Annotated in this window: 63 protein-coding genes and 1 tRNA gene (1 of these 64 only partly in view); 30 read left to right on the top strand and 34 right to left on the bottom strand. The window is 70.7% G+C overall.

The window, feature by feature from the left end:
• The 18 genes from I4Q55_RS32445 to I4Q55_RS32360 all read right to left on the bottom strand — a co-directional run.
• Positions 1-161 carry the beginning of a M56 family metallopeptidase gene (locus I4Q55_RS32445; RefSeq protein WP_206793263.1) on the bottom strand. It extends 775 nt beyond the left edge of the window, so the window shows 161 of its 936 coding nt (coding positions 1-161); it begins with the start codon at positions 159-161; its stop codon lies off the left edge, out of view.
• The gene (locus I4Q55_RS32440) at positions 158-520 is read right to left on the bottom strand and encodes a BlaI/MecI/CopY family transcriptional regulator (RefSeq protein ID WP_206793261.1); all 363 of its coding nucleotides are present in this window, start codon (positions 518-520) and stop codon (positions 158-160) included. The genes I4Q55_RS32445 and I4Q55_RS32440 overlap by 4 nt, the downstream gene beginning before the upstream one ends.
• Before the next feature lie 37 nt (positions 521-557).
• Positions 558-1610 carry a C40 family peptidase gene (locus I4Q55_RS32435; protein WP_206793259.1) on the bottom strand — a complete coding sequence of 351 codons (1053 nt, stop codon included), beginning with the start codon at positions 1608-1610 and terminating at the stop codon, positions 558-560.
• Between the two features lie 132 nt (positions 1611-1742).
• Positions 1743-2366, bottom strand: coding sequence for a DUF305 domain-containing protein (locus I4Q55_RS32430; RefSeq protein ID WP_206793257.1), 624 nt, complete (start codon positions 2364-2366; stop codon positions 1743-1745).
• A gap of 63 nt (positions 2367-2429) precedes the next feature.
• Complete coding sequence (locus I4Q55_RS32425; RefSeq protein WP_206793255.1) at positions 2430-2831, bottom strand: DUF6153 family protein; 402 nt, start codon at positions 2829-2831, stop codon at positions 2430-2432.
• 118 nt (positions 2832-2949) lie between these two features.
• Positions 2950-3222 carry a hypothetical protein gene (locus I4Q55_RS32420; RefSeq protein WP_206793253.1) on the bottom strand — a complete coding sequence of 91 codons (273 nt, stop codon included), beginning with the start codon at positions 3220-3222 and terminating at the stop codon, positions 2950-2952.
• 34 nt (positions 3223-3256) lie between these two features.
• Positions 3257-3751: a hypothetical protein gene (locus tag I4Q55_RS32415; protein WP_206793250.1), complete on the bottom strand. Its 495-nt coding sequence runs from the start codon at positions 3749-3751 to the stop codon at positions 3257-3259.
• The gene (locus I4Q55_RS32410) at positions 3738-4175 is read right to left on the bottom strand and encodes a MarR family winged helix-turn-helix transcriptional regulator (protein WP_206793248.1); all 438 of its coding nucleotides are present in this window, start codon (positions 4173-4175) and stop codon (positions 3738-3740) included. The genes I4Q55_RS32415 and I4Q55_RS32410 overlap by 14 nt, the downstream gene beginning before the upstream one ends.
• 46 nt (positions 4176-4221) lie before the next feature.
• Complete coding sequence (locus I4Q55_RS32405) at positions 4222-4446, bottom strand: hypothetical protein (RefSeq protein ID WP_206793246.1); 225 nt, start codon at positions 4444-4446, stop codon at positions 4222-4224.
• Positions 4427-5839 (bottom strand): NADH-quinone oxidoreductase subunit N, encoded by a 1413-nt coding sequence (locus tag I4Q55_RS32400; RefSeq protein ID WP_206793244.1) that lies wholly within the window; start codon positions 5837-5839, stop codon positions 4427-4429. The genes I4Q55_RS32405 and I4Q55_RS32400 overlap by 20 nt, the downstream gene beginning before the upstream one ends.
• A 16-nt stretch (positions 5840-5855) precedes the next feature.
• The gene (locus I4Q55_RS32395; protein ID WP_206793243.1) at positions 5856-7334 is read right to left on the bottom strand and encodes a NuoM family protein; all 1479 of its coding nucleotides are present in this window, start codon (positions 7332-7334) and stop codon (positions 5856-5858) included.
• A 17-nt stretch (positions 7335-7351) separates the two neighbouring features.
• Positions 7352-9139 (bottom strand): NADH-quinone oxidoreductase subunit L, encoded by a 1788-nt coding sequence (locus I4Q55_RS32390; protein WP_206793241.1) that lies wholly within the window; start codon positions 9137-9139, stop codon positions 7352-7354.
• 4 nt (positions 9140-9143) lie between these two features.
• A complete protein-coding gene (gene nuoK / locus I4Q55_RS32385) occupies positions 9144-9449 on the bottom strand; it encodes an NADH-quinone oxidoreductase subunit NuoK (protein ID WP_206793239.1) in 306 nt (101 codons plus the stop codon).
• Complete coding sequence (locus I4Q55_RS32380; protein WP_206793237.1) at positions 9446-10009, bottom strand: NADH-quinone oxidoreductase subunit J; 564 nt, start codon at positions 10007-10009, stop codon at positions 9446-9448. Before I4Q55_RS32380 ends, nuoK begins: the two co-directional genes overlap by 4 nt.
• Before the next feature lie 14 nt (positions 10010-10023).
• Positions 10024-10950 (bottom strand): NADH-quinone oxidoreductase subunit H, encoded by a 927-nt coding sequence (locus I4Q55_RS32375; RefSeq protein ID WP_206793235.1) that lies wholly within the window; start codon positions 10948-10950, stop codon positions 10024-10026.
• Positions 10943-11974: a hypothetical protein gene (locus I4Q55_RS32370; protein WP_206793233.1), complete on the bottom strand. Its 1032-nt coding sequence runs from the start codon at positions 11972-11974 to the stop codon at positions 10943-10945. The genes I4Q55_RS32375 and I4Q55_RS32370 overlap by 8 nt, the downstream gene beginning before the upstream one ends.
• A complete protein-coding gene (locus I4Q55_RS32365) occupies positions 11965-12306 on the bottom strand; it encodes an NADH-quinone oxidoreductase subunit A (RefSeq protein WP_307793362.1) in 342 nt (113 codons plus the stop codon). The genes I4Q55_RS32370 and I4Q55_RS32365 overlap by 10 nt, the downstream gene beginning before the upstream one ends.
• Positions 12307-12457: 151 nt before the next feature.
• Positions 12458-13510, bottom strand: a complete 1053-nt coding sequence (locus I4Q55_RS32360) for a C40 family peptidase (RefSeq protein ID WP_206793231.1) — start codon at positions 13508-13510, stop codon at positions 12458-12460.
• A 990-nt stretch (positions 13511-14500) separates the two neighbouring features.
• Between I4Q55_RS32360 and I4Q55_RS32355 the strand changes: the two genes are divergently transcribed.
• Genes I4Q55_RS32355 through I4Q55_RS32340 form a run of 4 tightly spaced genes read left to right on the top strand, consistent with a single transcriptional unit; the run spans position 14501 to position 18227 of the window.
• Positions 14501-14782: a metal-sensitive transcriptional regulator gene (locus I4Q55_RS32355; RefSeq protein WP_206793229.1), complete on the top strand. Its 282-nt coding sequence runs from the start codon at positions 14501-14503 to the stop codon at positions 14780-14782.
• A gap of 26 nt (positions 14783-14808) precedes the next feature.
• Positions 14809-15015, top strand: a complete 207-nt coding sequence (locus tag I4Q55_RS32350; RefSeq protein WP_206793227.1) for a heavy-metal-associated domain-containing protein — start codon at positions 14809-14811, stop codon at positions 15013-15015.
• Positions 15016-15043: 28 nt separating this feature from the next.
• Positions 15044-15982 (top strand): hypothetical protein, encoded by a 939-nt coding sequence (locus I4Q55_RS32345; protein WP_206793225.1) that lies wholly within the window; start codon positions 15044-15046, stop codon positions 15980-15982.
• 19 nt (positions 15983-16001) lie between these two features.
• Positions 16002-18227 carry a cation-translocating P-type ATPase gene (locus tag I4Q55_RS32340; RefSeq protein ID WP_206793223.1) on the top strand — a complete coding sequence of 742 codons (2226 nt, stop codon included), beginning with the start codon at positions 16002-16004 and terminating at the stop codon, positions 18225-18227.
• 218 nt (positions 18228-18445) lie between these two features.
• Here I4Q55_RS32340 and I4Q55_RS49595 read toward each other — a convergent pair whose 3' ends face one another.
• From I4Q55_RS49595 to I4Q55_RS32315, 5 genes are all read right to left on the bottom strand, one after another.
• Complete coding sequence (locus tag I4Q55_RS49595; protein WP_242547184.1) at positions 18446-18748, bottom strand: hypothetical protein; 303 nt, start codon at positions 18746-18748, stop codon at positions 18446-18448.
• A 266-nt stretch (positions 18749-19014) separates the two neighbouring features.
• On the bottom strand, positions 19015-19353 hold the full coding sequence (locus tag I4Q55_RS32330) for a hypothetical protein (protein ID WP_206793221.1): 339 nt from the start codon (positions 19351-19353) through the stop codon (positions 19015-19017).
• Positions 19354-19394: 41 nt separating this feature from the next.
• A complete protein-coding gene (locus I4Q55_RS32325; RefSeq protein ID WP_206793218.1) occupies positions 19395-19883 on the bottom strand; it encodes an SRPBCC family protein in 489 nt (162 codons plus the stop codon).
• Between the two features lie 78 nt (positions 19884-19961).
• On the bottom strand, positions 19962-21188 hold the full coding sequence (locus tag I4Q55_RS32320; protein WP_206793215.1) for an RNA polymerase sigma factor: 1227 nt from the start codon (positions 21186-21188) through the stop codon (positions 19962-19964).
• A complete protein-coding gene (locus I4Q55_RS32315; protein ID WP_206793213.1) occupies positions 21185-21559 on the bottom strand; it encodes a YciI family protein in 375 nt (124 codons plus the stop codon). The genes I4Q55_RS32320 and I4Q55_RS32315 overlap by 4 nt, the downstream gene beginning before the upstream one ends.
• A 148-nt stretch (positions 21560-21707) precedes the next feature.
• Here I4Q55_RS32315 and I4Q55_RS49590 point away from each other — a divergent pair, with 148 nt between their 5' ends.
• On the top strand, positions 21708-22247 hold the full coding sequence (locus I4Q55_RS49590) for a hypothetical protein (RefSeq protein WP_242547183.1): 540 nt from the start codon (positions 21708-21710) through the stop codon (positions 22245-22247).
• 458 nt (positions 22248-22705) lie between these two features.
• On the opposite strand, the gene I4Q55_RS32305 is transcribed toward I4Q55_RS49590, so the two are convergent.
• Together I4Q55_RS32305 and I4Q55_RS32300 are read right to left on the bottom strand one after the other, a co-directional pair.
• Entirely contained in the window at positions 22706-23431 is a 726-nt protein-coding gene (locus tag I4Q55_RS32305; protein ID WP_242547204.1) for an NAD(P)-dependent oxidoreductase, read from the bottom strand.
• 212 nt (positions 23432-23643) lie between these two features.
• Positions 23644-24501, bottom strand: a complete 858-nt coding sequence (locus I4Q55_RS32300) for a GntR family transcriptional regulator (protein WP_206793211.1) — start codon at positions 24499-24501, stop codon at positions 23644-23646.
• Between the two features lie 215 nt (positions 24502-24716).
• Between I4Q55_RS32300 and I4Q55_RS32295 the strand changes: the two genes are divergently transcribed.
• The 14 genes from I4Q55_RS32295 to I4Q55_RS32230 all read left to right on the top strand — a co-directional run bounded on the left by I4Q55_RS32295 (position 24717) and on the right by I4Q55_RS32230 (position 34644).
• Positions 24717-24896: a hypothetical protein gene (locus I4Q55_RS32295; RefSeq protein WP_206793209.1), complete on the top strand. Its 180-nt coding sequence runs from the start codon at positions 24717-24719 to the stop codon at positions 24894-24896.
• 39 nt (positions 24897-24935) lie between these two features.
• Positions 24936-25217 (top strand): hypothetical protein, encoded by a 282-nt coding sequence (locus I4Q55_RS32290; RefSeq protein ID WP_206793208.1) that lies wholly within the window; start codon positions 24936-24938, stop codon positions 25215-25217.
• A 110-nt stretch (positions 25218-25327) separates the two neighbouring features.
• Positions 25328-25591 carry a hypothetical protein gene (locus I4Q55_RS32285; protein WP_242547182.1) on the top strand — a complete coding sequence of 88 codons (264 nt, stop codon included), beginning with the start codon at positions 25328-25330 and terminating at the stop codon, positions 25589-25591.
• On the top strand, positions 25588-26016 hold the full coding sequence (locus I4Q55_RS32280; protein ID WP_206793204.1) for an RRQRL motif-containing zinc-binding protein: 429 nt from the start codon (positions 25588-25590) through the stop codon (positions 26014-26016). The genes I4Q55_RS32285 and I4Q55_RS32280 overlap by 4 nt, the downstream gene beginning before the upstream one ends.
• A 91-nt stretch (positions 26017-26107) precedes the next feature.
• Positions 26108-26350, top strand: a complete 243-nt coding sequence (locus tag I4Q55_RS32275) for a hypothetical protein (protein WP_206793202.1) — start codon at positions 26108-26110, stop codon at positions 26348-26350.
• Positions 26347-26643, top strand: a complete 297-nt coding sequence (locus I4Q55_RS32270) for a hypothetical protein (protein WP_206793200.1) — start codon at positions 26347-26349, stop codon at positions 26641-26643. Before I4Q55_RS32275 ends, I4Q55_RS32270 begins: the two co-directional genes overlap by 4 nt.
• Positions 26640-27743, top strand: coding sequence for a hypothetical protein (locus tag I4Q55_RS32265; RefSeq protein WP_206793198.1), 1104 nt, complete (start codon positions 26640-26642; stop codon positions 27741-27743). The genes I4Q55_RS32270 and I4Q55_RS32265 overlap by 4 nt, the downstream gene beginning before the upstream one ends.
• A gap of 14 nt (positions 27744-27757) precedes the next feature.
• Positions 27758-29953 carry an FtsK/SpoIIIE domain-containing protein gene (locus tag I4Q55_RS32260; RefSeq protein ID WP_206793196.1) on the top strand — a complete coding sequence of 732 codons (2196 nt, stop codon included), beginning with the start codon at positions 27758-27760 and terminating at the stop codon, positions 29951-29953.
• Between the two features lie 232 nt (positions 29954-30185).
• Positions 30186-30359 carry a hypothetical protein gene (locus tag I4Q55_RS32255; protein WP_206793194.1) on the top strand — a complete coding sequence of 58 codons (174 nt, stop codon included), beginning with the start codon at positions 30186-30188 and terminating at the stop codon, positions 30357-30359.
• A gap of 5 nt (positions 30360-30364) precedes the next feature.
• Positions 30365-30826 carry a hypothetical protein gene (locus tag I4Q55_RS32250; protein WP_206793192.1) on the top strand — a complete coding sequence of 154 codons (462 nt, stop codon included), beginning with the start codon at positions 30365-30367 and terminating at the stop codon, positions 30824-30826.
• Positions 30823-31758: a bifunctional DNA primase/polymerase gene (locus I4Q55_RS32245; protein ID WP_206793190.1), complete on the top strand. Its 936-nt coding sequence runs from the start codon at positions 30823-30825 to the stop codon at positions 31756-31758. Before I4Q55_RS32250 ends, I4Q55_RS32245 begins: the two co-directional genes overlap by 4 nt.
• A 30-nt stretch (positions 31759-31788) precedes the next feature.
• Entirely contained in the window at positions 31789-32820 is a 1032-nt protein-coding gene (locus I4Q55_RS32240; RefSeq protein WP_206793188.1) for an AAA family ATPase, read from the top strand.
• Positions 32821-33046: 226 nt separating this feature from the next.
• Positions 33047-33232 (top strand): AlpA family transcriptional regulator, encoded by a 186-nt coding sequence (locus I4Q55_RS32235; RefSeq protein WP_206793187.1) that lies wholly within the window; start codon positions 33047-33049, stop codon positions 33230-33232.
• The gene (locus I4Q55_RS32230) at positions 33232-34644 is read left to right on the top strand and encodes a hypothetical protein (protein WP_206793185.1); all 1413 of its coding nucleotides are present in this window, start codon (positions 33232-33234) and stop codon (positions 34642-34644) included. Before I4Q55_RS32235 ends, I4Q55_RS32230 begins: the two co-directional genes overlap by 1 nt.
• Positions 34645-34774: 130 nt before the next feature.
• Here the strand turns inward: I4Q55_RS32230 and I4Q55_RS32225 are convergent.
• A tRNA-Arg gene (locus I4Q55_RS32225) sits at positions 34775-34847 on the bottom strand.
• 151 nt (positions 34848-34998) lie between these two features.
• Between I4Q55_RS32225 and I4Q55_RS32220 the strand changes: the two genes are divergently transcribed.
• Positions 34999-36099, top strand: a complete 1101-nt coding sequence (locus tag I4Q55_RS32220) for an epoxide hydrolase family protein (RefSeq protein ID WP_206793183.1) — start codon at positions 34999-35001, stop codon at positions 36097-36099.
• Between the two features lie 180 nt (positions 36100-36279).
• Positions 36280-37200, top strand: coding sequence for a cation diffusion facilitator family transporter (locus tag I4Q55_RS32215; protein ID WP_206793181.1), 921 nt, complete (start codon positions 36280-36282; stop codon positions 37198-37200).
• A gap of 4 nt (positions 37201-37204) precedes the next feature.
• Here the strand turns inward: I4Q55_RS32215 and I4Q55_RS32210 are convergent, their stop codons facing one another.
• Together I4Q55_RS32210 and I4Q55_RS32205 are read right to left on the bottom strand one after the other, a co-directional pair.
• Complete coding sequence (locus I4Q55_RS32210) at positions 37205-37897, bottom strand: DUF305 domain-containing protein (RefSeq protein WP_206793179.1); 693 nt, start codon at positions 37895-37897, stop codon at positions 37205-37207.
• A complete protein-coding gene (locus tag I4Q55_RS32205) occupies positions 37897-38697 on the bottom strand; it encodes a DUF3105 domain-containing protein (protein ID WP_206793177.1) in 801 nt (266 codons plus the stop codon). Before I4Q55_RS32205 ends, I4Q55_RS32210 begins: the two co-directional genes overlap by 1 nt.
• A gap of 196 nt (positions 38698-38893) precedes the next feature.
• Between I4Q55_RS32205 and argS the strand changes: the two genes are divergently transcribed.
• From argS to prfA, 8 genes are all read left to right on the top strand, one after another.
• The gene (argS, locus tag I4Q55_RS32200; RefSeq protein WP_206793175.1) at positions 38894-40549 is read left to right on the top strand and encodes an arginine--tRNA ligase; all 1656 of its coding nucleotides are present in this window, start codon (positions 38894-38896) and stop codon (positions 40547-40549) included.
• 3 nt (positions 40550-40552) lie between these two features.
• On the top strand, positions 40553-41983 hold the full coding sequence (gene lysA / locus I4Q55_RS32195; protein WP_206793173.1) for a diaminopimelate decarboxylase: 1431 nt from the start codon (positions 40553-40555) through the stop codon (positions 41981-41983).
• A 6-nt stretch (positions 41984-41989) separates the two neighbouring features.
• A complete protein-coding gene (locus tag I4Q55_RS32190; protein WP_206793171.1) occupies positions 41990-43300 on the top strand; it encodes a homoserine dehydrogenase in 1311 nt (436 codons plus the stop codon).
• A complete protein-coding gene (thrC, locus tag I4Q55_RS32185) occupies positions 43297-44358 on the top strand; it encodes a threonine synthase (RefSeq protein ID WP_206793169.1) in 1062 nt (353 codons plus the stop codon). The genes I4Q55_RS32190 and thrC overlap by 4 nt, the downstream gene beginning before the upstream one ends.
• A 103-nt stretch (positions 44359-44461) precedes the next feature.
• Complete coding sequence (thrB, locus tag I4Q55_RS32180; protein ID WP_206793167.1) at positions 44462-45346, top strand: homoserine kinase; 885 nt, start codon at positions 44462-44464, stop codon at positions 45344-45346.
• A 410-nt stretch (positions 45347-45756) separates the two neighbouring features.
• Positions 45757-47730, top strand: coding sequence for a transcription termination factor Rho (rho, locus tag I4Q55_RS32175; protein ID WP_206793165.1), 1974 nt, complete (start codon positions 45757-45759; stop codon positions 47728-47730).
• Between the two features lie 182 nt (positions 47731-47912).
• Complete coding sequence (gene rpmE / locus I4Q55_RS32170; RefSeq protein WP_003102730.1) at positions 47913-48140, top strand: 50S ribosomal protein L31; 228 nt, start codon at positions 47913-47915, stop codon at positions 48138-48140.
• 80 nt (positions 48141-48220) lie between these two features.
• Positions 48221-49291 carry a peptide chain release factor 1 gene (prfA, locus tag I4Q55_RS32165; protein WP_206793163.1) on the top strand — a complete coding sequence of 357 codons (1071 nt, stop codon included), beginning with the start codon at positions 48221-48223 and terminating at the stop codon, positions 49289-49291.
• A gap of 29 nt (positions 49292-49320) precedes the next feature.
• Here the strand turns inward: prfA and I4Q55_RS32160 are convergent, their stop codons facing one another.
• The 6 genes from I4Q55_RS32160 to I4Q55_RS32135 all read right to left on the bottom strand — a co-directional run bounded on the left by I4Q55_RS32160 (position 49321) and on the right by I4Q55_RS32135 (position 54245).
• Positions 49321-49764 carry a hypothetical protein gene (locus tag I4Q55_RS32160; RefSeq protein WP_206793161.1) on the bottom strand — a complete coding sequence of 148 codons (444 nt, stop codon included), beginning with the start codon at positions 49762-49764 and terminating at the stop codon, positions 49321-49323.
• A gap of 90 nt (positions 49765-49854) precedes the next feature.
• Positions 49855-50232, bottom strand: a complete 378-nt coding sequence (locus tag I4Q55_RS32155; RefSeq protein WP_206793159.1) for a VOC family protein — start codon at positions 50230-50232, stop codon at positions 49855-49857.
• 10 nt (positions 50233-50242) lie between these two features.
• Complete coding sequence (locus I4Q55_RS32150; protein WP_206793157.1) at positions 50243-51529, bottom strand: hypothetical protein; 1287 nt, start codon at positions 51527-51529, stop codon at positions 50243-50245.
• Between the two features lie 25 nt (positions 51530-51554).
• The gene (locus tag I4Q55_RS32145; RefSeq protein WP_206793155.1) at positions 51555-52820 is read right to left on the bottom strand and encodes a mannosyltransferase family protein; all 1266 of its coding nucleotides are present in this window, start codon (positions 52818-52820) and stop codon (positions 51555-51557) included.
• Positions 52813-53244, bottom strand: coding sequence for a GtrA family protein (locus tag I4Q55_RS32140; RefSeq protein WP_206793153.1), 432 nt, complete (start codon positions 53242-53244; stop codon positions 52813-52815). Before I4Q55_RS32140 ends, I4Q55_RS32145 begins: the two co-directional genes overlap by 8 nt.
• A complete protein-coding gene (locus tag I4Q55_RS32135) occupies positions 53241-54245 on the bottom strand; it encodes a glycosyltransferase family 2 protein (protein ID WP_206793151.1) in 1005 nt (334 codons plus the stop codon). Before I4Q55_RS32135 ends, I4Q55_RS32140 begins: the two co-directional genes overlap by 4 nt.
• A 244-nt stretch (positions 54246-54489) precedes the next feature.
• Between I4Q55_RS32135 and prmC the strand changes: the two genes are divergently transcribed.
• Positions 54490-55356 carry a peptide chain release factor N(5)-glutamine methyltransferase gene (prmC, locus tag I4Q55_RS32130; protein ID WP_091317424.1) on the top strand — a complete coding sequence of 289 codons (867 nt, stop codon included), beginning with the start codon at positions 54490-54492 and terminating at the stop codon, positions 55354-55356.
• The last annotated feature ends 195 nt before the right edge of the window (positions 55357-55551 follow it).

Raw genomic sequence — 55551 nt, 5'->3', positions numbered from 1 at the left:
AGCACACCCGCGATGGTTCCGGCGATGAGACCGGCCGCGGTGAGCAACCACCAGGTCAGCGCCGTGCCCGGGCTCACCAGGGCGGAGAGCCTGCTCAGCGGCCGCGGTGACCACCAGCCGACCACCAGGACCCCGAGCAGGATCGCGGCCGCCGTGATCACCGCTTGCGCGGCTTCCGGCGCAGTGCCTTGCGGAGGAAGTCCGACTCTTCCTCCGACGTCGAACGCACGAAGTGCAGCAACACCGACTCCCGATCGCCGCCGGAGTCGAGCAGCTCCCGCAGCATCTGCGCGGTGGCCTCCTCGCGGGAGGTGACCGCGGTGTAGTGGTAGGCGCGGTTCTCCATCTCCCGGACGACCCAGCCCTTGCGGTGCAGGTTGTCCAGCACCGTCATCACGGTGGTGTAGGCCAGGTCGCGGTGCCGGTTGAGCTCGTCGAGCACCTCGCGGACCCGCATCGGTTCCGTCGCGCTCCACAGCGCGTTCATGACCGACGCCTCGAGCTCGCCCAGCTTCAGCATGGCACCTCCGCGCAAAAGGATACCCGTCCGGCCGGGATCACCCGACGATGCGCCGGGCACCCAGCAGGTGGCCGTCACCGCGCTGGGGACGCACGTCGACCAGCTGCCCTTCGGTGGGGGCGTCGACCATCTTGCCGTCGCCGACGTACATCGCGACGTGGTGGATCGCCGCCGCGTTGCCGGTGCCGTCGTCGTAGAACAGGAGGTCACCCGGGACGAGCTGGTCGAGCGGCACGGCCTTGCCGGCGGTGAACTGCTGGCGGCTGGTGCGCGGGATCGTGACGCCGGCCTGCTTGTACGCCCAGGACGTCAAGCCGGAGCAGTCGAACTCGCTCGGCCCGGTGGCGCCCCACTCGTACTCCGAGCCACGCTTGGACAGCGCGGCCTGCAGCGCGTCGTTCGCGGCACCGGGCGGACCGAGGTACGAGCCGTTGTCCTGGACCGTGCCGAGCTTTTTGCGGTCTGCGGAGGAAAGATTGCCGAGCGCCTTGCGGACTTCGGCGATCTGTCCCTTCAGGTCCTCTTGGCGCTTGCGGACGTCGTCCAGCGCCGTGGCCGCGTCGTCGGCGGCCAGCTGGGCCGTCTTCTGCGCGTTCGCCGCGGTGGTTTTCGCGTTTTCGGCCTGGTTCACGGCGTCGCGGAGGCCACCGAGGACGACGGTCTTCTGATCGGCCAGCATCGACAACGCCGAAGCGCGGTCGAGGAACTCCTGCCGGTTGCCGCTGTCCAGCAGCATCGCCGCGTTGCCGAGCTGCCCGCCGTCGAGCGCGGACAGCGCGATGGTGTCCACTTGCGGCCGGAACTGCGCGACGGCCGCCTGCGCCTTGCCGAGGTCGTCGTTGGCCTTGGTCACGTCCGCGTTCGCCTTGTCGCGTTCGGCTTGCCGCGCGTTCAGCTGGTCCTGCGCGGTCAGCAGGTCCTCGTCGGCCTTGGCCGCCTGCGCGCCCAGTTCCTGGTAGCGCCGCATGGGGTCCTGGCTGCTGGGTGGCGGTGCCGGCTGTGCGCTCGCGGGGAGTGTTCCCCAGCCGATGAGCAGCAGTGCGGTGGTGGCGGCGAGCGGATGTCGCAGGGATCGCCGGTGCGGTGTCACGGGTTCTGAATCTCCTGCCGCGAGGACGGTCAACTAATCGGAGTAGTACTAGCCGGGTAGTTGTCTGTCCTCTGTGAAGGCAGGCGACGGCCACCCCGGGGTAACTCGGGGTGGCCGCCGGGAGTCGGGGGATCAGCTCTGCGAAAGCAGGCCCTGCATCTCCGTGATCTCCGCCTGCTGGGTGTCGATGATCTTCTGGGCAAGTGCCTTGGCGTCGGCGTTGCTGCCCTTGGACAGCTCGGTCCTGGCCATCTCGACCGCGCCCTGGTGGTGCTGGATCATCATGTCGAGCCACATCTTGTCGAACTCGGCGCCCTTGGCCTGCCCGAGCTTCTGCATGTCGGCGTCGGACATCATGCCCGGCATGGAGCCCGTCGACCCGTGATCCATGCCGGGCATGCCCGGCGTCGACGAGGCCGAGGGAGCGCCCCAGGCGGTCAGCCAGCCCTGCATCTGCCGGATCTCCGGGTCCTGGGCCTTTTCGATCCGGCTCGCCAGGTCGACGACCTTGGGGTTGGTGCTGCGGGACGGCACCAGCTTCGCCATGTCGAGGGCCTGGCTGTGGTGCGGAACCATCTGCTGGGCGAACGCGATGTCGTCGGCGTTGTGGCCGGCCGCCTGCCGGCTCGGGGCCGGCGCCGGCGCGGACGCGCTGGAGCTCATGCCGGACATGGACGCGTGGTCGCTGCTGCTGCACGCGCTCAGCACGAGCGCGGAGATGGCGGCGACGCCGCTGACGAGCAGAGTTTTGCGCATGACAAATCCTTCTCTGTGAATTGCTGCTGTAAGACCGGTGAGGACCGCGGAGAACGCGGCCGGTCAGGTCCGCAGAACGCAGAGAGAGGTGAGGATCAGCCGGCCACGTCTGTCGGGTGGACGTCCGGGTGCGGGGGAGCCGCGAGGACTTGCCGGCGGGAGAACTTCCGCCGGCCGCGACCGGCTGAGCGCCAGGAGGGCGAGGAAAAGAGCCACCACCGCACCGACCACGGCCATGCAGAGGTGGCGGAGATCGTGGGCACCGTCCGGCATGCCGGGCTGGTGTTCGCCGGAGCCCGAGTCGACGACCGCGGACGACTCGGCTTGGGAAGCCGGCATGGCGTGCGTCACGGAGCCGTGCTCGGGGCTCGTCGCCATGCTGACGTGGTGCATGGCGGCAACGCAGAGCGCGAGCGCGCACAGCAGCAGGACCTGCTGTACTTTGCCGAGCCGGGTCGCCGCCACGTCTCCACGGTACTCAGCCCTCCGCGGGCTTCCGCTAGGTGGGGTAGTACGAGAACCGATAGTTGAGGTGCGTTCCGTCCGTTCTTCGAGAGGTCGATGGTCGGTCGGCGCGATCAGGTCAGAGCCGGAGTGCCATGCCGGCCGAGTGTGGCGCGGTTTCCGCGAAGCCGTACTGCGTGTAGAGGTGGCGTGCGTCGCCCATGATCTTCTTGCCCAGTCCGATGACGCGGCCCATGCCCACCGGGTGGTCGTCGTGGTGGGCGACGACGGAGTACCAGCTGCCGGCGCCCGCCGCTGCCGCCGCGGTCGACTTGGGACTCGGTCCGCCGGCGACCCGCAGGCGCTGGCAGGCCTCGACCGGAGGTGTTTCGGCTCGGACGACGTAGGTCACGGCACTCCGGTGGTTCGGTGGCACGTCGGCGCCGTCAGCGGGTGGCGTGCGGGCCGTGGTCGCCGAGCTGGGCGTCGAACCAGGCGTGGAGGGCGGTGCGAAGCCCGGTGTCGCCGGCGGTGTAGGTGGCGCGTGCTCCGTCGGGGGTGTTTTCGTACTCGATGGTGATCCGCCCGCCGTGTGCTCGGAGCGTGGCCAGGCCGGGCATCTCGGTGCCGTGGATGCGGGCGGGGTCGGTGAAGTCGCCGCGGCGGAAGCGGTCCACCTCCGCTGTCAGGTGCTGCTGGATGAGGGTGATCTGGGCGGTGTCGCGCGGGTCGTCGGCGACCACGGTCTGCACGCCGCCGGTGCCGGACTTGGTGAACCGGTGGGTCGTGCGTTCGAGGTCGAAGGGCATGACGGACGCGCCCCGCTCGGCGACCTCGGCCTGCCGGGCGGAGGTCGCCGAAGGGTCGGCGGCGCAGCCGCTGCCGAGCGCGACGGCAGCGGCGGCGGCCACCAGCAGCAGGGTGCGGTCAGGTCGGTTCACCGGTGGCCTCCGCGAGGATCTGGAGCGCGCGCACCACGGTGGCGCGTTGGTCGTCGGGTATGCGTTCGAGCAGGACGGTGAGCCGGTCCCGGCGGGCGTCGGCCTGCCGGGCCGCGGCGGTGGCACCGGCGTCGGTGAGCACCAGCAGCACGCCGCGGCCGTCGCCGTCGGCTGTTTCCCGGTGCACCCAGCCCCGGCCGGCCAGGTTGGCGACCAGCCGGCTGACGGTGCTCTTCTCCAACCGCAACCGGCGGGCCAGCTCCACCTGGCGAAGCCGGCCCGCACGGGCGATCTCCACCATCGCGTGTGCCTCCGAGACCGGCAGCGGCTGCCCGCACGGCGTGCGCTCGGGCTGGTGGAGGCCGAAGTTGCGGACGAACCGCATCAGCGCCTCCTGCGCCGCGTCCGTCTCCCCGCTCTGCATGGTTCGACCATACAACCAGATGGTTCGACGATGCAACCTTCATTGGTCATTCCACATAGGACACCAAGGTCATCATGGTCGACTCCCCGTGGCCGCCCTTGCCCTCGGCGCCCGCGTTGACCAGACGCAGCCGGATGCGCTGCCCCGGCTTGCCCGCGAACGACGTCGGTGCGGTCGCGGTCCTGCCGTTGCCGAGGAAGTGCAGGTACGTGACGTCGCCGGCATCGCCGCCAAGAAGGCCGGACTTCGGATCACATCGCCGTGAGATCACCCCGGAACGCGGCGAGCAGAAGACCGGACAACGGCCCCAGGGCGAGCGATCCCACCGTGGCGGCGTATGCGGTGGTGGCGGCCCAGCGGTCGACGACGGCGGTTTCCGGGACCTCGGCGGACCGCACGGCCGGGGCGATCCAGCGGAGGTAGTAGAAGAGGCTGGCGACGGTGTTGACGGCGGCCACGACGACGAGCCAGCCGTACCCGCCGTCGAAGGCCGCGGTGAAGACGGTCAGCTTTCCGGCGAAGACGGCGGTCGGCGGGGTGCCGACGAGGCCGAGCAAGCAGATCACGAGGCTCACGGCCAGCCACGGGCGCCGGCGGAGCAGCCCGCGGTACTCGTCGATCAGCTTCCGCCGCGGGAGGGCGCAGACGACCGCGAAGGCGCCGAGGTTGGTCAGGGCGTAGGCCGCGAGGTACAGGAGCGTGCCCGGGAGCGCCAGCGAGCTGCGGCCGGCCACGACGACGGCCATCAGCAGGTAGCCGACCTGGCTGATCGTCGAATAGCCGAGCAGCCGGCGCACGTCGCGCTGGAAGAACGCGGCCAGGTTGCCGAGCGTCATGGTGACCGCGGCGATCAGCGCCACCAGCAGTGGCCAGTCGACGTTCGAACCGGACATCGCCGTCGCGACCAGCCGGTACGCGGCGACGACGCCGCCGATCTTCGGGACGGTGGTGAGGAACGCCGCGGCGGGCGGCCGGGTGCCTTCGGTGACGTCCGGGATCCAGAAGTGCGCCGGGACCGCGCCCAGCTTGAACAGCAGCCCGGCCAGCACGCCGACGAACCCGGCGGCGACCGCGGCGGCAGGCGCGGCGCCGAGTGACTTCTGCAGGTCGGCGTACGTCGTCGCGCCGCCGACGCCGAAGAGGACCGTGGCCCCGGCCAGCATCGTGATCCCGAGCAGCGCGCCGAGCAGGTAGAACTTCAGAGCGCCTTCGGTCCCGAGGTCGTCCTTGGCGAACCCGGCGATCGCGTACAGCGGGATGCTGGCCAGCAGGTACGCGGCCACGAGCAGGAGCAGGTCGTTCGCGCCGGTGAGGACGATCGTGCCGAGGGCCGCGAGCAGCACCAGGACGTACAGCTCGCTTTCGCGCGGCGACGCCCGGAACTCCCCGGCGCTGACCCCGAGCGTGATCAGGACGGCGACCACGACGATGAGGCGTCCGGCGTTGGTGGCGACGTCGATGGCGTAGCTGTCCCCGAACACCGTCCGGGCCGGGTCGTTCCAGACCGCCACGGTGGCGACCAGGGCGGCCGCGCAGGCGAGGGCGGTCAGCAGCCGGACCGGCCACTGCCGCTGCCGGGGCAGGTAGGACCCGAGCAGCAGCCCGGCGACCGCGGCCACGGCGAGGATGATCTCGGGCAGCAGCGCGAGGGGGTCCTCGTTCATCATCTCCACGGCGCGGTCACCTGGCCAGCAGGCTCAGGACCGACTGCGACGCCGGTTCGATCAGGTCGAGCAGGAACCGCGGGAAGACGCCGACGACGACGGCGAGCACCAGCAGGGGCGCGATCGAGGCCCCTTCGGCGGCCGTGAGGTCGGCCGTGGGCTCGTTCGCCTTGCCCAGGAACACCTTCTGGAACGCGCGGAGGAACAGCGCGGCCGTCACCAGGATGCCGAGGAAGGCCAGCACGGTCGCGACCGGCGCCGGGCCCAGCGAGCCGGTGAAGATCTGGAACTCCGCGATGAAGCCGGAGAACCCGGGCAGCCCGAGCGAGGCGAACGCGGCGGCCGCGGTCAGCCCGGCGAACCGGGGCGCGCTCGCGGCCAGGCCGCCGTAGCGGTCCATGTCGTAGGTGCCACCGCGTTCGTAGAGGGCCCCGGCGAGGAGGAACAGCGCGCCGGTGATGAGGCCGTGGCTGACCATCTGGGTGACCGCGCCGGTGACCGCGAGCTGACGCGCTTCCACGTCCGAGCCGGCGATGAGCCCGGCCGCGCCGACCGCGAGCACGATGTATCCCATGTGGTTGACCGACGTGTAGGCGATCATCCGCTTGAAGTCGCGTTGTCCCAGCGCGACCAACGCTCCATAAAGGACGCTCACGACGCCGATGACGACGAACACGACCGCGTGGCGGCGCCAGGAGTCCGGCAGGATCGGCATCGCGATCCGGACGAACCCGTAGGTGCCCATCTTCAGCAGGACCCCGGCCAGGATCGCCGACCCGGCCGCGGGCGCCTCGGTGTGCGCGGGCGGCAACCACGTGTGGAACGGGACGGTCGGGGTCTTGATCGCGAACCCGACGCCGAGTGCGAGCAGCACCAGCCCCGCGGCCCAGCCGCCGCCGGCCAGCGGCGTCTGGCGGGTCAGCTCCACGATGTCGAAGGTGTGCGGCGACGCCGTGACGTACAGCGCGATGAACCCGACCAGCAGCGCCAGCGACCCGACGAACGTGTAGAGGAAGAACTTCAGCGCGGCACGGGCGGCGTCCCGGTGGCCCCAGCCGGCGATCACGAAGTACATGCCGACGATGGACAGGTCGAAGAAGACGAAGAACAGGATCAGGTCGAGCGCGACGAACAGCCCGAGGCTGACCGACTCGAGGAACAGGAACAGTACGGCGAAGGACCGGACGCGATGGTCTTGCCGCAGGGAGTACACCGCGCAGGCCAGGAACAGCACGGCCGTGAGAGCCAGCAGCGGCAGGCTGAGGCCGTCGACGCCGAGGTGGTAACCCGAGCTGATGCTGGGGATCCACCGCAGGTTGACCTCGTAGGCGTAGCCGTCGCCGCCGGGGTAGCCGATCCAGAGGGCGACGACCAGGGCCAGCTCCACCGCCGCGGCGGCGACCCACCACCAGCGGACGAACCGGGCGCCGGCGCGCGGCAGCACCAGCGGCACCACGGCGGCCACCAGGGGCAGGAACACCACGACGCTGAGCACGCGCTACCTCACGTTCGTCACAGGATGATCAACAACACGGCCAGTACGCCCAGCGCGACCGCGGCCTGGGCGTAGTAGTGGTGCAGCTGCCCGGTCTGCGGCCGCGGCGCCTGCCGCCCGAGCGCGCGAGCACCGCGGGACACCCCGCGGACGACGGCTTCGATCGACACCTCCACGCGGACGTCGGCCAGCTTCCCGAGCGCCGCGCCGGTCGCGGCGGCCACCCGGACGCCGCCGTCCACGACCTGGTCGTCGAACCGGGCGAGACCTCGGGCGAGCCACATCGCCGGCGTCGCCAGGGCGACCTGGGCAACCCGCTCCAGCCGTAACCAGCCGGCGAGGACTCCTGCTTCCGGCAGCGCCCGTCGCCGGACCCAGAGCCCGGCCCCGGCGACGCCGACGATCGCGAGCAGGCCCGACGCGGCCAGCTCGGCCCAGCCGGGTGTCACCTCCGGAGCTCCGACGAGCAGGCCGATCCCGAGCAACGCGGCCGCCGCGGCGAGCACCGGCAGCGGCCCCAGCAGCAGCGGACTCAGCCGCCGCTCGGCCACCTCGGCCGGCTGCCACAGGATCACCAGCACCCGGCCGACGTACGCGCCGCTGACCAGGGCGGCCGCCAACCCGGCGACGTACAGCGCGGGGGAGTCGGCCAGGGCCGCGGCGAGCACGGCGTCCTTGGTCACCCAGATCGACAGCGGCGGGACCCCGGCCAAGGTGAGCGCGCCGATCGTGAACACCACGCCGAGCAGCGGATACCGGCGCGCGGCACCCCGAAGGCGCTGCAGATCCTTGGTACCGAGGGCGACCAGCCAGGCGCCGGCGCCGAGGAACAGCAGGCTCTTGGTCGCCGCGTGGGCGACGAGCTGGCCCGTCCCGGCGGCGGCACCGCCGGCACCGGCGGCGAGCACCATGAACCCGAGCTGCGAACACGTCGACGCGGCCAGCACCTGCTTGAGGTCGCGCTGGACCACGGCGACCGCGCCGAGCACCAGCGCGGTCAGCACGCCGATCCAGGCCACCGTGCCGGCGGCCCAGCCGGTCGCGGCCAGCAGCGGTTCGACCCGGATCAGCAGGTACGCCCCGGCGGCGACCATGGTCGCCGAGTGCAGCAGCGCCGAGACCGGGCTCGGGCCGTCCATCGCGCGGGAGAGCCAGAAGCTGAACGGCAGCTGCGCGGACTTCCCCAGCGCGGCAAGCGCGATCCCGGCGGCCACGGCGTCCCGCCAGCCGCCGGCAGCAGCGGGCAGCCCGGCCAGGCTCAGGCCCGCGACGCCGCCCGCGAGCGCGGCCCCGGCCGCGAGGTACAGGCCGAGGTCGGCGGTGCGCGTCGTGAGGAACGCGATCGCGCCGGAGCTGACGCGGTGGTCCTCCCGCCACCAGAACCCGATCAGCGCGTACGAACACGCGCCCATGACCTCCCAGGCCATCAGCAGCACCACGAGGTCCCGAGCGGTGACCGTCACGAGCATGGCCGTCGCGAAGACCAGCATCAGGCCGTGGAAGCGGGCCCGCGACTCCGCCGCCCCGAACTCCCCGGCGGCGAAGACCAGGACCGCCACCAGCACCACCGCGACCGTGACGACCATGACCGCGGACAGCCCGTCCACGGCGAGCCCGACCCGCAGCCGGGCCAGCAGCGGAGCCGACACCTCGGGCCGCGCGATCGCCGCAACGACGGCCAGGACGAGCGTGACGACGGCCGTCCCGACGCCGGCGGCGGGCGCGACGCGGTCCGCGGCACGGCCGGTGAGCAGGAGCCCGGCGCCGGCGAGCAGGGGGAGGGCGATCAGCAGCCAGAGGGTCATCGGCTCAGCCCTTGAGGTCCGCGGCGGAGTCGGTCAGGTCGACGTCGCGGCGCCGGAAGATCGCCGTGACCACCGCGAACCCGATCGCCATGTCGACCGCCATCAGCGTCACCGCGACCAGCACGACGACCTGGCCGTCCGGCCGCGCCGGCGAGGCGAAGTACCAGAACGCGGCCCCGGCGACGATCACCGCGTTGGCCATCAGCTCCAGGCCCATCATGATCATGACGATGGACTGCTGGGACAGCGCGCCGTAGAGCCCGACGCTGAACAGCGCCGCGGCGAGGAGGAGAAACGCCTGCAGGGTCACCGGTCCAGCCCTCCCCGGATCGGGTCCGTGGGCCGCTTCTCCCGGAGCCGGTCGCCATAGCGGTCGTAGCGACCGCGGTGGTGGGCCAGCACGACGGTGGCGACGATCGTGGCGAACAGGCACAGCCCGAGCACCATCATCACCAGCATTTTCGAGCCCATCAGGGCTTCACCGAGCGCTCGCGTCGGATCCGCCGGCCGCGGCTCGTCCGACGTCGGCCAGTCGACCAGGAAGATACCCGCGGCGAGCGCGGCGAACACTCCGGCCGAGATGGCCAGGGAGCCCTTCTGGTTGTGCACCATGGTCATCGGCATCAACCCGGCCGGGTTCATCATGTACATGATCATGAAGACGACCATGACGACCATCTCCATGATCATCATGAGGATCACGAGCACGCCCAGGTAGGCGAGGTTCAGCAGGAGAACCGTCCCCGCGGCGAAGACGAACGAGGCCAGCAGCGCGAAGGTCGCACGCGCCATCGAGTCCACCCGGAACACCGCGATCCCCGTCACCACCGCACCGACCGCGCACACCCAGAAGGCGACTTGTGTCCACATGCGACGGACTCCCTTCAGCGGACGAGGACGACAACGGCGACGACGAGCGCCTGGACCAGCGTCAGCGGGATGAGCACGACCCAGGCGATCTCCTGGTAGCGCTCCATCCGCAGCGTCGGCAGCCGGCGCTTGACCCACACCAGCACCGCTAGCACGGCCAGGGTCTTCACCAGCGACCACAGCCACGCGGGCAGCAGCGGCCCGGACCCGCCGCCGAGGAACAGCGGCACGGCGAACGCCGCGCCCGAGGTGAGCAGCAGCCACCGGGCGGCGGCGAAGACGAGCCGGTCGGCGCCGGACAGTTCGGCGGCCGCGCCACCGGCGGCGTCGGCGGCGACCGGGTGGCCGAACGGGCCCCAGAACGCCATCGCGAGCACCGACAGCAGGTAGACGACGAACGCGACGGGCATCCACACCACGAACCACAGGGAGTCCTGCGCGGCCACGACGTCGGCGACCCGCAGCGAACCGGCGCCGAGCCCGGCGGTGATCAGCGCGAACATGTGCGGCAGCTCGTAGGCCAGGCCCTGCGCGATGAACCGGTAGCCGCCGACCAGGCCGTACGCCGAGTTGGCGCCCCAGCCGACCAGCCAGACCGCGGCCCAGGCCACGACCTCCATCGCGTTGAACCAGACGATCCCGATCGGCAGGTCCGCCACCGCCCACCGGCCGAGCGGCGTCACGAGCGAGGCGAGCACCGCGGCCGTCAGCAGCGCGAGAGCACCACCTCGCCCGAGCGGGACGTCGGCCGCGATCGTGCGGCGGCGTTGCTGGACGAGCAGTCCACCGGCCTGGCGCAGGGGGAGCGTCAGCGCCGTTCGCCCGGGCCCGCCGCTCGCCCGTTCCCGCAGAACCGCGTCCCACGAGGCGGTCGCCGTGGCCAGGATCGCGAGCACGACGGGCAGCAGCAGGCCGCCCCACCAGGGCAGTTCTTCAACCATGGGAGACCCGCAGGCGTTCGAGGTCGGGATCGAAGCTCGCCACGACCAGCCGGGCAGCCGCGAGGTCGGTGCCCGCCAGCAGTGCTGGCAAGGCGTCGAGGATCTGGGCCGGGTCGTCGGTCTCGGCCGGGTTCGTGGCCTCGTCGATCCAGCGGATCAGGCGGTCCCACCCGTCACCGGAGCCGGCCTGCGCGCCGACGCCGGTCAGCGACCAGCGCAGGACTCGTGAGCGGCGGACCCGGTTCGCCCAGCGCGTGAACCGCGAGCCCGGGTCCTGGCCGGCGAGCAGGTCGTCCCGCAGCCGCGCGGCGACGACGGCGGCGTCCTCCCAGCCCGCGACGGTCAGCAGCCGCACGCAGCTGTCGAGCCGGCGTGCGCGGAGCCGGGCTTCGCCGTCCCAGAACGCGCGCGTGCCGTGCCGCGGCGTCAGGACGGTTCCGACGGTCGCCTCCTGCACGACATCGCCCTGCATCCGGACGCGGACGAGCAGGCCGGCCGGCCAAGCCGGGAGTACCGGGCCGAGCGGCACGGTCAGGCGGTCGAGCTTGAGGCCGTCGCGGTCGGCGGCCCGGTCGGCCATCGGGATGCCGCCGGGCATCTCCATGCCGCCCATGTCGTGTCCGTGGTGGTGCCCGTGGTCCATGTGCTCGGAATGGCCACCGCCGGTGTGGTGAACGTGCTCGGCGGCGGTGTTTCCGGCGGACGACGAGCGTTGCCCGGCTCGCGATCGCAGGCGCACCTCGGCCTCGGAAAGCGCGGCCGCGACCTCCGCCGGATCCGTCAGGCCGATGCGCACGCGAGGCGCCGGAACCAGCTGCCACACCGCGTCGGCGAACGGTGTCATCGCCGGGTCGTCCGCACCCGCGACCACCAGGAGGTTCGCCTCCGCGGGGCGCAACGCGGGCCGCCAGCCGCGGCGGCGCGTCTCCCCCTCGACGGCGAGCCGGACACCGGTCGCGCCGACCGCGGTGGCGATCAGCGGCCGGACGGGCGTCCGGCCGAGCAGCCAGGCCGTCAGGTCCATCGGAAGACGCCTTCACGCCACGCGTACCAGACGCCGGCGAACAGCACGGCCAGGAAGGCGAACATCTCGATCACCGCGGGGGTCCCGACCTCCGCGACGACGAGCGTCCACGGGTACATGAACACCATCTCCATGTCGAAGGCCAGGAAGACCATCGTGATGGTGTACCACCGGACGTGGTAGCGGGAAACCGCGTGTTCGGCCGGCGAGCCGCCGGAGAGGAACGGCAGGACGTCCCGGGCCATCGGCGTCAGCCGGACCAGCCTCGCGACGCCGTAAACCGCCGCGGCGAGCACGAGGACGCCGGCGAGCACCACGAGCGCACCCTGCACCGCGCCTCCCCTCGGCCACGCCGATCTACTAAGCAGCCTAGAGGACCGAAAACCTTCAGGCAGCTCGAAATCGGATCATACATACGGGTAGGGGGTAACGCTATGGGTGCGCGCCGGGCCGGGTGGCATCGCCCCCGGCCCGGCGGCCGGATCAGGCCGTCGGCCGGGTCGCCCCGGCGTACTGGCTCTGCAGCGGCGAGATCTTGACGACGTCGCCGGTGGTCGGCGCGTGCACCATCTTGCCGTCGCCGATGTACATCCCGATGTGCGAGACCGGCGAGTAGTAGGCGACGAGGTCGCCGGGCTGCAGCTGGTCGCGCGGCACCGGGGTGCCGAACTGGGCCTGTGCCGCGGAGTTCCGGGGCAGGGTGATGCCGGCCTTGTTGTACGCCCACAGCATCAGGCCGGAGCAGTCGAACGTGCCCGGCCCGGTGGCGCCCCAGACGTAGGCGCTGCCGAGCTTGCTCAGCGCCGCGTTGACCGCGGTCTGGGCGGCCGCGGTCGGGGCCTTGACGTTGGGCGCTTTGCCGCCCGTGTCCCGCTGGGCGGCCTTGTCCGCGGCGCTCAGGGTCCGGTCGGCGGCCTTGACCTGCTCGATCTGGTCGTTGAGCGTTTTCTGCTTGGCCTCGATGTCCTGCGTCAGCTTCGCCGCGGTGTCGCGTGCGTCCTGCGCCCGCTTCGCCGCGTCACTGGCCTTGGCCGCGGCGTCGGTGGCTTGCCGGATGGTGCCGGTGAGGTTGTCCAGCGACGCGTTCTTGCCCGAGGCCAGCACTTCGAGTGCCGAGGACCGGTCGAGGAAGTCCTGAGTGGACGTGCCGGACAGCAGGGCGGAAAGCTTGTTCAGCTGGACGCCGCTGGTGAACGACGCGCCGGCGAACTTGTCGACCTCGGCCTGGTACTTCTTCTGGTTCTCGCTCGCCGCGGCGGCCTGGGCCTTCGCCGCGTTGACGTCGTTGGTGGCCTTGTCGAGGTCGGCCTGCTTGGCCTTCAGGTCTTCCTGGGCCTTGAGCAGGTCTTCGTTGAGCTTTTCGGCCTGGGCCGCGAGGTCGCGGTACTTGGCCAGGGCGTCCGACCCGGTGGGCGGAGCTTGCTGGAAGGGGACTGGGGCGGCGGTGGCCGTCGGCTGGGCGACGGTGACCACGAGGATCACCGAAGTCGCTGCGAGGACACCTGAAACCACGCGCCTGATGGAATGCGACTGCACGGTCGCGCGGGTCTCCTTTGCTCGTCGTCCGCCGGACGGCACCGGGACGACGAGCCGGGCATCTCTGCTCACTGTCCCCTCGCGCTGTTTTGCGCAGCGTGAGCCGCAACAGGTGGTGCGCGCGGTGTGGTCCCGGTTTCCGGCTCCCCGACAAAGCCGTTCCGGCGGTGATCGCGCGGTGCCGTCGGTCGACGGCAGCTGCCGCAAGATCTCGGCCAGGTTACGAAAAGATCTTGTTCCTGTCCACCCCATCCGGGAATAAAGTCGTTGCAGGCAAACAGCTCACCCTCTGCTATTGCCAATAGTGCTGAACACGAAGCGAAGTGGCACGGCACTGAAGAACAGCGGCGCGAGTTCCTTCCGCGGTGCGCACGCGAGCTGTCGGCGTTCGCGCTCACCGAAGCGGAGATCGGCAACGACCCCGTGCCGGACCACGCATCGGAGACCTGCCGGATGCCGCGCTCGCGCACTTCGCAGGAACTCCTCGACCAGGCAAGGGAAGTGCTCGCCTCCGGGTTGTCGGGCGGTGACGACCCCGCGGCCGCCATTCGATGCGCTCGACTGGTCCACGCCTACGAAACCTTGTTCTTGGTCGTTCGCGGCGGTTGCGTGGGTACCCCCAGGGGGTGTAGGAAGTGGCGAGATCATCAATACCCCAAGGGGGTAAGGAGGAGGAATCGTGGCAGTGCAACCTCGTCTCCGCGTGCAGCACGTGGCCCGTTCTCCGATCGCCCGCGCTGTCGTCGCCTGCGCGTTCGGCTGTGCCGTGACCGCACTCCGTGCCGCCCAGGCGGCTGCGGCGACATCCCGGTGTCAGATGGTCCGCGATCCCGCCCGGCAAGGAACATCGGTCGACGGCCGGGAGGCGGCGCTGATCGCCTTGGTCGTGCTCAACCAGCTGACCGGCGGCCTCCAGCCTGCTCGCCGGGCTCGGGGTGGACGAGATCCAGCTCACTTGAAACCCATACCCCCTAGGGGTACTGTGAAGGTATGAACGGCTACAGCGGCGACAAGGACGCCTTCCTGCAGCGCATGCGCCGCGTCGAAGGCCAGGTCCGCGGCATCGCCAAGATGATCGAAGACGACAAGTACTGCATCGACGTCCTGACCCAGGTGTCCGCGGCGACGAAGGCCCTCGAAGCCGTTGCGCTCGGGCTGCTCGAAGACCACCTGCGGCACTGCGTGGCCCAGGCGGCCGCGGAAGGCGGCGAGATCGCCGACACCAAGGTCGCCGAGGCCAGCGCGGCCATCGCGCGCCTCGTCAAGTCCTGACCCCTGTCATCCACGAGGGAGAACCCATGACCACCAGTACCTACACCGTCACCGGCATGACCTGCTCGCACTGCGTGTCTTCGGTCAGCGAAGAGGTCGGCGCCCTCGAGGGCGTCACCGACGTCGCGGTCGACCTGCCCACCGGGGCCGTCACCGTCACCAGTGCCGAGCCGATCGACGAGGCGCGGGTCCGCGCCGCCGTCGAGGAGGCCGGCTACACGCTCGCCGGGTAAACCCGGCCATCACGCGAGGGAAGCAGACATGAACACCACAGCACGGCTCGCCCTGTTCGGCGGAACGCTCGCCCTGCTGGCGGCCGGGGGATTCGCCGTCGGGAACGTGGCCGGCCCCATCTCGACCGCGAGCAGCGAAAACGCCGCCCACGGCGACACGGGCGCCGAGCACGCCGGCATGACCGCCGCGCCGGCTTCCGGCGAACTGCCGGGCGGTCTGGCGTCGAGCAAGGACGGCTACACGTTCACGCCGGCCGGCACGACCCCGGAGCCCGGCCGGTTCTCGTTCACGATCACCGGCCCGGATGGCAAGCCGGTCACCGGGTTCGACGTCGAGCACGAGAAGAAGCTGCACCTGATCGTGGTGCGCCGGGACACGTCGGGTTTCCAGCACGTCCACCCGGAGATGGCGCCGGACGGCACGTGGAGCGTCCCGTTGACGCTGCCCGCGGCGGGCTCGTACCGGGCGTTCGCCGACTTCACCCCCACCGGTGGCAAGGGGATGACCCTCGGTGCCGACCTGTCCGTCGCCGGTGACTACCAGCCGGCGACCTTCGCGCCCAGCCGTACCGCGCAGGTCGACGGCTACACCGTCCAGCTCGCCGGTGACCTGACCGCGGGCAAGACCTCGCCGCTGACGCTGACCGTCAGCCGCGCCGGAGCGCCGGTCACCGACCTGCAGCCCTACCTCGGCGCCTACGGGCACCTGGTGGCCCTGCGCGAAGGTGACCTGGCCTACCTGCACGTCCACCCCGACGGCGAACCCGGTGACGGCAAGACGGCTCCCGGGCCGCAGGTGAAGTTCGCCGCCGAGGTGCCCAGTGCCGGGGCCTACCGGCTGTTCTTGGACTTCAAGCATGGTGACGTCGTGCGGACCGCCGAGTTCACCCTCACGACCGCCGGGACCCCGGCGCCGGCACCCGCGCCTGCTCAGGCGCCGGAGCCCGCCGACGGCCACGGCCACTGACCGCGGAAGGGAGACGATCATGACCGAGATCGAACTCGCGATCGGTGGCATGACCTGCGCGTCCTGCGCGAACCGGATCGAGCGCAAGCTGAACAAGCTTGACGGTGTCACCGCGTCGGTCAACTACGCCACGGAGAAGGCGCGGGTGCAGGCGCCCGAGGGCGTTGACCTGGCCACGCTGGTGGCGACGGTCGAAGCTGCCGGGTACAGCGCCGCCGTGCCCGAACCGGAGAAGCCCGAACAAGCGGCCTCCGAGGCGGATCCGTTGCGGCAGCGGCTGATCACCAGCGCGGTACTCGCCGTTCCGGTGATTCTGCTGGCGATGGTGCCGGCGTTGCAGTTCACGTATTGGCAGTGGATTTCGTTGACGTTGGCGGCGCCGGTGGTGACGTGGGGGGCGTGGCCGTTCCACCGGGCGGCGTGGACGAACCTGCGCCACGGTGCGGCGACGATGGACACGCTGGTGTCGATGGGTGTGCTGGCGGCGTTCGCGTGGTCGGTGTGGGCGTTGCTGTTCGGCACCGCGGGGACGCCGGGGATGGTGCACCCGTTCGAGCTGACGATCGCGCCGTCGGACGGTGCTGGCAACATCTACCTCGAGGTCGCCGCGGGGGTCACCACGTTCCTCCTGGCCGGCCGGTACTTCGAGGCGCGCTCGAAGCGCCGTGCCGGCGCCGCGCTGCGGGCGCTGCTGGAGCTGGGCGCCAAAGAGGTCGCGGTCCTGCGCAACGGCAGCGAGGTGCGGATCCCGACGGCGGAGCTGGCGGTGGGGGACCGGTTTGTCGTGCGGCCGGGTGAGAAGATCGCCACCGACGGGGTGGTTGTGGAGGGCAAGTCCGCGGTCGACGCCTCGATGCTCACCGGCGAGTCGGTGCCCGTCGAGGTCGGCGAAGGTGACGCGGTGACCGGCGCGACGGTCAACGCGGGCGGCCGGCTGGTCGTGCGCGCGACCCGGGTCGGCGCGGACACGCAGCTGGCGCAGATGGCCAAGCTCGTCGAGGACGCGCAGAGCGGCAAGGCCGAGGTGCAGCGGCTGGCCGACCGGGTGTCCGGGGTGTTCGTGCCGGTCGTGATCGGCCTGGCCGTGGCCACCCTCGGCTTCTGGCTCGGCAGCGGCGTCGGGACGGCGGCGGCGTTCACGGCGGCGGTCGCGGTGCTGATCATCGCCTGCCCGTGCGCACTCGGGCTGGCGACGCCGACGGCGTTGCTCGTCGGGACCGGCCGCGGCGCCCAGCTGGGTGTCCTGATCAAGGGGCCGGAGGTGCTGGAGTCGACGCGGCGGGTGGACACGGTGGTGCTGGACAAGACCGGCACGGTCACCGCGGGCCGGATGACGCTCGTCGGCGTGCACGCGGCCGACGGTGTCGAGGAGGCGGAGCTGCTGCGGCTGGCGGGTGCGCTGGAGGACGCGTCGGAACACCCGATCGCCACCGCGATCGCCCGTGGTGCCCGCGAACGGGTCGAGCTTCCCGCGGCCGAGGACTTCACGAACGTCGAAGGCCTCGGCGTGCAAGGGATCGTCGACGGGCACGCGGTTCTGGTGGGCCGCACGGCGTTGCTGGAGGACTGGAGCCAGCCACTGACCGACGACCTCGCCGCGGCGAAGGCCGAAGCCGAGCAGCGCGGCCACACCGCGGTCGCGGTGGCGTGGGACGGCGCGGCCCGCGGTGTCCTGGTGGTCGCCGACGTCGTCAAGCCCACCTCGAAGGAGGCGATCGCTCAGCTGCGCGAACTCGGGCTGACCCCCGTGCTGCTCACCGGTGACAACACCGCCGTCGCTCGCGCGGTGGCCGACGAGGTCGGGGTCGACGAGGTGATCGCCGAGGTGCTGCCGGCGGACAAGCTCGATGTCGTCAAGCGGCTGCAGGACGAGGGCAAGGTCGTGGCCATGGTCGGCGACGGCGTGAACGACGCGCCGGCGTTGGCGCAGGCCGACCTCGGGCTGGCGATGGGAACCGGCACGGACGTCGCGATCGAGGCCAGTGACATCACCCTCGTCCGCGGTGACCTGCGGGCGGTGGCCGACGCGATCCGGCTGTCGCGGCGGACGTTGCGCACGATCAAGGGCAACCTGTTCTGGGCGTTCGCCTACAACCTCGCGGCACTGCCACTGGCCGCGGCGGGCCTGCTGAACCCGATGATCGCCGGGGCGGCGATGGCGTTCAGCTCGGTGTTCGTCGTCGGCAACAGCCTGCGGCTGCGTGGCTTCGCCTCCCGGGCCACCGCCCGGCCGAGCCAGGCCTGATCACCGTACGGGCCGGGCCACCACACGCCGGTGGCCCGGCCCCGCGACCAGCGACGCGGAGCTCGACACCGACAAGGTGCGGGCGGCAGTGGCCGACGCAGGCTACGAGATCGTCGGCTGACCAGTGGCCGAACAGCCGGATTCGAGGCAGCAGGCCGCGCGTCCACGGAAGCCTGACGGCGGGTGTCCACTGCGCGGCGAGCATTCCGCCGCGCAGGTCAGGCGTAGCCGCGCTTGAGCATCATGCCCGCGGCCTTGTCGAACTCGGCGTCGGTCGGGATGGCGAAGTCCAACGCGTTGGCGTAGCGGGTGATGATGTTGAACACGGCTGCGACCGCGGCCGCGTCGTCGAGCTGTCGCCGGGTGGCCCCTGCGGCCAGCGCTGCGCGGACTTGCCCGCCCTGCAGTTCTTCGGGGCGCAGGGTGATCGTTTCCAGAACGGCGAGCGTGGCGCGCAGGGGTGCCGAGATCGGCGCGGTGTGGTAGTCGGCGAGGGTCGCGTCGGCCACCGCCTTGTCCATCCCGTGCACGGCGATGGCCCGGTGCGCCCCAACGCAGAAGGGGCACGAGTTCCACTTTGGCGACCATCGCGGCCATCAGTTCCCGCTCCGCGACCGACCATTCGCTCAGCCCGCGCATCGCGGCTTGCGTCCACGCGCCGAGCGCTGTCCCGACGAAACCCTTGTGGTAGAAGGCAACCCGGGCCGCGTCAGGCAGGCGCGCGCCCAGCGCCAGCGAAATGACCCGGATCAGCATCCGGGTGCGCGGACCGTCGCCGCGTTCGACTTCAGGCAGGCGCATCGGTCGCCTCCGCGATCACTCGGGCGGCGGCGTCCCACCGGGCCAGGCCCGCGCCGACGCAGGCGGACATGACGATCTCGAACGCGGCCTTGTCGCTGCCGGTCGCCTGCGGGACGGCGTCGACCTCGGCGTCGGTGACCTGGTAGGAGGCGTCACCGATTCGGCGGGCCAGGTCGTCGTACGGTTCGGCGATGGGCGGCCCGCCCGCCGCTCGGGCCGCCACCGCGGTCCGCAGCACCACCTCGGTGATTGCGGTGTCGCCGGCCATCGCCTCACGCAACGTTTCCGCGCGATGGCGGTGCGAGTCGTCGGTGCCTGAGCTCACGTGACCTCCGGGATCGGGTCCGGGTGTGGACGGTATCCGCTTCAGGCCCCGGCGGCATCCCGTTGCGTCGCGGCGCGGAACCGGTCCAGGTACAGCGGCCACCCGTCGCCGGCGCCGAGGCTGGTGAAGCTTTCCCAGCCTTCGCCGTGGCGGTCGAGGTGCCGGTGTTCGAGGGCGACCCGGGTCCGCTGGGCACCTTCGGCGATGAATCGGATCTCCACTTCGCTGGTGTGGCCGGGGTCGGGCTCCAGCTGCCAGCGCGGGCTGATGTCCCAGCTGAGGACCAGCCGCTCCGACGGTTCGTAGGCGAGGACCCGCGCCCAGGTGCACCGGCTGCCGTCGGTGCCGACGTCATACACGGTGCCGCCCGCATGGGGCTCCAGCACGGTTCGCTCGATCGGCACCGCGAGGAGGTTGTGTTCGCGGGGCTTGATCTCGTCGAACCGCCCGGTGAACACGCGGAAGGTCCGCTCCTGGGGGACGTCGACGACGATATCGGCCTGAACCGAGGTCACGGCAGTGCTGCTCATGGGTTGTGGGTCCTTTCAGCGAGTCTTCGGTTGACGCACCAGAGGACGAACAGGCGCCCGGCTTCTCGACAGCTCACCTCATGGAGTTTCGAGGGCGTGGATGCGACCCGCGAGGTAGCGCAGGTCAGCGGGGTTCGTGGCGAGCTGGTGAGCGCGCCGGTACGCCTCGATCGCGGCGTCGGTGTCGCCAAGGCGGCGCAGGAGGTCGGCGCGGGCGGCGTGCAGCAGGTGGTAGCCGTCGAGTCCCTCGATCCGGTCGATCAGGGCCAGCCCCTCCTCGGGGGTGGTGGCCATGGCGACCGCGACGGCGTGGTTGAGCGCGACCACCGGCGACGGCGTCACGGCGAGCAGCTGCTCGTATACCGCGGCGATCCCGGGCCAGTTCGTCTCCTCGGCCGTCGGCGCCTGGGCATGCAGGACCGCGATGGTCGCCTGGAGTTGATACGGCCCGGGTGTCTCGAACCGCAGGGCTCGGTCCAGCAGCCCGACGGCTTCGGCGATCTCGGCGCGGCCCCAGCGGGAGCGGTCCTGGTCTTCGAGCAGGACGACGTCCCCGGCGGGGGTGTAGCGGGCGGCCGAGCGGGAGTGGTGGACCAGCAGCAGCGCGACCAGGGCGAGGGCTTCCGGTTCGTCGGGCATGAGGGTCGCGACGAGCTTGGCGAGGCGGATCGCCTCCTGCTGCAGCTCGCGGTACTCCGGCTGGTCGCCGCCGGCGGTGTAGCCGCGGGTGAAGATCAGGTAGATCACCGCGAGGACGCCGGAGAGCCGCTCGGGCAGCAGGTGGTCGGCGGGGACGTCGAGGCTGATGCCCGCGTCGCGGATCTTGCGCTTGGCGCGCACCAGCCGCTGTGCCAGCGCCGGCTCGGCGACCAGGAACGTCCGGGCGATCTGCCCGGCGGTCATCCCGGCCACGGCCTGCAGCGTGAGGGCGACCCGCGCTTCCTCGGCCAGGGCCGGATGGCAGCAGGTGAAGAGGAGGCTGAGCCGCTCGTCGCCGACGCCGAGCAGGCGCTCTTCGTCGAATCTCATGGTTGCCGCCTCCGGCTGTGGTCCGAGCTGGGCGAGCTTGTCCCGGCCGGTGCGGGCACGCCGGAGCCGGTCGATCGCGCTGTTGCGGGCCGTGGTCAACAGCCAGGCGACCGGGTCGTCAGGTGGCCGGTCGGCCCAGGTGCGCAAGGCGAGCGCGCACGCGTCCTGCAGCGCGTCTTCGGCGAGTTCGAAGTCGCCCAGCACGCGGACCAGCGCGGCGAGCATCTTCGTCCGGTGCTCGCGGTAGGCCTCCGACAGAACGGTCGCGGCCGTCATGCGCCCGTCGACGGGCGGTGGTCGAGGTCCGGGACCCCGGCGATCGGCCGGACCTCGATCGTGCCGTCGGCGGCCATCGGGCAGAGCGCGGCCAGCTCGAGGGCTTCGTCGAGGTCGCGGCAGTCCAGGACGTAGGTGCCACCGAGGTGCTCGTGGGTCTCGGGGAACGGGCCGTCGGTGATCAGCGTCTTGCCGTCGCGGACGCTGACGGTGGTGGCCGTGTGCTCGCCCTGGAGCGGGTGACCGGAGACGAACGCACCGCGCCGGCGGCATTCCTCGGCGAAGGCGTTGACCCTGGCCAACGCATCGGGGAAGGCCGGGTCGCCGGGTTCGGGGCGGTTGCAGTTGTAGATCAGCAGCATGTACTGCACGTGTCCTCCAGTGGTTCGGGTGTGGTGAAGAGGATGACGAACGGATCGCCCGGAACTCGACACCATCTTCGGCGTTACCCGCCTGGCCCGAGGCGCTGACCAGGTTTTCGCTCGGGTTGTTCTGGAGCTGGGCGGGACGCTCGAAGTCGTGCTGCCGGCGGCGGACTACCGCGACCGCAAGGTCAAGCCGGACAACGCGGCCGAGTTCGACAGCCTCATCGCGACCGCGAGCGTTCACACGATGCCGTTCACCGAGTCGAACCCCGACGCCTACATGGCCGCCGGCGAACATGTTCTGTCTCTTGTGGACAAGATGATCGCGATCTGGGACGGCGGCCCGCCCGGCGGCCACGGTGGCACCGCGGACGTCGTCGAGGCAGCGCGGGGCCGCGGCCTGGCCGTCACGGTCGTCTGGCCGGAACGATGCCGCGGTCAGCGGCGGCTGGCTGGCCAGCCGGCTCCGGCCCGATACCGCGATCACGGCGAAGCTGATCGCGCCGGAGCCGGCGTAGAGGCGAAAACAAGAAAAGGGAGGATGTCATGCCTGACATCTCTCCCGTTCCCATCCTTGTGGTGCCCTCGGCAGGATTCGAACCTGCGACACCTGCCTCCGGAGGGATGGGCTGAAGCCGGGTGGTGCGTGGCTCTGACCTGCGGGTTCTCCCGTTCCCGCGGCGGATGTGACTAGGTTTGGCCGCTGATTGGCCGTTCGGCGAAAAGCGGCTGGAACACGGGGAGGTGCCGAAGTGCTAACTCAACCGTGTTCCAGCCGCTTTTCGTCTGCTCAGTGACTAGAGAGACATAGAAGTAGTGTGGGAAGACCGCTGTCACCGAAGGTGTCACTCACCTGTCACACCTAAAACCGCAGGTCAGAGGGGGTGGAGTGACAGAGTGACAGGTGTGACAGTCTCGACACCTCCTAGGTGTCACTCCCCCAAAACGCGGGGCCATGCCTCGGAGTCAACCCGCCTCGAAAACCGGCTCTCAGAGCACCCAGGACGGTTTCGCGGGTATAACCACACCGGGCTCGTCCAGTTCGGCCGCGTACGGCGCTCTCAGAGCGCGCGGTCTTGCCGGTTGCAACGGCTCAGTCGCCCGCTGGAAGCCTCTGACTTCAGGATGGACTGACGAGGCCGCGCGGCCGGTTCAGCCGTGCGGCACGGCGTTGGATGGCTCCTCGCCCCTCAGAAACGCGGCGATCTGCTGCGCAGCTACCTCGTAGCAAAGCCGGTTGGTTCCAGGAACGGTCCGGGCAGAGTGAGGACTGATCACAGCGCCCCGCTGCGCCCACAGTGGATGATCGCTCGGCAGGGGTTCCGGGTCGGTCACGTCGAGCGCCGCGCGCAAGCGCCCCGACGCGAGCTCGGCAAGCAACGCGTCCGTGTCGACGATCTGGCCACGACCGGCGTTGACCAGGAGGGCGTTGTCGTCCATCAGTTTTAGGAATCGGGAGCCAACCAGGCCCTGCGTCGTCTCCGTCAACGGTGCCGTGATCACCACAATGGCATGTCCCGAGACGATTTCCGGCAACGCATCTGCCCCAAAGACGTCATCTCGGGCACGCGAGGCCACGAGTGTCGAGTCCACCCCGAACACCTTGAGGCGGCGCGCCACTTCGCCACCGATTGCGCCGGCACCGACAATGAGCGCCTTCTTGCCCGCCAAAGTGTCCGCCTCGTACTGGCGGTGTGCCCACACTCCTTTGTCCTGAAATCGAACAAGTGCAGGCCATTGACGAAACTGCGTAAGCACGGCCGATAATACCCATTCGGAAACAGGGCCAGCGTGCGCACCCCGTGCAGTCGCAAGCGTTACCTCGCTGGACACATCTCCGGACCATTCGTCAGCTCCCGCCGACAGAAGTTGTACCATCCGAAGAGACCCAAGTTGCGGGAGTAGCCGAATGGGTCGATGACTGCTGCGGTACGGAGGCAGCAGGACAGCGGCGTCCGATTGGCGCTGTGTCAATTCCGCAACATTCGGGTTGTACGACACGATCTCAACACCTGGAAGACTGCCGAGGACGCTACGTCCGACAACGTCGTCCGTCTCGTCACTTACGAGAATCTTCACGTCAGAAGTCATTACTTCCCTTTGCTGCTCAATGTGAGCTGGTCAATAAGCTGACGCGCCTGCGCAGCCATGACTCCACCAGAGACGGAGTTGTCGATAACAACATGCGGAACTGGCGGGCGAAACTCGACATTGACGCCTTCCATGTACGCTTCCCAGTCGGAAAGCTTCGTGGCGTCACGTGGCGCGTTGCGATGCCGCATGTACGTGTGCATCGTGTCCGCATCGCAATAAACCCACACGATCGTCAATTGAGCGCCGAGGTTACGGCACAGCAGCTCACGCTGCCGAATCCAATTTTCGTCCGCGAATTCGCGAACAAACGGAGCGGTGACGATCGCGTTGTTCCCACATTGTAGGTTTTCCGTCATGGACTCAAGTAGCGAGTCATACTCGGCCGGCCTGATCTTAGTCAGATAAATTTCCGACTCGCGATCGTTTCGCGATAACCCTTGCATTTCAAGGGCCGCCTCGACCACAAATCGCGTCAGGGTGTCCTTGTCGAGCATGGGCCATCCTGTCTCGCGCGCGAGGATCCGCCCCAACTCCGTCTTCCCGCTGCCGGGGTAGCCACCGATCATGACCACCTGAGGCACTATGGGCCGAACCTCACTAGAAGTCTCCTGGCCTGGGGCATTAACGGTGCGGGCCGCCCTCGGCTTGCTCACCACCAACCCCTTCTTGGCAAGCAAGTCCATGGCTTCGTTGATCGTGAAGACGCTCACGTCCCACTCGCGGGCTAGCTCCCGGGAAGACGGCAGGCGCTGCCCGTGCCGGAGGCGGCCGGCCTCGATGTCGTTCTCGACGTTCCGGGCGATCTGCTGCGCGAGCGGCTCGGACCTAGCTACTGGAGACCTCGGGCGCGACATGCGAACTCCTCGCCGGGCTCTCGCCCATCGACTCAACTGAACGGTCACCGTACCAGAACCTATCAGCTGGTCGCGATGTTCCCGCAGGTCATGGCCCGCTTTTGACCAATCTCACGCCTAACAGTTGACCTGCTCACCATTCAACTGTTAGCTTCTTGGTGGTCCGGATCACTCCGGACGGGCCGGAAGGCTCACCGCCGCTGGAGGAGGACGACATGGCACGGAAGCAGCATGGGTTCCCGGTCCTGAAGACCGGTTCGGGGTTCGGCCGGAAGCTCTTCGGCCTGGTCGCGGTGGTCGCGGTGCTGGTGTTCGTCGTGTCGTCGCCGCTGGAGGCGGCCGGGCACGTCAAGCACGTCTTGCACAGCCTGACCACGTTCTTCAGCTCGCTCTGACACCCACTGACCAGCACGTTTCTTCGAGAGGACTTCGCAATGGGCACCAACGTCTACCGCCGCCGCATCGACGCCACCGTGTCGGCCGCCGACGAGTTCGCCGGCGAGGCGGTCTACCCGGACGGGCTGACCGAAACCGACATCGACGCGCTGTTGCAGGACGTCTACGGCGAGCTGGCCGCGGACGAGTCCGCCGCGCAGGCCGCATACCGCTACGACTTCAACGACCAGCGCCGGGTGAGCCGGGCACGTCGCCGCGCCGGCCGCGAGGCCCTGCGGGTGCTGCCGGCGGTCTGGACGTTCGAGGGCGAGGCCGCGTGATGGCCGCTCGCCTGCTGATCAGCCCCGACGCGGCGGCCCACTCCGCCAAGAACGCGCCGACCGCGCCGGGTTCCACCGCCCAGTCACGAAACCGCACGGAGGAACACCAGATGGTAGACACCACCGCGCCGGCCCGCGAGGTCGCTTACACCTACACCCCGGCCGAGCTGAACCGCCTGATCTCTCGCGAGCTCTCCGGTCGCCTGCACGAGCTCGGCATGACGTTCATGTCCAACGCCGCGTTCCTGCTGGCCAACGACACGATCCCGGCCGCGGCCAAGCGCGACCGCACCCGCGTCTACCTCGACGTTGCCGCACAGCTGCGCCTGCTGGCCCTCGCCGAACTGGACGGCATCGTCGGCGGTGCTCGGTGAACCCGCGCAACCGCCGGCAGGCGGTGACGACGGTGTTCGACGGCCGCACGCACCACGTGTGCCTGTGCCGCGGTGAGCGGGACGGGCTGCCGGTGTTCGGGTGGGGCGAGGCCCCCTCGACCCTGTTCACCCGCTCGCAGCTGCGGGAGGTCGGGTTGCGGCCCAACGGGCAGGACCCGTTGGCGCTGCTGGTCTTCCGCCACGTCAAGCCCTACGCCCGGGAAACCGTGGCGGAGCTGTTCTCGGTGGAGCTGGCCGCGGTCAAGCGCCCGCCGGTGCCGGGGCAGCTGGACCACGCGATGGAGGCCCGCCGCACCTGCGTGGACTGCGGAGAGGTGCAGGAGTACTGCGTGCCGACCAGCACGCGGCAGTGCTGGACCTGCTTCGAGAGCGAGCAGGCCGACCGGGTGGAGGTGGCCGCGTGAGCAGCAACGACTCCGGCGCGTGGCACGCGGAGCTGCAGCGCCAGCAGGAAGCCATCGACAAGGCCCGTCGCGAGGCGAAGGAGGCGTCGCGGTGAACACGTTCGAGGTGTTGCAGGAGCGCGGAACCCTCGCGCTGATCCGGTTCGCCGGCACGGTGTGCCTGTTCCTGGTCCTGCACCTGCTCCGGATTCCGCTGGTCGTCGCGGAGCGGGTCTTGGCCGGCGTGCTGGTCCGGCTCGACCAGGCCGCGACCCGGCAGGCGTCCCGCCCGCCGCGGCGCGTGAACCAGTTCTTCCCCCTCGACTTCCCCACTGGGCAGGAGGTGCCCCGATGAACGTGCAGCGTGAGCAGCGAACCCGCCTGGAGTCCGCGATGGAGTGGGCGGTGTGGCACTTCGGTGAGCTGGCCGGCGTGGTCGGGCCGCTGGTCCTGGCCATGGTGTTCACCCCGTGGTTTGCCCTCGTGTCGGCCGTCGTGGCGGTCGGGTGGGCGGTGCACGAGGTGCGCGACCACCGCGAGCAGGCCCGGCTGCGCGCCGGCACCGCCGACCGCAAGCAGCTGCCGGCGACCCCGGCCGCCACCAACGACAAGGCGACCGACCACGCGAGCCGGGAGGGTGCGCGATGAGCAGCTGGGCAGAGGAGCGCCGCACCAACCGCGCGGCGGAGGCAGAGCAGCGCCGGCAGGACGCGTCCGCCGCGCTGGACCGCAAGCTGAAGGCACAGAGCGCGGCGGCCGACCAGCGCCGCGCCGACGCCGCGGCCGCGGCGAAGCTGGCCGACCAGCGCCGCAAGACCCGGCAGGCCAAGCGGAAGGCCGCGTGGGACGCGCTCACGGATTGGCTGTCGGCGAACCGGGTCCGGCTCCCGATCTACCTGCTCGCGCTGGTCTCCGCGGGCATGGCCGTGCCCGCCATGGCCGGCTACGGCGTGGGCGTCTACGGGGACGCGACCGGCGCGGCGCTGCCGGCGCTGTCGGAGCTGGGCATGTGGGCGTTCGCGTTCGCGGTGGAGGTCACCCGTCACCGCCACCCGGACCGGCCGGTGTGGGCGTTGCAGCTCGGGGTGTGGGTGTTCGCTGGCGTCGGGTTCGGCCTGAACGTCGTGCACGGCCTGGGCCGCGGGTGGGACGCCGCGGTGGTGATGGGCATCGTGTCCGTGGCCGGGGTCATCGCGCACCAGCTCGCCGTGGCGTCGCCGCCGCGGTCGTCGGCGGAGCGGGCCGCCGCCCGGATCGAGCGGCAGACGCTGCGCAAGGTCGCCCGGGTCCAGCGGGCCGCCGTCCGGACCGCGGTCGCGGAGCTGGGTGCCGATGGCACGGCGCGGCTGGTGTTTACCCCGGGCCGCTACACCCTCGACGGCCGTCGACTGGCCGCCGTGGTCGACCCGGACACCCACGCCGCGGACGTGCTCGACGAGGAGATCGCCGCGTTCTTCGCCGAGCAGGACCAGGCCCCGCGCGGCGACGACGGCCCGATCGTCGACGCCCCGGTGTTGACCCTCGATCCGCCGGCCGACCAGCCGAAATCGACCCGCAAGCCCCGGCCGCCGCGCGCACCGAAGACGCGTTCGATCGAGGACCTGCGCGCCGCGTTCGCCGCGGCGATCGACAACCCGGACGTGGCGATCAACCCGAAGTCGGCGGAGTCGATCCGCAAGACGCTGCACTGCGCGCCGAAGTTCGCCCGCCAGCTGCGCGACGAGCACGTCAACCCCAACCGCAAGTGAGCCGGAGGACCGCGATGAACGAGCACACCGAGCAGACCCCGGCCGCCGGCGAGCTGGCCACCGTCCACCACCTGCCCACCGCGCAGGGCGCGGCGATCGAGGGCGAGATCATCACCGATGAGGAGTACCAGCGCCTCACGTCGCAGAAGGCTCGCGCGCTGGCCCGCTACGCCGGCTACCGCCACGACGTGGCCGTCGCCGCGCGCACGGCGCGGAAGGTCGCCACGCACGAGGCCACCACGACGGCTGCGCGGGCGGTGGTGCGCCACACCTGCTACCCGTTCGCCGGTGCGTGGGTGATCTGCCGCCGGGTGTGGGAGGCCAAGACCAACTCCCGTTACGAGCGGATGTTGCGCGCGGCGGAAGTCGCGAACAACTGGGAACTGTTGCAGGAGTGGGAAACCCGCGCCGAGCAGGCCCGTGAGCGCCGGCACCGCCGGCGGATGGACTGGCTCGATGCCCCGGGCAAGCTGGTCAAGGCCGTGATCATGGGTTCGGGCGCGCTGGTCGCCGCGTTGCTCGCGCTGGGGATCGTGCTCGCGGTCGCCAACCACGACATCGCGGACGTGCTCGGGCCGATCAAGGCCCTGATTGACCTGGTGCAGTGGGTGGCGTGGGTGATCACCGTGTCGTGGACGCCGCTGGTCGCGGTCGCGCCGTGGGCGATCCTGATTGCCCTGTGGAACATCGGGCGCAAGCACACCACCCCGATGGCGTGGGCCGCGCCGGCGTCCGAACGCGACGGTCGCGAGATGGTGCCGGACGAGGGCGCGATCCTCAACGCGCTGCGCAACCTCAACCTCGCGCCGCTGAACCGGAAGATCAAGGAGGGGTGGCAGCCGCGGTGGGTGCAGGGCACCGGCCGCGACGGCAAGGGGTGGCGCACGCAGCTGGAGCTGCCCGCCGGCGTCACGGTCGAGATGATCAACGACAAGCGGAATGTGTTGGCGCACAACCTGGTCCGGCTGCCGGTCGAGGTGTGGCCGACCGAGCCGAAGAACCAGCCCGGCGTGCTGGACCTGTGGGTGGCTGACCAGGGCATCCTGTCCGGCCCGGTCGACCCGCACCCGCTGCTGACCGAGGGCACCGCGGACTACTTCAAGGGCGTCCCGGTCGGTATCGACCAGCGCGGGCAGGAAGTCATCGGCCGCCTGATGGCGTCGAACTATGCCGCGGCCGGGATCATGGGTTCGGGCAAGACGTCGTTGGTGCACAACATCTTGTGCGGTGCGATGCTGGACCCGGTGGTGGACATCGAGGTCTACGTCATGGCGTTCAACGCCGACTACGACGCCATGGCCCCGGTGCTGGCCCGCTTCGTCAAGGGCGACGAGAACGAGCAGGTAGAGCAGGCGATCGAGGCCCTGCGAAACCTGCGGACCGAGGTCACCGAACGCGGCAAGATCCTCTCCGCCATGGGTGGGGACGAGACCAAGCTGACCCGCGAGATCGCCGAACGCAACCCGCGGATGCGCCCGAAGGTTGTGGTGTTCGACGAGTGCCAGGAGATGTTCCGGCACGAGAAGTACGGCGAGCAGGCCAAAGAGCTGGCGATCAAGGTCATGATGAAGGCCCGCAAGTGCGGCATCACGCTCATCTTCGTGACGCCGGCCCCGTCCGCGGACAGCCTGCCCCGTGACCTGGCCAAGACGGTCTCGCACCGGGTGTGCTTCGCCATCGGTGACCACCAGGGCAACGACGCGATTCTCGGGACCGGCGCGCACAAGCAGGGCATCACCGCCACCACGCTGGTCGCCGGCGAGGACATCGGCACCGCCATGGCCTCGGGGTTCGCCACCCGGCCGGGTCTGCTGCGCACCCACCACATCCGCAAGGACAAGTCCGTGGACGAGATCACCCCGTTCGTTCAGCGGGCGATCGCCGCGCGGGAAAAGGCCGGCCTGCCGAAGGTGGTCGAGTCGACGCCGGCGCCGGTCGAGGTGGACCCCCTCGCCGACATCGCCGCGATCCTGGGCGCGGCAACGCGGATGCGGACGCAGGAAGTGTTGCAGCGCCTGACCGAACGCGACCGCGGCACCTACGGCGAGTGGACCCCGCAGCGGCTGACCGCGTTCCTGACCCCGCTGGGCGCGGCCCCGTACAAGACGGGCGGCGCGATGCAGGTGAGCGCCGAGCGCGTCCGCGAAGCTCTCACCGAGCGTGACGAACTGGCCGCGCTCGCCGGCGACGAGGGCGAGGGCGACGAGTAAGGGAGGCCGGGGAATCGGGGGAGTTCTCCCCAACCGACTCCCCGCCCCCACCTCCCCTGCCTGATCAGCGACGACACCCGCGAGGGAGGCAAGGGAGTCACCCTCGCCCAACCTCGATCACCCACCGAAAACCCCCCTTGAACCGCGCGTGACGCGGGTCCCTCCCCGGACACCGCGCCGGCCGACCCTACCCAAAAACAGGCACACACAGTCACCGACGACGGGAGACGTGATGAGCAGCAAACCGCTCGTACACCGCGGCAGCAGGTCGTGGTGGTCCGGCCGGATCACCACCCTGTGCGGCCTGGTGCTGGAGCCCGGCGAGGCCCGCTCGCCCTGGTTCTGGATCTTCACCGCCAAGTGCCCCGGCTGCGAAGCCGTCCACCAGCTCACGAAAGGCAACTGACCACGATGGACACCCGCGAGTTTGACCTGTACTCGATCCTCGCCGTCACGCACCGCCTGCCCTCGAACGCGTTGCAGTTCCGCACGATCCTCGCCCACATCACCCGCCGCGAACTGGCCGCAATGCCCGGCGCGGGCGTCTCGGCTCTGACGGTCGGGGCGGAGTGCCGGACGTGGCTGCTCAAGCAACACCCGCAGCTGCGCGAGATCCCGTTCCCGCCGGACTTCGACGGCGACGAAGCCGCGATGGACGCATGGGCGGACGAGCAGGCCGCGCGACTGGGCGTCGACCGGCTGCCCGTCGCACCGCTGCCCGAGGGCACCGAGCTGCGCACGTCGCTGGGCGACCTGCTCGACGTCATCGCCCGCGCTCGCGACGGGCTCGACGACGTGGCGGTCGTCGACCCGGCCGCGCCGGACTTCGGACTCGGCAACCCCGACCAGGACCACCCGCAGGAGGACCGATGAGCACGACCACAGTGGACGCCGCACTCGCCGCGGCCGGCCGCGGCTGGCACGTCTTCCCGCTCCGCCCGCGAGACAAGCGCCCCGCCGGCCACGGCGAGGACGCCTGCCCCGGCACCGGACGGTGCGCCGGCGGACACCGCACCTGGGAGCAGCGCGCCACCACCGACCCGGACAAGATCCGCGCCGCGTGGACCCAGACCCCCTACGGCATCGGCGTGGCCGCCGGCCCGTCCGGGCTGTGCGTGCTCGACCTCGACACCGCCAAGCCCGGCGACGAGGTGCCGGAGCGGTGGGCCGCGGCCGGCGTGCGGTGTGGGGAGGACGTGCTCGCCGTACTCGCCGACGAGGCCGGGCAGGAGCTGCCCGGCGACACCCTCACCGTCCGGACACCGTCCGGTGGGCTGCACCTGTACTACCGCGTCCCGGCCGGCGTGGTGCTGCGCAACACCAGCGGCGAGCGGGGGCAGGGGCTCGGGTGGAAGGTCGACACCCGCGCGTGGGGCGGCTACGTCGTCGGCCCCGGCACGGTCACCGACGCCGGCCGCTACGCCTACATGTGGGACGGCGAGGTGGCGGAGCTGCCCGCCTGGCTGGTCGACCGGCTCACCCCGGCACCGCTGCCGGCCGCCCCGGTGGTGCCGATCCGGCCGGCCGGTAGCCGACGCTCGCGCTACCTGGACGTGGCGGTGCGGGCGGAGGCCGGGAAGGTCGCCGACGCCAAGACCAACCGCAACGCCACCCTCTACGCCGCCGCGGTCGCCCTCGGGCAGCTGGTGGCCGGCGGGGCGCTCACCGAAGACGAGGTGCGCGCGGCGCTGCGGACCGCGGCCGGCCGCCACATCGGAACGCGGCACTTCACCGCCCGCGAGGCCGACAACACGATCACCTCCGGCCTGCGCGCCGGCCGCAACCGTCCCCGCCGGATCGCCTAACCACCCGCACCAACCTCGGAGGTCCGAACCATGACCACGCCCCGGCCGCTGGCCGCCGTGCCGACACTGCCCGCCCGCCGCACCCGGTGGACCGATGCGGAGCTGATGCGAGAGGAGTTCCCGCCGGTCAAGTGGGCCGTTCCCGGCCTGCTTGCCGAAGGGGTCAACCTGCTGGCCGGTGCGCCGAAGCTGGGGAAGTCGTGGATGTCCCTCGGGCTCGCTGCGTCCATCGCGAACGGGGAACCCGCGCTTGGTTCGATCGCAGTGGAGCGCGGCCCGGTCCTGTACTGCGCGCTGGAGGACACCGGCCGCCGGTTGCAGCGCCGGCGGCGGCAGCAGATCGCCGCGGGCGGGCGCCCGTCGCCGCTGCTGACCCTGGAGACCTCGTGCCCCACCATGAACGCCGGTGGGGACGAGGTGCTCCGGGAGTGGCTGGAGGAGAACCCGTCGGCGCGGCTGGTCATTATCGACACGCTGCAGAAGATGCGCGGGCCGGTCCTGCCCGGGGCGTCCGCCTACGCCTCCGACTACGCCGCGGGCACCCGGTTCAAGGAGATCGCCGACCACTACGGCGTGCCGTTCCTGCTCATTCACCACGTCCGCAAGCAGGACGCTGACGACTGGCAGAACCTGGTGTCCGGCACCGCCGGGCTCACCGGCGCGATGGACGCCACCCTCGTTCTCGAGCGCGCCCGCGGGCAAGCCGATGGCGTGCTGCACGTGACCGGCCGCGACGTCGAAGAAACCGACTACGCCATGTCCTTCGACTCCCACGCCGGCGCCTGGACCAAGCTCGACGGCCCCGCCGCCGATCATCTGGTCGCCGACACCCGCGCGGACATCCTGCGCCTGCTGCGCGAACACGGGCCGCTCAAGCCCGCGCGGATCGCCGAAGCGCTCGACATCGCCGCGGACAACGTGCGCAAGACCTGCTCGCGCATGGCCGATGCGGGACAGCTGCACAAGACCCCCGCCGGCGTCTACAGCGCCCCGGGCGCCAGGGACCAGGGGGACACCCCCAAGGTGTCACACCTGTCACAGCTGTCCCCCGAGGGTGTCTGACCTGCGCAAACAGGTGTGACAGCGAGAGGGACACCTTCGCCGGCTGTCACACCGCCGGCACGGGAGTGACACCCGCGACCACCCCACCACTGTCACACCTGTCACTCCGTCACTCCACACCCTCTGACCAGGCCAAACGGGAGTGACACCCCGAGTGACACCCACCGAGAGGAGCACCCGTGTTCATCGCCTCCGCGCCCGCCCGCCTAGCTCCGGAGACATCGCCATGGCCGCACGTGAACACCTCACCGTTGACGAGTTCTGCGAGGAGTTCGATATCGCCCGCTCGACATTCGATGACTGGCGCGCGAAAGGACGCGCGCCGCGGTGCCTGAAGCTCCCCAATCGCCAACTCCGTATCCGACGTGCCGACGTCGACGCCTGGCTTGAATCCTGTTTGGAGGTCGCGTAATGCCTAGTAGTTACCGAGTCCAGGTCTGGGCCGTCATCACCCGCAAGAACGCGAACGGCAAAGTCACCAGCTACCGCGTCCGGTGGAAGGTCGAGACCGCCGAATTCGGCGAGAGCTTCAAGATCCGTGCGCAGGCGGAAAGCTTCCGCGCCGAACTGATCACTGCACAACGGAACGGCGCTCGATTCGACCTCGCGACTGGATTGCCCGTCGAACAGGGAAAAGCGGTCGCGGCCATGCCGTGGTTCGAAGCCACCATGCGCTACGTCGACATGAAGTGGCCGGACCTCGCCGCAACGGCGCGCCAGACGACAGCGGAGGCGTTGATCAGGGTGCTGCCGGTATTCGTGCCGGACAAGCCCGGGCGGCCGGATGCCACGCTGGTGCGGTCGATTGTGCGCCAATGGGGATACAACCCGCCCCGGCGGAACGTGGGAGCGGTGCCGGCGGAAGCCGCGCGGGTGCTCGAATGGCTGTCCCGCAACACGATGACCGTCGACTCGGCGGAAAGCCCGGAGGTACTGCGCGCGCTTCAGCGAGCAGTGACGCAACGGCTAGACGGCAAGCCGTACGCGCCGTCTGTGGCTCGCCGGACCCGTTCCGTCCTGTCGAATCTGCTCGACTACGCCCGGGAAGAACTTCAGGTGCTCGACGCTAACCCGCTCACGAACGCGAAGTGGACGAAGATGCCCAAGGGCAAGCGCAAGGTCGACAAGCGGGCCGTGCCCAACCCAGTGCAGGCGCGCACCCTACTGCGGATCATCGGGGAGACTCCCCGGAGCGGCGCGCACCTCGAAGCGTTCTTCGGCCTGATGTACTTCGCCGCGCTCCGGCCGGAGGAGGCCACGAACCTCCGCAAAGAGCAGCTGGCGCTGCCGGCACCGCGCCGCGATGCGGAAACGGGGGAGTGGGAATTCGACTGGGGCACGCTCTACCTCGAAGGATCAAGGCCCTACATCGACGCCCTGTGGACGGACACGGGCACGGTGGGGGAGGACCGGCCGCTGAAGTCGCGAGCCGCGGGGGAGGTGCGGCCGGTGCCGTGCGTGCCGGAGCTGACCGCCATCCTGTGGCGCCACGTCGAACGGTTCGGCTACGGCCCGGATGGGCGCCTCTTCGTCGGTGAGCGCGGCGGACCGGTCTCGAAGGTCACCTACACCAAGGTGTTCCGCGCGGCCCGGGAGGCGACGTTCACGCCGCACGTCCTGCGGGGTCCGCTCGCCGCCCGGCCGTACGACCTGCGACACGCCGCGGTAAGCACGTGGCTCGCTGCCGGTGTCCCGGCCGCGACGGTCGCGCAGTGGGCGGGGCAGTCGATTGCTGTCCTGCTGGAGGTCTACGCCAGCTTCCTCGACGGCGGGGAGCAGGCCGCGCGGCGGCAGGTGGAGACGGCGCTCGGCTCGGGCCGGTGAGCGTTTGGCCGTACATTGGCCGCTGGCCCCCGGATTCGGCCGCAGTCCGCCGTGGTCCGCCGGGTAAGACACAGATCGGCCCCTACCGCGTATCCGCTGGTAGGGGCCGGTTTTGTGTGTTCAGACGGGGTGCCCTCGGCAGGATTCGAACCTGCGACACCTGCCTCCGGAGGGCAGTGCTCTATCCCCTGAGCTACGAGGGCCCATCGCTGGGCGACTCCGAAAGCTTAGCGCATGCCCCGCCACCCCCGTCCCGCAGGTGGTCCAACGAACAACCGACCTGGTCAGGGCCATGAAAGTTGATCCACTCGGCGCGCTCTCGCTAGCGTGGGAAGCCCACCTGAAGGAGCCGAGATGGCCGAGCCGTTCCAGGTACCTCTCGATGAGGGCGATGTCGCCGATCTGCGGGATCGGCTTCGGCGGACCCGGTGGCCCGAGGCCGAGACCGTCGATGACTGGTCGCAGGGTGTTCCGCTCGCCTACGTGCGCGAGCTCTGCCGGGACTGGGGTGAGGAGTACGACTTCGGGTTCGCCCGCCGGCTCAATGCCTTTCCGCAGTTCCGGGCCACCGTGGACGGCGTCGGGCTGCACTTCCTGCACGTCCGGTCGCCGGAAGCCGGTGCGCTGCCGCTCGTGCTCACGCACGGGTGGCCCGGGTCCGTGCTCGAGTTCCTCGATGTTCTCGGGCCGCTCACCGATCCCGCCGCCCATGGGGGAGATCCCGCCGATGCCTTCCACGTCGTCGCGCCGTCGCTGCCCGGGTTCGGGTGGAGCGACAAGCCCGCGCTGAAGATCGGGCGCGTCGCCGAGCTGTGGGACCGGCTGATGACGTCGCTCGGCTACGACCGCTACGGCGCCCAGGGTGGCGACTGGGGTGCCGCCGTCACGAACGCGCTCGCGCGGTCCGGCCATGTCGCCGGGGTGCACGTCAACTTCGCGCCCGTGCGGATGGACGGCGCCGATCCGACGCCCGAGGAGCGGCAGGCCCTCGCCGACCTCCAGGAGTTCCGGCGGACCGGCAGCGGCTACTCCGCCCAGCAGGGCACCCGCCCGCAGACGCTCGGCTACGGCCTCACCGACTCGCCCGCCGGCCAGGCCGCCTGGATCGCCGAGAAGTTCTGGGCCTGGACCGACCACAAGGGGCACCCGGAGGACGCCGTCGACCGGCAACGCATCCTGGACGCCGTTTCCGTCTACTGGTTCACCGCGACGGCCACGTCGTCCGCGCGGATGTACTGGGTGAACAACGACCGCGATCTGTCCACAGTGGATGTTCCGGCCGGGGTTTCGGTGTTCCCGAAGGAGATCGTCCGGCCGTCGCGGCGGCAGGCCGAGCAGCGGTACACCGACCTGCGCTGGTTCGAGGAACTGCCCGTCGGCGGGCACTTCGCGGCGCTGGAGCAGCCCGGGCTGTTCGTCGAGCAGGTCCGCGGCTTCTTCCGGCTGGTGCGCTGACGCGGCGGGCCGACGTCGAAGCGTGACGAAATCCACCAGGCGGGAAACCCCGCCTGGTGGATTGGGTGGCGTCGCCGCGCGCGGTAGCTTGCGGGTGGGTGAACTTAGGCTGTCCTCTGTTGCACATATGCGCATCCGACTATATGTTTGACCCGAAGACGAACCGGGAACGGAGGCGGAATGGGTCACGGACACGGCCACGGGCACGCGATCGCGCCGGCGAGCGCGTCGGGGCGCCACGTGCGGGGGCTGGCCATCGCCCTGGGCATCGGCGCCGGGTTCATGGTGCTCGAGTTCGTCGTGGCCCTCACGACCGGCTCGCTGGCCCTGCTCTCGGACGCGGCGCACATGTTCACCGACGTCCTCGGCGTCGGCATGGCCTTGGCGGCGATCATCCTGGCGCGGCGCAGCGGACCCACGGTCAGCCGCACCTTCGGGCTCTACCGCGCGGAGGTGCTGGCGGCGCTCGCCAACGCGCTCCTGCTGTTCGGCGTCGCGGGGTACGTCCTCGTCGAGGCGTTCGGCCGCATCGGCGACCCGCCGGCGGTCCCGGGCCTCCCGGTGCTCCTGGCCGCGGCGGCCGGCCTGGTGGCCAACCTGGTGTCGTTCGCGGTGCTGCGCGCGGGCGCGAAGGAGAGCCTCAACGTCCGCGGCGCGTACCTGGAGGTGCTGGCCGACTTGATCGGCTCGGTCGGCGTGCTGGTCAGCGGCGCGGTGACGCTGCTGACGGGCTGGCGCTACGCCGACCCGATCATCGGTGTCGCGATCGGGCTGTGGGTGCTGCCCCGCACGTGGACGCTGGCCCGCCGTGCGCTGCGCATCCTGTTCCAGCACGCACCGCAGGGCGTGGACGTCGGCGCGATCAGCGCCGAGCTGTCGGCGCTGCCGGGCGTGGCGGACGTGCACGACCTGCACGTGTGGACGCTGACGTCGGGCATGGAGGTCGCTTCGGCGCACCTGACGCTGGCGCCGCCGGCGAAGCAGTCGGACGTGCTGACGGAGGCGCAGAACCTGCTGTCCTCGCGGTACGCGATCGAGCACGCGACGCTGCAGGTCGAGGCGCCGCAGTGCGCCCGCCGCTGCCAGGAGCTGTCCTGGTGAGCCGCTAGGCGGGCAGCGGCTGGGCGCCCCGACCGGAGAGCATCAGCTTGATCTGCTCCACCTCGGCGCCCTGCGACGTCAGGATGCTGTTCACCAGCGCCTTCAACGCCGGCAACGTCGAATGTGCCGCCGCGTACTGGGCCATCGACGTCCCGCCCTCGTGGTGGCGGAGCATCAGCTGCAGGAAGAACACGTCGAACGCGCGCCCCGACAGCGAACGCAGCTTCTTCAGGTCCGTGTCCGTCGCCATGCCCGGCATCAGCGGGCCGCCTCCCGGGTTGACCGAGGCCGGTGCCATTCCGCCGTGGCCCGGCATCGGCTCCGTCATCCACTGCATCGGGGCGCCGATCGGCTGCTCGGGCTGGTCCCACAGCATGAGCCAGCCCTTCATGCGGCCGACCTGCTCGAGCTGCGTGCGCTCGATGTCGAACGACAGCTGCTTGATCTCCGGGTCGGTCGTGCGGTCGCGGGCGATGCCCGCCATCGTCACCGCCTGGAGGTGGTGCGTCGACATGTCCTGGGCGAAGCCGACCTCGACGGACCCGGCCGCCGGCACCGCGGCCGCCGGGTCGTCGATGGCTCGGGTGAGGAACATCCCCGCCGTCGCGCCGATCAGCAGGACCGCCAGTAGCGTCCCGCCGATGATCACCCACCGTGACCAGGTCGGCTGCTCGGTGCCGAGGTCGGCTTCGGCCATCACTTTTTGGTCGGGGTGGGGGAGGCCGGGGCGGACGGCGCGGGCGCACCGTTCTCACCCTGCGCGGACGTGCTGCCCTTGTAGTCCATCGGCTTCGCGTCCGGACCCGGCTTCGACGGGTCGAACGGCGGCGGGTTGTCCGGGTCGAACTGGCCCGGGACCGCGTCGCAGGACGCGCCGACCTCGGGGTAGACGCCGTTCGGGTTGGTGCGCAGCGCCGCGATGAACTCGTCGATCCGCGGGTCGTTGACGTCGTCCAGCTTGAGCTGGTGGCCCCACGACTGCAGCGAGATCGGCTTGTCGAGGCCCGGGTACGGCGACATCATCGTGTACGGCTTGTCCTTGGCCCGGACGCTCAGCAGGTTGAGCGCCTCGCCCGTGACCTGCTGCGGGTTGTAGGCGATCCAGATGGCGCCGTGCTCGAGGGAGTGCACCATGTTCTCGGTGCGGACCGCGGTCGGGTACACGATGCCGGTGCAGGTGGCCCACGTCTGGTCGTGCGGGCCGCCGAACGGCGGGGTCTTGTCGTAGTTCACGCGCTCGGTCGGGAGCACGTGGACGCTGCCCGTGTAGGTCGCGGTCACCACGCCGGGGATGCGCTTCGAGGGGTCCGGGTCCTGCGCGGTCGGCGCGAACGACGCGGCCGCGGCCTCGCGGTCGGCCTGCTCACGCTTCGGCGCCGACTGCACCATGTAGTAGATGATCACCGAGGCGGCCAGCGCCACGATGGCGACCACGGCGATGATCGTGCCCCAGGGCGTGCCCTTCTTGCTCACCACGGAACCGCGGGCCGCCTTCACCGCCGACCCCTTTTTCCGAGTTGTCCCGTTCGCCATGGCTCCCGCGTTCTCCCTCTGGTGGCTGCGGACGGATTCCCGCCCGGGCCAGTGTAGAGACCACGCGTCTGACTACCGTTAACGCCTCACATGCATGCCCACCGTGACGTGTTCGAGACCGATGCAAGCGCCCGACCAGGCCACACCTAGAATTCGGCAGGTGACTCCCGCCGCTCTCGCCGACCTGGTCCGCAGCTCCGCCGTGCAGGTGCTCGCCGCACGCGGCATCGACGACGCCGTGCTGCCGGAGCAGGTGACCATCGAACGCCCGCGCAACCCCGACCACGGCGACTACGCGACGAACCTCGCCCTGCAGGTGGCCAAGAAGGCCGGCCTCAAGCCCCGTGACTTCGCCGAGGCGCTGGCCGAGGCGGTCTCGGCCGACGACGGCGTCGCCTCCGCCGAGGTCGCCGGCCCCGGCTTCCTCAACTTCCGGCTCGCCGCGGCCGCCCAGGGCGACATCGTGCGCCAGGTGCTCGACGCCGGCGCCGCGTACGGCCGCGGTGCCGCGCTGGCCGGGACGAAGATCAACCTCGAGTTCGTCTCGGCGAACCCGACCGGTCCGATCCACCTCGGCGGCACCCGCTGGGCCGCGGTCGGCGACGCGCTGGGCCGCGTGCTGGCCGCGCAGGGCGGCGACGTCACCCGCGAGTACTACTTCAACGACGCCGGCGCCCAGATCGACCGGTTCGTCCGCTCGCTGATCGCCGCCGCGAAGGGCGAGCCCGCGCCGGAGGACGGCTACGCGGGCGGCTACATCAACGACATCGCCGCCGAGGTCATCAAGGCCGAGCCGAGCGCGCTGTCGCTGGCCGACGCCGAGCGCCACGAGACGTTCCGCCGGATCGGCATCAACCTCATGTTCGGCGAGATCAAGCAGAGCCTGCACGAGTTCGGCACCGACTTCGACGTCTACTTCCACGAGAACTCGCTGCACGAGTCGGGCGCGGTCGACGCCGCCGTCCAGCAGCTGAAGGACTCCGGGAACCTGTACTTCGACGACGGCGCCTGGTGGCTGAAGTCGTCGGAGTACGGCGACGACAAGGACCGCGTCGTCATCAAGCAGGACGGCAACCCGGCCTACATCGCCGGCGACCTCGCCTACTTCAAGGACAAGCGCAACCGCGGCTTCGACCTGTGCATCTACATGCTCGGCGCCGACCACCACGGCTACATCGCCCGGCTCAAGGCCGCGGCGGCCGCGTTCGGCGACGACCCGGGCACGGTCGAGGTGCTGATCGGCCAGATGGTCAACCTGGTCAGCGAGGGCAAGCCGGTCCGGATGTCCAAGCGCGCGGGCACCGTGATCACCATGGAGGACCTCGTCGAGGCCGTCGGCGTCGACCCGGCCCGCTACGAGCTGATCCGGTACTCCGTCGACTCCACTTTGGACGTCGACCTGGACCTGCTGCGCAAGCACTCCAACGACAACCCGGTCTACTACGTCCAGTACGCGCACGCGCGGCTGGCGTCGCTGCAGCGCAACGCCGCCGATCTCGGCATCAAGTCCACTTCGGACGTCGACTTCGGACTCCTGACGCTGCCCGCCGAGGGCGACCTGATCCGCACCATCGGCGAGTTCCCGGAAACCGTGCGCCGCGCCGCCGAAATGCGGGAGCCGCACCGGATCGCGCGCTACCTCGAAGAACTCGCGGGCGCCTACCACAAGTTCTACACCGTGGGTCGCGTGCTGCCCATGGGCGACGAAGAGGTGACCCCGCTGACGTACGCCCGGCTCGCGCTGTGCGAAGCCGCCCGCCAGGTGCTGGCGAACGGCCTCGCGCTCCTCGGTGTCTCCGCTCCGGAACGGATGTAAGAAATGGCGCACCCCGCGGGCCCCAGGCACGCCGACGTCTACCCCCACGCCGACACCTCCGGGCTCCAGCCGTCCGGGGTCGAGGAACTCGACAAGCTGCCGGCGAAGGTCTGGCCGCGCAACACCTTCCGCGCCGCGGACGGCGTCGTCCGGATCGCCGGCGTCGACGTCCGGGAGCTGGCCGAACAGCACGGCACGCCCCTGTTCGTGGTCGACGAAGCCGACTTCAAGTCGCGCTGCGCGGACTACGCCGAGGCGTTCGACGACCCGTCGCTCGTGCACTACGCCTCCAAGGCGTTCCTCTCCATCGAGGTCGCCCGCTGGGTGGCCGAGCAGGGGCTGAGCCTCGACGTCTGCAGCGGCGGCGAGCTCGCCGTGGCGCAGCGGGCGGACTTCCCGGCCGAGCGGATCACCTTCCACGGCAACAACAAGTCGCCCGCCGAGCTCGAAGCCGCGGTCGTCGCCGGGGTCGGCACGGTCGTGCTCGACTCCTACTTCGAGATCGCCCGGCTGGCCGACATCGCCGCGCGCCACGACGTCGTGCAGCCGGTGCTGATCCGGGTGACCGTCGGCGTCGAGGCACACACCCACGAGTTCATCGCGACCGCCCACGAGGACCAGAAGTTCGGCTTCTCCCTCGCGAGCGGCGACGCCGCCGAGGCGGTCCGCCGGGTGCTCAACGCGCGCTCGCTCAAGCTCGTCGGCCTGCACAGCCACATCGGCTCGCAGATCTTCGACGCCGACGGCTTCGAGGTCGCCGCCCGCCGGGTCGTCGGGCTGCTCGCCGACCTGGCCAAGGAACACGGCCCCGAGCTGCTCGACCAGCTGAGCCTGGTCGACCTCGGCGGCGGGTTCGGCATCGCCTACACCGAGAAGGACAACCCGCCGCCGCCCGCGCAGATGATCACGCAGATCCGCGAGATCGTCCGCAAGGAGTGCGCGTACGCGGGCCTGCCGGTGCCGCGGATCGCGGGCGAGCCCGGTCGCGCGATCGCCGGTCCGGGCACGGTCACGCTGTACGAAGTCGGCACCATCAAGGACGTCTCGCTCGGCGACGAGTCGGCACGCCGGTACGTCAGCGTCGACGGCGGGATGAGCGACAACATCCGCACCGCGCTCTACGACGCGGTGTACGACGTCCGGCTGGTTTCCCGCTCCGCGGGCGACAACGAGCAGCCGGTGCAGGCCGTGCTGTCCCGGGTCGTGGGAAAACACTGTGAGTCCGGCGACATCGTCGTACGAGACTGCTGGCTGCCCGACACGCTGGCTCCCGGCGACCTGCTGGCGGTCGCGGCGACCGGCGCGTACTGCTACTCGATGGCGAGCACGTACAACCGGATGCCCCGCCCGGCCGTGGTCGCCGTGCGCAACGGCAGCTCACGGCTGCTGCTGCGGCGCGAGACGACCGACGACATGCTGCGCCTGGAGGTCTGAGCACCAGTGTCTGCCCCCGAACGACGTCCGATCAGGGTCGCGCTGCTCGGCTGCGGGACCGTCGGCGGCCAGGTCGCCCGGCTGCTCACCGAGCAGGCGGGGGAGCTGGCCGCCCGCGCCGGCGCGCCGGTCGAGCTGGCCGGCATCGCCGTCCGCCGCCCGGACAAGCACCCCGAGCTGCCCCCGGAGCTGCTGACCGCCGACGTCGAGCAGCTCGTGACCAGCGACGACGTCGACGTCGTGGTCGAGCTGGTCGGCGGCATCGAGCCGGTCCGCGGCTGGCTGCTCGCCGCGCTGAAGGCCGGGAAGTCCGTCGTCACGGCGAACAAGGCGCTGCTGGCCGAGCACTCCGCCGACCTGTTCGAGGCCGCCGACGCGGCGGGTGCCGACCTCTACTTCGAGGCCGCCGTCGCCGGCGCCATCCCGCTGCTGCGCCCGCTGCGCGAGTCACTGGCCGGTGACCGGATCACCCGCGTGATGGGCATCGTCAACGGCACCACGAACTACATCCTGTCGGCGATGGACTCGACCGGCGCCGGCTACGCCGAGACGCTCGACGAGGCCAGCCGGCTCGGGTACGCCGAGGCCGACCCGACCGCCGACGTCGACGGCTACGACGCCGCGTCGAAGGCCGCGATCCTCGCTTCCCTCGCCTTCCACACCCGGGTGACGGCGTCGGACGTGCACCGGGAGGGCATCGCCGACGTCACCGCCGCCGACCTCGCCGCGGCCCGGATGCTCGGCCGCACGGTGAAGCTGCTGGCCATCTGCGAGCGGGTGACCGACGACGACGGCGTCGAGTCGGTGTCCGCCCGCGTGCACCCGGTGATGATCCCGCGCAGCCACCAGCTGGCCGGCGTCGGCGGCGCGTTCAACGCCGTCTACGTCGAGGCCGACGCCGCGGGCGAGCTGATGTTCTACGGCCAGGGCGCGGGCGGCGCGCCCACCGCCAGCGCGGTGCTCGGCGACCTCGTCGCGGTGGCCCGCAACCGGGTCGTCGCCGGCCGCGGCCCGCGCGAATCCGCGCACGCGGCCCTGCCGGTGCGGCCGATGGGCCAGACGCCGACCCGGTACCACGTCAGCCTTTCCGTGGCCGACCGCGCCGGCGTGCTCGCCCAGGTGGCGCAGGCGTTCGCCGACCACGGCGTCAGCATCGCGGCGGTGCGGCAGAGCGACGTCGGCGACCGCGCGAGCCTGGTCGTGGTGACGCACCAGGCGCCGGACGCCGCCTTGCAGTCCACTGTGGACGAGATCGCGCGGCTCGACGTCGTGCACGAAGTTGTCAGCGTGATGCGGGTGGAAGGCGAAGACCAGTGATCAGGCACCCCTGGCCGGGAATCATCGAGGCGTACCGGGACCGCGTCCCGGTCCCGGACGGGGCGCGGGTCGTCACGCTCGGGGAGGGCAACACGCCGCTGCTGCCCGCGCACCACCTGTCCGAGCTGACCGGCTGCGAGGTGCACCTCAAGGTCGAGGGCGCCAACCCGACCGGCTCGTTCAAGGACCGCGGGATGACCGTGGCCATCACGCACGCGCTGGCCAGCGGCCTCAAGGCGGTGATCTGCGCGTCGACCGGCAACACCTCCGCCTCGGCCGCCGCCTACGCCGCCCGCGCCGGGCTCACCTGCGCGGTGCTGGTGCCCCAGGGCAAGATCGCGATGGGCAAGCTCGCCCAGGCCGTGCTGCACGGCGCCCGGATCCTGCAGGTCGACGGCAACTTCGACGACTGCCTCGAGCTGGCCCGCAAGACCGCGGCCGACTACCCGGTCACGCTGGTCAACTCGGTCAACCCGGTGCGCATCGCCGGCCAGAAGACCGCGGCCTTCGAGGTCTGCGACGTGCTCGGCACGGCGCCGGACATCCACTGCCTGCCGGTCGGCAACGCCGGCAACATCACCGCCTACTGGGCGGGCTATGCGGAGTACGCGGCCGACGGTGTGGTGAAGAACACGCCGCGGATGTTCGGCTTCCAGGCGGCCGGCGCGGCGCCGCTGGTGCACGGCGAGCCGGTGGCGGACCCGGAGACGGTCGCGACCGCGATCCGGATCGGCAGCCCGGCGTCGTGGACGACCGCGGTGAAGGCCAAGGACGAGTCGAACGGCCTCTTCGAAGCCGTGACGGACGAGAAGATCCTCGAGGCCTACCGGCTGCTGGCCGGCCGCGAAGGCGTGTTCGTCGAGCCGGCGTCGGCCACCAGCGTGGCGGGCCTGCTGGCCACGGCCGCCGACGGCCGGCTGCCTCGCGGTTCGCGGGTTGTCTGCACGGTCACCGGGCACGGCCTGAAGGACCCGCAGACGGCGCTGGCGGGCAACGTCGAGGTCGAGCCCCTCGCCGTCGACCCCTCGGCGGTCGCGGCCGCCCTGGACCTGCGGTGACCCCCGGCTCTCCAGCGCCCCAATGTGGCCTTCGGTGCGTTGAACGCACCGAAGGCCACCTTGGGTGCGTTGAACGCACCCAAGGCCACCTTGGGGCGCTCTCGTGAGCGGGTTCCGGGTCACCGTCCCGGCGTCCACGGCGAACCTCGGGCCCGGCTTCGACGCCTTCGGGATGGCGCTGAGCCTGTACGACGTCGTCGAGGTGCGGGTCACCGAATCCGGGCTCAAGGTCGAGGTGGCGGACGTCGGCGCCGGCGGCGTCGCGGACGTCCCCACCGACGAAACCCACCTGGTGGTGCGGGCGATCCGCAAGACCTGCGCGCACCTCGGCGTCGAGCTGCCGGGCCTGCACCTGCGCTGCTTCAACGCGATCCCGCACGCGCGCGGCCTCGGCTCGTCGGCGGCCGCGGTGGTGTCCGGTGTCGCGGCGGGATACGCGCTGGCGGGGCGGGAAATCGACGCGTTCGACGCGCTGCAGCTGGCCGCCGGGTTCGAAGGCCACGCCGACAACGCGGCCGCGAGCCTGCTCGGCGGGCTGGTTCTGGCCTGGTGCGAAGGTGGCCGGTTCCACGCCGAACGGCTCACACCGCACGCGGCCATCCGGCCGGTCGCGGCCGTGCCGTCGGTGCGCTCGGCCACCGCGACCACGCGCGGCCTCCTGCCGGCGACCGTGCCGCACGCCGACGCCGCGCACAACGCCGGCCGCGCCGCGCTCGCCGTCCACGCGCTGACGGCGAAGCCGGAGCTGCTGCTCGCGGCCACCGAGGACCGGCTGCACCAGGACTACCGCGCCCCGGCGTACCCGGCGAGCACGGAGCTGGTGGCGACGCTCCGTGCACGGGGAGTGCCCGCCACCATCTCCGGCGCCGGTCCGACGGTGCTGGCGCTCACCACCGGGGGAATACTTCCGCCTGAGGTGGGCGTTACCGATTTCGACGTCCTCGAGCTGCCCGTGGATCTCACGGGCGTGCAGGTTGCGGCTCAGTAAAGGCTGGGTCACGTGGCCGACGTGGGAGCCGCCACGCGGGGGGTGGTTGTTGCACCCGGCACCGCCGCGGTCTACCCTCGGGGGCGTTCGATCACCGTGCGTTTCCGCACCCGATGCCGGTCCCGGGGAATCCCGGGGATCGCATCCTTCGTCGATCCGCCGAATCCGCACCGCCTGGCACGCGGGGTAACGCGGAGGGACGCAGGCGGGTTTCCGGTCTCGGCGGTGCCGAATTCCGTGTCCTCCGTTTGGAGGACGCAAACCCCTGTGGTGGAGGCGCTCCAGCTGTGTTTCGCACGGCCGAAGAGCTCATCTCGCGTATCGGGGGGCAACTACGCCGGTTCGCGATCAGAAGCGAGCGGCAGTCCGCTGATCCACCTGGAGGCGTGGATCGGTCAGGAAGGACATGTGTGAGCAACACCGATCTTTTGAGCGACGTGAGCGGCACGGCCGAGACGAACGGCACCGCCCCCGCTCCCAAGCGGACGGTCGGCGGGCTGACCGGTAAGACCGTCGCCGAACTGCGTTCGCTGGCTGGGGAGCTCGGCGTCGGCGAGACGACGGGCATGCGCAAGGGCGACCTGATCGCCGCGATCCGCGAGCGCCAGGGCAAGTCCCGCAAGCCGCGTGCGGCGGCCGAGACGCTGCCGCTCGAGGGTGTCGGCGAGCCGCCCAAGGCGGCTCCCAAGGCCGAGGCGAAGGCCGAAGCGCCTGCCGCTCCGGCGGAGACCAAGCCGGAGCCGAAGGCCGAGGCGCCCGCGTCCGCGCCGTCGGAGGCCCCGCCGCAGGCCGAGCGCCCGCAGCAGGACCGGCAGGACGGCGCCCAGGGCCAGGACGGCCAGCCCGAGGAGGGCGGCCGCAGCCGGCGTCGCCGCGGTGCCAACCGCGCCGCCGGGTCCCCGGACGGCCAGCAGGGCGGCGACCGCCAGCAGGGCCAGGGCGACCGGCAGCAGGGTGACCGCCAGCAGGGCGACCGCAACCGCGACCAGCAGCGCCAGGGCGGGGGCAACCGCGACAACCGGGGTGACAACCGCCAGGACGGCAACCGCGGCGACCGCCAGCGCAACAACCAGCAGGACGGCAACCGCGGCGGCCAGGACAACAACCGCGACAACCGCGCCCAGCAGGACGACGACGAGGAAGGCGGCCGTCGCGGCCGTCGCTTCCGCGACCGCCGTCGCCGGGGCAGCGGAGGCGGCCGGGCCGAAGGCGGTTCGCCGGACACCGAGATCCGCGAGGACGACGTCCTGCTGCCCGTCGCGGGCATCCTGGACGTGCTCGACAACTACGCGTTCGTGCGCACCTCCGGCTACCTCGCCGGCCCGAACGACGTGTACGTCTCGCTGTCGCTGGTCCGCAAGTACGGCCTGCGCCGCGGTGACGCCATCACCGGTGTCGTGCGCCAGCCGCGCGAGGGCGAGCAGCAGCGGCAGAAGTTCAACCCGCTGGTGCGCGTCGACTCGATCAACGGCCTGGAGCCGGACGAGGCCAAGCGGCGTCCCGACTTCACCAAGCTGACCCCGCTGTACCCGAACGAGCGCCTGCGCCTGGAGACCGAGTCGCACAAGCTCACGACCCGCGTGATCGACCTGATCATGCCGGTCGGCAAGGGGCAGCGCGCCCTGATCGTGTCGCCGCCGAAGGCCGGCAAGACCACGATCATGCAGGACATCGCGAACGCGATCTCCACGAACAACCCCGAGTGCCACCTGATGGTCGTCCTGGTCGACGAGCGTCCGGAAGAGGTCACCGACATGCAGCGTTCGGTGAAGGGCGAGGTCATCGCCTCGACCTTCGACCGGCCGCCGTCCGACCACACGTCGGTCGCGGAGCTGTCGATCGAGCGGGCCAAGCGCCTGGTCGAGATGGGCCACGACGTCGTCGTGCTGCTCGACTCGATCACGCGGCTGGGGCGTGCGTACAACCTGGCGGCCCCGGCGTCCGGCCGGATCCTGTCCGGTGGTGTCGACTCGACCGCGCTGTACCCGCCGAAGCGCTTCCTCGGTGCGGCCCGCAACATCGAGAACGGCGGCTCGCTGACCATCTTCGCCACGGCGATGGTCGAGACCGGCTCGACGATGGACACGGTCATCTTCGAGGAGTTCAAGGGCACCGGCAACGCCGAGCTCAAGCTCGACCGGAAGATCGCCGAGCGCCGCGTGTTCCCGGCGGTCGACGTCAACCCGTCCGGTACCCGCAAGGACGAGCTGCTGCTCTCGCCGGACGAGCTCGCGGTCACCGTGAAGCTGAGCCGGGTGCTGCACGCGCTCGACTCGCAGCAGGCCATCGACCTGCTGATCTCGCGGCTGCGGAAGACCAAGACCAACGTCGAGTTCCTCATGCAGGTCTCGAAGACCGCCCTCGGCGGCGGCGAAGACGACTGAGTCCTGGCTGTGGAAGGGGCCTCCCCGGGCGACCGGGGAGGCCCCTTCCACGTCGGGAATAGCTGGTCAGCGGGGTGCGTTCCAGTACACGTCTGCCCGTCTGGCAGAATTACCCGCTGAAGTCCGGCGCCGGTTCACCCCGTGGAACGACTGGGGACCCGGAGCCAACGAGAGAGGACACCATGAAGAGCGGTATTCACCCCGAGTACGTGGTCACGAACGTGAACTGCGACTGCGGCAACAGCTTCACCACGCGCAGCACCAAGACCAGCGGCAACATCCACGTCGAGATCTGCTCGAACTGCCACCCGTTCTACACGGGCAAGCAGAAGATCATGGACACCGGTGGCCGGGTCGCGCGCTTCGAGGCTCGCTACGGCAAGCGCCAGAAGAAGGCCGACGCCAAGTAGCTTTTTCCACGGCGCCCATCCGGTACTCCCGGGTGGGCGCCGTTCTTTATGGTTTTGACCCGGGCTGAGAGGTGGCAGAGGTGGATTCGAGCTCGCTCAAGGGGCTGCTCGCCGAGCACGCGGAGCTGGAGCAGCAGCTGGCGGACCCGGCGGTGCACGCCGACCAGGGGCGCGCCCGCAAGCTCGGCCGCCGCTACGCCGAGCTGACGCCCGTGGTGCGCGCGGTCCACGAGCTGGACACCACCCGGGACGACCTCGCGGCCGCGCGGGAGATGGCCGCGGAGGACGCCGAGTTCGCCGCGGAAGCCGACGAGCTGGCCGCGCGGATCCCCGACCTGGAGTCGAAGCTCACCGAGCTGCTGCTGCCGCGCGACCCGTACGACGGCTCCGACGTCGTGATGGAGATCAAGTCCGGCGAGGGCGGCGAGGAGTCGGCCCTGTTCGCCGGCGACCTGCTGCGCATGTACCTGCGCTACGCCGAGCGCCACGGCTGGAAGGCGGAGGTCCTCGACTCGGTCGACTCCGACCTGGGCGGCTTCAAGGACGTCACGCTGTCGATCAAGAGCAAGACGGCCGACGTCGACGGCGTGTGGTCCCGCCTGAAGTTCGAGGGCGGCGTCCACCGCGTCCAGCGCGTCCCGGCGACCGAGTCCCAGGGCCGCATCCACACGTCGGCGGCCGGGGTCCTGATCTATCCGGAGCCGGAGGAGGTCGAGGTCGAGATCGACGCAGGCGACCTGCGCATCGACGTGTTCCGGTCGTCCGGGCCGGGTGGCCAGAGCGTCAACACGACCGACTCGGCGGTCCGGATCACGCACCTGCCGACCGGCATCGTGGTGTCCTGCCAGAACGAGAAGTCCCAGATCCAGAACCGCGCCCGGGCGCTGCAGGTGCTCCAGGCCCGCCTGCAGGCGATCGCGGAGGAGGAGGCGGCGGCGAAGGCGTCGGACGCCCGCCGTTCGCAGGTCCGCACGGTGGACCGCTCGGAGCGGGTGCGGACGTACAACTTCCCGGAGAACCGCATTTCGGACCACCGGGTGAACTACAAGGCCTACAACCTGGACCAGGTCCTGGACGGCGACCTGGACGGTGTGCTGGACGCCCTGGCGACCGCGGACCGCGAAGAGCGCCTGGCGGCCCAGTCGGGCTGAGCCGCCCACGGCGGCCCAGCCCGGGGGGCTCAGCCGCAGGCGACCGGGCCGGCCGAGGCGCGGAACTGGTTCACCGAGCCGGTGCCCAGCGACAGGCTGCCGGACACGTAGATGCACAGGCCGTCGGTGCGGGTCACCACGACCCCGCCCGCGTAGGTGGAGAACGTGCCCGAGTCGGTCACCGGGGTGGTCATGCGTTCCGTGCGGATGCTGACCGACATCGGGTGCGACCCGGACATGTTGTCGTAGACCTTCGCGCAGTTGGTGCCGCCGTTCGCGCTGGAGTACCAGAGGCGGAGGACGCCGGCCTGTTCTCCGAGCGAGTTGCTCAGCAGCTTCGGCAACCCGTAGTTGCGGATCTCGGTACCCGGACAGGTCGCCACCGCGGCGACGGCCTGCGTGGCGGGCACCGCGGTGCACGCCGCGGCCACCACCCCGGCGACGACGGCGAACTTCTTGATGAACGACTGCATTGCTGCCTCCCTCGGGTGCGCGGTCCCGGAGCTGTCCCCGGAGCGCCGCTGCCACCACGCGCGAGAGGCTGGGGCGGTTTACCCGGTGGCTCAGGAGGGCCGGACCAGCCAGCACAGGCAGAAGGGGTGCCCGGCGGGGTCGGCGTAGACCTGGAAGTCGTCCCCGGCCGTGTTGCCCGCGGCCGGCTTCAGCACCGTGGCGCCGAGGGCCATGACGTGCTCGTGGGCTTCGGCGAAGTCCTCGACCCACAGGTCGAGGTGGATCTGCTGCTGGGTCGGGCCGACGGGCCACTCGGGCGGTACGTGGCCGGGCGCGAGCTGCACCCCGACCCGCGGCGCCCCGTCCACCAGCACCATGTGCCAGTCGCCGTCTTCGTCGACCTCGCCGCCGAGCACACCCGCCCAGAAGCGGCTCTCGGCCGCGAGGTCGGCCGCGTCGAAGGTGACCACCTGGTGCATGATGCGCATAGCTGTCCCCTTACCGGATGAGCGGCTCCCGCACGCGGTGCCGGCGGAAGTCCCACACGGCGTACCGGACCAGCACGACCAGCGCGCACAGCTCCAGGGCCGCGAGAATGCGGAAGTCGACCGCTTCCCCGCCTGGCTTCGCGAAGAAGATGTTCGGCATGTAGCACATGAGCGAGCAGAACTCGACGATGATCGGGACGTACCACAGCTGCCGCGGCAGGTAGAAGGCCAGGACGAGCGTCAGGACGTCGGCGAGGTAGAAGTAGCGTTCGTGCATCGACGGCAGGACGAACGGCACCAGCACCGCCGAGATCGCGCCGATCAGCAGGATCCGCGTGTCGGTCAGCTCGACCCGGCTGAGCACCACCAGCAGGCAGAGCGTGAAGACCAGCAACGCGGTCAGCAGCACCGCGGGGGTCTTCATCGCTTCCATGCCGTGCTCGCCGCGGAAGAACTGCCAGATGTTGGGCGCGCTGAGCGTCAGCTGCGGGTAGATGCCCGTCTGGCTGAAGTAGACCGTCAGCAGCTTCGACGGCGACGCGCCGGCCAGCAGCGCGGGGACGTCGAGCAGCAGGTAGACGACGGGGATCGCCACCAGGGCCCGCCACGGCACGCGGCCGAGCAGCACCATCACGAGCAGCAGCGGGAAGAGGAAGATCGCCTGCAGCTTGAACGAGAGCGCGAGCCCGAAGAAGACGCAGGCCCACCACGGCCGCTTCCGCAGCAGGAAGTACACGGCGCCGAGGGAGAAGGCGGTGTAGATCGCGTCGCCCTGGGCCCACATCGCGCTGTTGATCACGACGGTCGGCAGCATGAACGCGGTGAACGCGGCCGCGGCGGCGATCCAGCGCGACGGGTGCTTCAGCGCCACGATCCGGAACACGAAGAACGCGATCACCATGTCGAAGAAGACCGAGAAGGCCTTGATCCCGGCGAGCGGCGACGGCACCGGCAGGTGCGGCAGCAGGACCATGAAGTACCGGTACGGCGCGTTCAGGTCGGAGAACTCGTACTTGAGCGCCCCGATCCCGCCCTGGCTGACGACGAAGTCGTACCAGCGCCGGTAGAAGGCGGTGTAGTCCGCCGTCTGGTAGCGGAACAGGGACAGCCGGACCCCGAAGGCCAGCAGGACGAGCAGCACGGCGAGGACGATCACGTAGAACCGGCGGGTCCGTTCGGACGGACCTTCGGCGGACCCGGCCGGCGGCTCGTCCGTCACGGCGGCGATCTCGGTGGTCCGCTCGGTCGCCGAGGGTTCGTCCTCGGTCTCCCGGCGCAGCGACCCGGACAAGCTCATTTCCCGACTCTCCCCGTGGCCGTGCTCAGCCGGACCAGAAGCCCGTGATGAAGCGCAGGTAGATCATTCCGCAGACCAGCGCGTTCGCGTACAGGACCACGTGCACCGCGCCGCGCAGCCGCGGGCGGCGTTCGCCGAACAACACCAGGGCCACGTACATCACCAGGCACGGCAGCAGGTAGCGGTGCACCGACACCACGTTGTTGTTCATCGTCAGCATCACGATGGACGCGAACCCGAACAGCGCCAGCGGGACACCCTTCGAGCGCAGCGCCACCAGGACGTAGACCGAGCACGCGAACAGCAGCGTCAGGCCGATCATCGGCAGCACGTGGCTCATCAGCGTCCACGCGTCCATCCGGGTGTCGCCGAGCAGCGCGTGGCCGGTGATCTTCGCTTCGCGCCAGATCGTTTCGGCGATGTTCGGGTTGAACTTGTGGTACGACCACTCCCGCACGCCCTTGAGCGCGTTGAAGCTGGCGAAGAAGTCGCCGGTCTGGAGCTTCATGACGACCAGCACGCCGCCGAGGCCGAGGAACGCTCCCGGGAACCACAGCAGGTGCCACGACAGCAGGCCGCGCGGCTTCCAGCCCTTCGACCGCCAGAACTCCAGGAAGCACAGGCCGACGAACACCGCCGCGGTGATGCGGGACGCCGTCAGCGGGATCAGCGTCAGGCCCATCCAGAGCCACTGCCGGCGCAGCGCGAACAGGTAGGCCCAGAAGCCCAGCGCGCAGAACACCGCCTCGCTGTAGAACGAGTGCAGGAAGAACGCGGCGGGCGCGGTGAGGAACGCCGCGACGACCAGCCACGGGGCCCGCTCGCCGTCGAAGAAGTGGCGGCCGATCTTCAGCAGCGCGACCGCGGCCAGCCAGGTGGCCACCAGGTTGACCAGGAACCCGGCGGCGAGCAGGCCGAGCGTGCCGAAGCTGGCCGTCTGGACCAGCCAGACCAGGAACGGGAACACCGGGTAGAACGCCCGCGTCGGGGCGTAGCTGCCGGTGTAGGCGTGCATCGCGATCTCGCCGTAGTTGCCGGCGTCCCAGCGGTAGGTGTGCGCGAGCAGGCTCATCGTCGAGCCGATGCCGGTCTTCGGGATGCCCTCGTCGACCGGGCTGGACGGCGCGAACAGGTACGCCAGCGCGATCAGCACCACGTTCCAGGCCAGCACCACGGCGAAGACGCGGGCGTAGTCGCCGTTCAGCCAGGCCCAGCGGCCGGCGGAGGCCGGCTCGGGGCGTTTCGGCTCGACCTGGTCGGCGACCCGGGACTCCACGGCCGTGCTAGTCATGCGTAACCTCCGCGACCGGCGTGGCGGCCGCCGCGGGCCGGTGCCGGAAGACGACCTTGTGGTAGAGCACGTAGTTCCAGACCAGGCCGACCACGATCCCGGCGCCCTTCGGGACCAGCACGTTCACCCCGGGGAAGGCGCTGGTGACCGCGAAGATGATCGCCGCCTGCACGACCCACAGCCCGAACGCCGTGACGCCGAAGAACAGCAGCGCCTGCCGGCGGACGTCGCCGTCCTTGGCGCGGAAGGTGAAGTTCCGGTTCAGCGTGAAGCTGAGGAGCATGCCCGTGCTCGTCGAGATGAAGTTCGCCACGAACAGCGGGACGCCCAGCGTCACCAGCAGCGCGTAACCGAGGGCGTCGACGAGCGTGTTCGCCACGCCGACCGCCCCGAAGCGCAGCTGGGTCGCCGAGATCAGCTTCACCGGGTGCCTCGTCCCGCTTCGGCGCCCTCGCGGGCCTCGATCGGCACGCCCGGGCCCGTGCGGACCGACGCGACGCCGTAGAGCGGCCGGTTCTGCACCTGCGAGTACGTGCGGCCGATGTAGCTGCCGAGCACGCCGAGCATGATGATCTGGATCCCGCCGAGGAAGAACATCGCGATCCCGAGGAACGCCCAGCCGGGCACCGCGGTCTCCGGCGCGAACAGCTTGACGCCGCCGACGTAGAGGATCCCGACGAAGCTCAGGAACGAGATCAGGTAACCCATGCGGGTGATCATCCGCAGCGGCGTCACCGAGAAGCCGAGGATGCCGTCGGCGGCGAAGCGCAGCATCTTGCGCAGCGGGTAGCCGGTGACGCCGGCGTGCCGCTTGTCGCGGTCGAACAGCACGGCCGTCTGCTTGAAGCCGATGTAGCTGACCAGCCCGCGCAGGAAGCGGTCGCGCTCGCGGTACTTGCGCAGCTCGTCGACCACCTTGCGGTCGATCAGCCGGAAGTCGCCGGTGTTCTTCGGGATGTCGACCGCGGCCATCTTCCGCAGGAACCAGTAGAACCCGCCGGCGGTGAGCTTCTTGAACGCCGAGTCCTGGCGCGAGCGGCGCTGCGCGTAGACGACGTCGAAGCCCTCTTCCCACTTCTCGATCAGCTCGAGCGCCACCCGCGGCGGGTCCTGCATGTCGCTGTCCATGATGACGACGGCGTCCGCGTCGACCAGGTCGAGCCCGGCGGTGACGGCCATCTGGTGGCCGAAGTTGCGGGACAGCTCGACCACCGTGACCCGCTCGTCGCGGACGCTGAGCTCGGTGAGCTTGGCCAGCGAGCCGTCCCGGCTGCCGTCGTCGACGTAGAGGAAGCTGAAGTCGTACTTCCCGGCGAGCGGCCGGGTCACCTCGTCGACGGTCCGGTGCAGCAGGTCGATGTTCTCTTCCTCGTTGTAGATCGGGAAGATGAACGCCACCCGGCGGGTGATCGGCTCTGTGGGCACTGCGGGGCTCCCCGGAGTATGAAGTGCGGAACGGTTCGGGCGGCGCCGTGGAGCAGGCGAAACCCGACCCGGTGACCTGCATCCTAGAAGATCGGGCCTGCCGCGATCCCGGCACCCGGCGGGCGGGCAGTTGTCGGCCGCGGGCCCGGGGTGCCTCGATACGCTGGACGGCGTAGGACCGGCGCGTGTCCTCACGGGGGAGTTCCGCCTGGTGTGCCAGGCTCGACGAGGTGAAGGACGACGAGTGAATCGGCAGCCGCTGCGCCTGGCCATCATCGAGGCCACCCGGATCCTCGAGCGCGCGGGCGTCGCCTCGCCGCGCTTCGACGCCGAGGTGATCGCCGCGCACGTGCTCGGGGTCGAACGCGGCCGGCTGCCGATGGTGCCGCTGGTCGACCCGCCGGTCATCGAGGCCATCGGCCAGCTCGTCCAGCAACGCGCCAAGCGCATCCCGCTGCAGTACCTGACGGGCTGGGCGGCACTCGGTGACATCACCGTCGCGGTCGGTGCGGGGGTGTTCGTCCCCCGCCCGGAGACCGAGCTGCTGCTCGAGTGGGGCGTCAAGTTCCTCCAGGGCCGCGAGTTCCCGGTGGTGGTGGACCTGTGCACGGGGTCCGGCGCGCTGGCGCTGGCGGTGGCCAACGCCCGCCCGGACGCGGTGGTGTACGCGGTCGACATCGACCCGCAGGCCCTGGCCTGGGCCCGCCACAACGCGGACGTCCACGCGGACGCGGGCAACACCCCGATCAGGCTGTATTCGGGCGACATCGGCGACCCGACGATGTTCGCCGAGCTCGACGGCCTGGTCGACCTGGTGCTGTGCAACCCGCCGTACGTCCCGGAGGGCACCCCGGTGCCCCCGGAGGTGGCGGAGCACGACCCGCCGCGCGCGGTGTTCGCGGAGGAGAGCGGCCTGGCGGTGATCCGCCACGCGATCGCGGCGGGCGCGCGGCTGCTGCGTCCCGGGGGCGGACTGGCGATCGAGCACGACGACACGCACGGGTCGGCGGTCCCGGCGCTGGTCCGGGCCCGGCGGGTGCTGACGGGGGTCGAGGACCACGCGGACCTGACCGGGCGGGCCCGCTTCGTCACGGCCCGCCGGCTGGGCTGAGCAGAGCCACAGCCGCCGCGGGGGCGCCCCCCGTCTTCCACGCTACCGGCGGGCACCGACAGTTCCCGGCCAGATCCGGATGGTGACCCGGACTTGCCCACAGCCCCGGCCGAGCGCCCCAATGTGGCCTTCGGTGCGTCAGACGCACCCAAGGTGGCCTTCGGTGCGTTCAACGCCCCCAAGGCCCCCCTGGGG

The organism is Amycolatopsis sp. MtRt-6 (assembly GCF_017308975.1).
GTDB lineage: Bacteria > Actinomycetota > Actinomycetes > Mycobacteriales > Pseudonocardiaceae > Amycolatopsis.
This window is presented reverse-complemented; position numbering and strand designations above follow the sequence as displayed.

Bases quoted from the DNA above. Each gene is read 5' to 3' on its own strand.
- I4Q55_RS32440 (WP_206793261.1), bottom strand. From the start codon at position 520: ATGCTGAAGCTGGGCGAGCTCGAGGCGTCGGTCATGAACGCGCTGTGG.
- I4Q55_RS32430 (WP_206793257.1), bottom strand. From the start codon at position 2,366: ATGCGCAAAACTCTGCTCGTCAGCGGCGTCGCCGCCATCTCCGCGCTC.
- I4Q55_RS32410 (WP_206793248.1), bottom strand. From the start codon at position 4,175: ATGCAGAGCGGGGAGACGGACGCGGCGCAGGAGGCGCTGATGCGGTTC.
- I4Q55_RS32400 (WP_206793244.1), bottom strand. From the start codon at position 5,839: ATGAACGAGGACCCCCTCGCGCTGCTGCCCGAGATCATCCTCGCCGTG.
- I4Q55_RS32390 (WP_206793241.1), bottom strand. From the start codon at position 9,139: ATGACCCTCTGGCTGCTGATCGCCCTCCCCCTGCTCGCCGGCGCCGGG.
- I4Q55_RS32380 (WP_206793237.1), bottom strand. From the start codon at position 10,009: ATGTGGACACAAGTCGCCTTCTGGGTGTGCGCGGTCGGTGCGGTGGTG.
- I4Q55_RS32375 (WP_206793235.1), bottom strand. From the start codon at position 10,950: ATGGTTGAAGAACTGCCCTGGTGGGGCGGCCTGCTGCTGCCCGTCGTG.
- I4Q55_RS32370 (WP_206793233.1), bottom strand. From the start codon at position 11,974: ATGGACCTGACGGCCTGGCTGCTCGGCCGGACGCCCGTCCGGCCGCTG.
- I4Q55_RS32355 (WP_206793229.1), top strand. From the start codon at position 14,501: ATGAACGGCTACAGCGGCGACAAGGACGCCTTCCTGCAGCGCATGCGC.
- I4Q55_RS32350 (WP_206793227.1), top strand. From the start codon at position 14,809: ATGACCACCAGTACCTACACCGTCACCGGCATGACCTGCTCGCACTGC.
- I4Q55_RS32345 (WP_206793225.1), top strand. From the start codon at position 15,044: ATGAACACCACAGCACGGCTCGCCCTGTTCGGCGGAACGCTCGCCCTG.
- I4Q55_RS32340 (WP_206793223.1), top strand. From the start codon at position 16,002: ATGACCGAGATCGAACTCGCGATCGGTGGCATGACCTGCGCGTCCTGC.
- I4Q55_RS49595 (WP_242547184.1), bottom strand. From the start codon at position 18,748: ATGGACAAGGCGGTGGCCGACGCGACCCTCGCCGACTACCACACCGCG.
- I4Q55_RS32325 (WP_206793218.1), bottom strand. From the start codon at position 19,883: ATGAGCAGCACTGCCGTGACCTCGGTTCAGGCCGATATCGTCGTCGAC.
- I4Q55_RS32320 (WP_206793215.1), bottom strand. From the start codon at position 21,188: ATGACGGCCGCGACCGTTCTGTCGGAGGCCTACCGCGAGCACCGGACG.
- I4Q55_RS32305 (WP_242547204.1), bottom strand. From the start codon at position 23,431: ATGGTACAACTTCTGTCGGCGGGAGCTGACGAATGGTCCGGAGATGTG.
- I4Q55_RS32300 (WP_206793211.1), bottom strand. From the start codon at position 24,501: ATGTCGCGCCCGAGGTCTCCAGTAGCTAGGTCCGAGCCGCTCGCGCAG.
- I4Q55_RS32295 (WP_206793209.1), top strand. From the start codon at position 24,717: ATGGCACGGAAGCAGCATGGGTTCCCGGTCCTGAAGACCGGTTCGGGG.
- I4Q55_RS32290 (WP_206793208.1), top strand. From the start codon at position 24,936: ATGGGCACCAACGTCTACCGCCGCCGCATCGACGCCACCGTGTCGGCC.
- I4Q55_RS32285 (WP_242547182.1), top strand. From the start codon at position 25,328: ATGGTAGACACCACCGCGCCGGCCCGCGAGGTCGCTTACACCTACACC.
- I4Q55_RS32270 (WP_206793200.1), top strand. From the start codon at position 26,347: ATGAACGTGCAGCGTGAGCAGCGAACCCGCCTGGAGTCCGCGATGGAG.
- I4Q55_RS32265 (WP_206793198.1), top strand. From the start codon at position 26,640: ATGAGCAGCTGGGCAGAGGAGCGCCGCACCAACCGCGCGGCGGAGGCA.
- I4Q55_RS32260 (WP_206793196.1), top strand. From the start codon at position 27,758: ATGAACGAGCACACCGAGCAGACCCCGGCCGCCGGCGAGCTGGCCACC.
- I4Q55_RS32255 (WP_206793194.1), top strand. From the start codon at position 30,186: ATGAGCAGCAAACCGCTCGTACACCGCGGCAGCAGGTCGTGGTGGTCC.
- I4Q55_RS32250 (WP_206793192.1), top strand. From the start codon at position 30,365: ATGGACACCCGCGAGTTTGACCTGTACTCGATCCTCGCCGTCACGCAC.
- I4Q55_RS32245 (WP_206793190.1), top strand. From the start codon at position 30,823: ATGAGCACGACCACAGTGGACGCCGCACTCGCCGCGGCCGGCCGCGGC.
- I4Q55_RS32240 (WP_206793188.1), top strand. From the start codon at position 31,789: ATGACCACGCCCCGGCCGCTGGCCGCCGTGCCGACACTGCCCGCCCGC.
- I4Q55_RS32235 (WP_206793187.1), top strand. From the start codon at position 33,047: ATGGCCGCACGTGAACACCTCACCGTTGACGAGTTCTGCGAGGAGTTC.
- I4Q55_RS32230 (WP_206793185.1), top strand. From the start codon at position 33,232: ATGCCTAGTAGTTACCGAGTCCAGGTCTGGGCCGTCATCACCCGCAAG.
- I4Q55_RS32220 (WP_206793183.1), top strand. From the start codon at position 34,999: ATGGCCGAGCCGTTCCAGGTACCTCTCGATGAGGGCGATGTCGCCGAT.
- I4Q55_RS32215 (WP_206793181.1), top strand. From the start codon at position 36,280: ATGGGTCACGGACACGGCCACGGGCACGCGATCGCGCCGGCGAGCGCG.
- I4Q55_RS32210 (WP_206793179.1), bottom strand. From the start codon at position 37,897: ATGGCCGAAGCCGACCTCGGCACCGAGCAGCCGACCTGGTCACGGTGG.
- lysA (WP_206793173.1), top strand. From the start codon at position 40,553: ATGGCGCACCCCGCGGGCCCCAGGCACGCCGACGTCTACCCCCACGCC.
- rpmE (WP_003102730.1), top strand. From the start codon at position 47,913: ATGAAGAGCGGTATTCACCCCGAGTACGTGGTCACGAACGTGAACTGC.
- I4Q55_RS32160 (WP_206793161.1), bottom strand. From the start codon at position 49,764: ATGCAGTCGTTCATCAAGAAGTTCGCCGTCGTCGCCGGGGTGGTGGCC.
- I4Q55_RS32155 (WP_206793159.1), bottom strand. From the start codon at position 50,232: ATGCGCATCATGCACCAGGTGGTCACCTTCGACGCGGCCGACCTCGCG.
- I4Q55_RS32150 (WP_206793157.1), bottom strand. From the start codon at position 51,529: ATGAGCTTGTCCGGGTCGCTGCGCCGGGAGACCGAGGACGAACCCTCG.
- I4Q55_RS32145 (WP_206793155.1), bottom strand. From the start codon at position 52,820: ATGACTAGCACGGCCGTGGAGTCCCGGGTCGCCGACCAGGTCGAGCCG.